The organism is Amaricoccus solimangrovi (assembly GCF_006385685.1).
GTDB classification, from domain to species: Bacteria; Pseudomonadota; Alphaproteobacteria; order Rhodobacterales; family Rhodobacteraceae; genus Amaricoccus; species Amaricoccus solimangrovi.
The window spans coordinates 1-53887 of sequence record NZ_VFRP01000015.1; the positions used below are offsets into that span (position 1 = coordinate 1).

The 53887-nt window shown below is 71.3% G+C and carries 60 protein-coding genes (1 of these 60 cut by a window edge); 29 read left to right on the plus strand and 31 right to left on the minus strand.

Translation table 11 applies throughout. From position 1 onward, the window contains the following. On the minus strand, positions 1 to 320 hold a 320-nt coding region (locus FJM51_RS14570; RefSeq protein ID WP_140454873.1), incomplete at its 3' end, for an NAD(P)/FAD-dependent oxidoreductase. 222 nt (positions 321 to 542) lie between these two features. Between FJM51_RS14570 and greA the strand changes: the two genes are divergently transcribed. Both greA and FJM51_RS14580 read left to right on the plus strand, forming a co-directional pair. Continuing rightward, positions 543 to 1013, plus strand: coding sequence for a transcription elongation factor GreA (gene greA, locus FJM51_RS14575; protein ID WP_140454874.1), 471 nt, complete (start codon positions 543 to 545; stop codon positions 1011 to 1013). 22 nt (positions 1014 to 1035) lie between these two features. After that, on the plus strand, positions 1036 to 2190 hold the full coding sequence (locus FJM51_RS14580; protein WP_140454875.1) for a gluzincin family metallopeptidase: 1155 nt from the start codon (positions 1036 to 1038) through the stop codon (positions 2188 to 2190). Here the strand turns inward: FJM51_RS14580 and FJM51_RS14585 are convergent. The 3 genes from FJM51_RS14585 to mobA form a co-directional block, all read right to left on the minus strand. Beyond that, positions 2122 to 3297, minus strand: coding sequence for an MFS transporter (locus tag FJM51_RS14585; RefSeq protein WP_140454876.1), 1176 nt, complete (start codon positions 3295 to 3297; stop codon positions 2122 to 2124). The genes FJM51_RS14580 and FJM51_RS14585 overlap by 69 nt on opposite strands. Before the next feature lie 86 nt (positions 3298 to 3383). Continuing rightward, positions 3384 to 3890 (minus strand): molybdopterin-guanine dinucleotide biosynthesis protein B, encoded by a 507-nt coding sequence (mobB, locus tag FJM51_RS14590; RefSeq protein WP_140454877.1) that lies wholly within the window; start codon positions 3888 to 3890, stop codon positions 3384 to 3386. Next, positions 3887 to 4525, minus strand: a complete 639-nt coding sequence (mobA, locus tag FJM51_RS14595) for a molybdenum cofactor guanylyltransferase MobA (protein ID WP_306419442.1) — start codon at positions 4523 to 4525, stop codon at positions 3887 to 3889. Before mobA ends, mobB begins: the two co-directional genes overlap by 4 nt. 132 nt (positions 4526 to 4657) lie before the next feature. Here mobA and FJM51_RS14600 point away from each other — a divergent pair, with 132 nt between their 5' ends. After that, a complete protein-coding gene (locus FJM51_RS14600; protein WP_140454878.1) occupies positions 4658 to 5377 on the plus strand; it encodes an AzlC family ABC transporter permease in 720 nt (239 codons plus the stop codon). Next, the gene (locus FJM51_RS14605) at positions 5374 to 5709 is read left to right on the plus strand and encodes an AzlD domain-containing protein (protein ID WP_140454879.1); all 336 of its coding nucleotides are present in this window, start codon (positions 5374 to 5376) and stop codon (positions 5707 to 5709) included. Before FJM51_RS14600 ends, FJM51_RS14605 begins: the two co-directional genes overlap by 4 nt. 6 nt (positions 5710 to 5715) lie before the next feature. Here the strand turns inward: FJM51_RS14605 and mscL are convergent, their stop codons facing one another. Together mscL and pheT are read right to left on the minus strand one after the other, a co-directional pair. Next, a complete protein-coding gene (gene mscL / locus FJM51_RS14610) occupies positions 5716 to 6138 on the minus strand; it encodes a large-conductance mechanosensitive channel protein MscL (RefSeq protein WP_140454880.1) in 423 nt (140 codons plus the stop codon). An 84-nt stretch (positions 6139 to 6222) separates the two neighbouring features. Next, on the minus strand, positions 6223 to 8631 hold the full coding sequence (pheT, locus tag FJM51_RS14615; protein ID WP_140454881.1) for a phenylalanine--tRNA ligase subunit beta: 2409 nt from the start codon (positions 8629 to 8631) through the stop codon (positions 6223 to 6225). 120 nt (positions 8632 to 8751) lie between these two features. On the opposite strand from pheT, the gene FJM51_RS14620 reads away from it, so the two are divergent. After that, positions 8752 to 9024, plus strand: coding sequence for a hypothetical protein (locus FJM51_RS14620; protein ID WP_140454882.1), 273 nt, complete (start codon positions 8752 to 8754; stop codon positions 9022 to 9024). 48 nt (positions 9025 to 9072) lie between these two features. Here the strand turns inward: FJM51_RS14620 and FJM51_RS14625 are convergent, their stop codons facing one another. Continuing rightward, positions 9073 to 9579: a cupin domain-containing protein gene (locus tag FJM51_RS14625; protein ID WP_233713134.1), complete on the minus strand. Its 507-nt coding sequence runs from the start codon at positions 9577 to 9579 to the stop codon at positions 9073 to 9075. A 94-nt stretch (positions 9580 to 9673) separates the two neighbouring features. Here FJM51_RS14625 and FJM51_RS14630 point away from each other — a divergent pair, with 94 nt between their 5' ends. Continuing rightward, on the plus strand, positions 9674 to 10279 hold the full coding sequence (locus tag FJM51_RS14630) for a TetR/AcrR family transcriptional regulator (protein ID WP_181164566.1): 606 nt from the start codon (positions 9674 to 9676) through the stop codon (positions 10277 to 10279). Positions 10280 to 10303: 24 nt separating this feature from the next. Here the strand turns inward: FJM51_RS14630 and FJM51_RS14635 are convergent, their stop codons facing one another. Next, positions 10304 to 11302, minus strand: coding sequence for a PAS domain-containing HWE histidine kinase family protein (locus FJM51_RS14635; RefSeq protein WP_140454884.1), 999 nt, complete (start codon positions 11300 to 11302; stop codon positions 10304 to 10306). A 216-nt stretch (positions 11303 to 11518) separates the two neighbouring features. Beyond that, positions 11519 to 12601, minus strand: a complete 1083-nt coding sequence (gene pheS, locus FJM51_RS14640) for a phenylalanine--tRNA ligase subunit alpha (protein WP_438502759.1) — start codon at positions 12599 to 12601, stop codon at positions 11519 to 11521. Between the two features lie 277 nt (positions 12602 to 12878). On the opposite strand from pheS, the gene FJM51_RS14645 reads away from it, so the two are divergent. Then, positions 12879 to 14414, plus strand: a complete 1536-nt coding sequence (locus FJM51_RS14645) for a GMC oxidoreductase (protein WP_140454885.1) — start codon at positions 12879 to 12881, stop codon at positions 14412 to 14414. A 46-nt stretch (positions 14415 to 14460) separates the two neighbouring features. Here FJM51_RS14645 and FJM51_RS14650 read toward each other — a convergent pair whose 3' ends face one another. Both FJM51_RS14650 and FJM51_RS14655 read right to left on the minus strand, forming a co-directional pair. After that, a complete protein-coding gene (locus tag FJM51_RS14650; RefSeq protein ID WP_140454886.1) occupies positions 14461 to 15417 on the minus strand; it encodes an aldo/keto reductase in 957 nt (318 codons plus the stop codon). A gap of 16 nt (positions 15418 to 15433) precedes the next feature. After that, positions 15434 to 16897 carry an MFS transporter gene (locus FJM51_RS14655; RefSeq protein WP_140454887.1) on the minus strand — a complete coding sequence of 488 codons (1464 nt, stop codon included), beginning with the start codon at positions 16895 to 16897 and terminating at the stop codon, positions 15434 to 15436. A 139-nt stretch (positions 16898 to 17036) separates the two neighbouring features. On the opposite strand from FJM51_RS14655, the gene FJM51_RS14660 reads away from it, so the two are divergent. The 3 genes from FJM51_RS14660 (at position 17037) to FJM51_RS14670 (ending at position 19827) form a co-directional block, all read left to right on the plus strand. Further along, complete coding sequence (locus FJM51_RS14660) at positions 17037 to 17915, plus strand: LysR family transcriptional regulator (protein ID WP_140454888.1); 879 nt, start codon at positions 17037 to 17039, stop codon at positions 17913 to 17915. A gap of 83 nt (positions 17916 to 17998) precedes the next feature. Continuing rightward, the gene (locus FJM51_RS14665) at positions 17999 to 19315 is read left to right on the plus strand and encodes an NAD(P)/FAD-dependent oxidoreductase (protein WP_140454889.1); all 1317 of its coding nucleotides are present in this window, start codon (positions 17999 to 18001) and stop codon (positions 19313 to 19315) included. A 29-nt stretch (positions 19316 to 19344) separates the two neighbouring features. Then, positions 19345 to 19827, plus strand: coding sequence for an acyl-CoA thioesterase (locus FJM51_RS14670; RefSeq protein ID WP_140454890.1), 483 nt, complete (start codon positions 19345 to 19347; stop codon positions 19825 to 19827). A gap of 63 nt (positions 19828 to 19890) precedes the next feature. On the opposite strand, the gene rplT is transcribed toward FJM51_RS14670, so the two are convergent. The 3 genes from rplT to ctaA form a co-directional block, all read right to left on the minus strand. Then, complete coding sequence (gene rplT, locus FJM51_RS14675) at positions 19891 to 20253, minus strand: 50S ribosomal protein L20 (protein ID WP_140454891.1); 363 nt, start codon at positions 20251 to 20253, stop codon at positions 19891 to 19893. A 12-nt stretch (positions 20254 to 20265) separates the two neighbouring features. Further along, a complete protein-coding gene (gene rpmI / locus FJM51_RS14680; RefSeq protein WP_140454892.1) occupies positions 20266 to 20466 on the minus strand; it encodes a 50S ribosomal protein L35 in 201 nt (66 codons plus the stop codon). A 157-nt stretch (positions 20467 to 20623) separates the two neighbouring features. Continuing rightward, positions 20624 to 21769 carry a heme A synthase gene (gene ctaA / locus FJM51_RS14685; protein WP_140454893.1) on the minus strand — a complete coding sequence of 382 codons (1146 nt, stop codon included), beginning with the start codon at positions 21767 to 21769 and terminating at the stop codon, positions 20624 to 20626. Between the two features lie 208 nt (positions 21770 to 21977). Between ctaA and FJM51_RS14690 the strand changes: the two genes are divergently transcribed. After that, positions 21978 to 22697, plus strand: a complete 720-nt coding sequence (locus tag FJM51_RS14690; RefSeq protein WP_438502760.1) for a glutathione S-transferase N-terminal domain-containing protein — start codon at positions 21978 to 21980, stop codon at positions 22695 to 22697. Between the two features lie 179 nt (positions 22698 to 22876). Continuing rightward, positions 22877 to 24700 (plus strand): M3 family oligoendopeptidase, encoded by a 1824-nt coding sequence (locus FJM51_RS14695; RefSeq protein ID WP_140454974.1) that lies wholly within the window; start codon positions 22877 to 22879, stop codon positions 24698 to 24700. Here FJM51_RS14695 and FJM51_RS14700 read toward each other — a convergent pair. Further along, complete coding sequence (locus FJM51_RS14700) at positions 24586 to 25197, minus strand: GNAT family N-acetyltransferase (RefSeq protein WP_497707168.1); 612 nt, start codon at positions 25195 to 25197, stop codon at positions 24586 to 24588. The two genes, FJM51_RS14695 and FJM51_RS14700, sit on opposite strands and share 115 nt — an antisense overlap. A gap of 50 nt (positions 25198 to 25247) precedes the next feature. Then, positions 25248 to 25562 carry a muconolactone Delta-isomerase gene (locus tag FJM51_RS14705; protein WP_140454895.1) on the minus strand — a complete coding sequence of 105 codons (315 nt, stop codon included), beginning with the start codon at positions 25560 to 25562 and terminating at the stop codon, positions 25248 to 25250. 182 nt (positions 25563 to 25744) lie between these two features. Here FJM51_RS14705 and panB point away from each other — a divergent pair, with 182 nt between their 5' ends. Then, a complete protein-coding gene (panB, locus tag FJM51_RS14710; protein WP_140454896.1) occupies positions 25745 to 26557 on the plus strand; it encodes a 3-methyl-2-oxobutanoate hydroxymethyltransferase in 813 nt (270 codons plus the stop codon). A 21-nt stretch (positions 26558 to 26578) separates the two neighbouring features. Beyond that, positions 26579 to 27442: a pantoate--beta-alanine ligase gene (gene panC / locus FJM51_RS14715; RefSeq protein ID WP_140454897.1), complete on the plus strand. Its 864-nt coding sequence runs from the start codon at positions 26579 to 26581 to the stop codon at positions 27440 to 27442. Between the two features lie 6 nt (positions 27443 to 27448). Here panC and cysK read toward each other — a convergent pair whose 3' ends face one another. Further along, positions 27449 to 28540: a cysteine synthase A gene (gene cysK, locus FJM51_RS14720; protein WP_438502761.1), complete on the minus strand. Its 1092-nt coding sequence runs from the start codon at positions 28538 to 28540 to the stop codon at positions 27449 to 27451. Positions 28541 to 28705: 165 nt separating this feature from the next. Between cysK and FJM51_RS14725 the strand changes: the two genes are divergently transcribed. Further along, complete coding sequence (locus FJM51_RS14725) at positions 28706 to 30163, plus strand: alpha/beta hydrolase (RefSeq protein ID WP_140454898.1); 1458 nt, start codon at positions 28706 to 28708, stop codon at positions 30161 to 30163. An 82-nt stretch (positions 30164 to 30245) separates the two neighbouring features. Continuing rightward, on the plus strand, positions 30246 to 31235 hold the full coding sequence (locus FJM51_RS14730; RefSeq protein WP_140454899.1) for a glutathione S-transferase family protein: 990 nt from the start codon (positions 30246 to 30248) through the stop codon (positions 31233 to 31235). Positions 31236 to 31334: 99 nt separating this feature from the next. Here FJM51_RS14730 and FJM51_RS14735 read toward each other — a convergent pair whose 3' ends face one another. Genes FJM51_RS14735 through tsaD form a run of 4 tightly spaced genes read right to left on the minus strand, consistent with a single transcriptional unit; the run spans position 31335 to position 34128 of the window. After that, positions 31335 to 31754, minus strand: a complete 420-nt coding sequence (locus FJM51_RS14735; RefSeq protein WP_140454900.1) for an EVE domain-containing protein — start codon at positions 31752 to 31754, stop codon at positions 31335 to 31337. Beyond that, complete coding sequence (locus FJM51_RS14740; protein WP_140454901.1) at positions 31754 to 32026, minus strand: YciI family protein; 273 nt, start codon at positions 32024 to 32026, stop codon at positions 31754 to 31756. Before FJM51_RS14740 ends, FJM51_RS14735 begins: the two co-directional genes overlap by 1 nt. Before the next feature lie 39 nt (positions 32027 to 32065). Further along, positions 32066 to 33031: an NAD(P)H-dependent glycerol-3-phosphate dehydrogenase gene (locus FJM51_RS14745; protein WP_140454902.1), complete on the minus strand. Its 966-nt coding sequence runs from the start codon at positions 33029 to 33031 to the stop codon at positions 32066 to 32068. Next, positions 33028 to 34128, minus strand: coding sequence for a tRNA (adenosine(37)-N6)-threonylcarbamoyltransferase complex transferase subunit TsaD (gene tsaD, locus FJM51_RS14750; RefSeq protein WP_140454903.1), 1101 nt, complete (start codon positions 34126 to 34128; stop codon positions 33028 to 33030). The genes FJM51_RS14745 and tsaD overlap by 4 nt, the downstream gene beginning before the upstream one ends. Positions 34129 to 34241: 113 nt before the next feature. On the opposite strand from tsaD, the gene FJM51_RS14755 reads away from it, so the two are divergent. From FJM51_RS14755 to FJM51_RS14765, 3 genes are all read left to right on the plus strand, one after another. Next, on the plus strand, positions 34242 to 34964 hold the full coding sequence (locus FJM51_RS14755) for a uroporphyrinogen-III synthase (RefSeq protein WP_181164567.1): 723 nt from the start codon (positions 34242 to 34244) through the stop codon (positions 34962 to 34964). A 100-nt stretch (positions 34965 to 35064) separates the two neighbouring features. After that, complete coding sequence (locus tag FJM51_RS14760; protein ID WP_140454905.1) at positions 35065 to 36645, plus strand: COG4223 family protein; 1581 nt, start codon at positions 35065 to 35067, stop codon at positions 36643 to 36645. Between the two features lie 16 nt (positions 36646 to 36661). Then, the gene (locus FJM51_RS14765; protein WP_140454906.1) at positions 36662 to 38092 is read left to right on the plus strand and encodes a heme biosynthesis protein HemY; all 1431 of its coding nucleotides are present in this window, start codon (positions 36662 to 36664) and stop codon (positions 38090 to 38092) included. A gap of 55 nt (positions 38093 to 38147) precedes the next feature. On the opposite strand, the gene FJM51_RS14770 is transcribed toward FJM51_RS14765, so the two are convergent. The 4 genes from FJM51_RS14770 to FJM51_RS14785 all read right to left on the minus strand — a co-directional run bounded on the left by FJM51_RS14770 (position 38148) and on the right by FJM51_RS14785 (position 40363). Beyond that, complete coding sequence (locus FJM51_RS14770) at positions 38148 to 38591, minus strand: hypothetical protein (RefSeq protein ID WP_140454907.1); 444 nt, start codon at positions 38589 to 38591, stop codon at positions 38148 to 38150. Beyond that, complete coding sequence (locus FJM51_RS14775; protein WP_140454908.1) at positions 38588 to 39214, minus strand: DUF5671 domain-containing protein; 627 nt, start codon at positions 39212 to 39214, stop codon at positions 38588 to 38590. The genes FJM51_RS14770 and FJM51_RS14775 overlap by 4 nt, the downstream gene beginning before the upstream one ends. A 4-nt stretch (positions 39215 to 39218) precedes the next feature. After that, complete coding sequence (locus tag FJM51_RS14780) at positions 39219 to 39509, minus strand: DUF1244 domain-containing protein (protein WP_140454909.1); 291 nt, start codon at positions 39507 to 39509, stop codon at positions 39219 to 39221. An 83-nt stretch (positions 39510 to 39592) separates the two neighbouring features. Next, the gene (locus tag FJM51_RS14785; RefSeq protein ID WP_140454910.1) at positions 39593 to 40363 is read right to left on the minus strand and encodes an N-formylglutamate amidohydrolase; all 771 of its coding nucleotides are present in this window, start codon (positions 40361 to 40363) and stop codon (positions 39593 to 39595) included. Positions 40364 to 40524: 161 nt separating this feature from the next. On the opposite strand from FJM51_RS14785, the gene pyk reads away from it, so the two are divergent. Beyond that, entirely contained in the window at positions 40525 to 41982 is a 1458-nt protein-coding gene (pyk, locus tag FJM51_RS14790) for a pyruvate kinase (RefSeq protein WP_140454911.1), read from the plus strand. Between the two features lie 63 nt (positions 41983 to 42045). Here pyk and betC read toward each other — a convergent pair whose 3' ends face one another. After that, entirely contained in the window at positions 42046 to 43542 is a 1497-nt protein-coding gene (betC, locus tag FJM51_RS14795; RefSeq protein ID WP_140454912.1) for a choline-sulfatase, read from the minus strand. Between the two features lie 13 nt (positions 43543 to 43555). After that, on the minus strand, positions 43556 to 44491 hold the full coding sequence (gene choX / locus FJM51_RS14800; protein WP_140454913.1) for a choline ABC transporter substrate-binding protein: 936 nt from the start codon (positions 44489 to 44491) through the stop codon (positions 43556 to 43558). A gap of 202 nt (positions 44492 to 44693) precedes the next feature. On the opposite strand from choX, the gene FJM51_RS14805 reads away from it, so the two are divergent. The 9 genes from FJM51_RS14805 to FJM51_RS14840 all read left to right on the plus strand — a co-directional run bounded on the left by FJM51_RS14805 (position 44694) and on the right by FJM51_RS14840 (position 50674). Continuing rightward, positions 44694 to 45686, plus strand: a complete 993-nt coding sequence (locus FJM51_RS14805; RefSeq protein WP_140454914.1) for an ABC transporter ATP-binding protein — start codon at positions 44694 to 44696, stop codon at positions 45684 to 45686. After that, the gene (locus FJM51_RS14810; protein ID WP_140454915.1) at positions 45683 to 46444 is read left to right on the plus strand and encodes an ABC transporter permease; all 762 of its coding nucleotides are present in this window, start codon (positions 45683 to 45685) and stop codon (positions 46442 to 46444) included. The genes FJM51_RS14805 and FJM51_RS14810 overlap by 4 nt, the downstream gene beginning before the upstream one ends. A 76-nt stretch (positions 46445 to 46520) precedes the next feature. Then, positions 46521 to 47741, plus strand: coding sequence for an MFS transporter (locus FJM51_RS14815; protein WP_140454916.1), 1221 nt, complete (start codon positions 46521 to 46523; stop codon positions 47739 to 47741). 2 nt (positions 47742 to 47743) lie between these two features. Next, positions 47744 to 48172, plus strand: coding sequence for a PaaI family thioesterase (locus tag FJM51_RS14820; protein WP_140454976.1), 429 nt, complete (start codon positions 47744 to 47746; stop codon positions 48170 to 48172). Further along, the gene (locus FJM51_RS23810; protein ID WP_181164568.1) at positions 48169 to 48342 is read left to right on the plus strand and encodes a hypothetical protein; all 174 of its coding nucleotides are present in this window, start codon (positions 48169 to 48171) and stop codon (positions 48340 to 48342) included. The genes FJM51_RS14820 and FJM51_RS23810 overlap by 4 nt, the downstream gene beginning before the upstream one ends. A gap of 177 nt (positions 48343 to 48519) precedes the next feature. After that, a complete protein-coding gene (gene rplM / locus FJM51_RS14825; protein WP_140454917.1) occupies positions 48520 to 48984 on the plus strand; it encodes a 50S ribosomal protein L13 in 465 nt (154 codons plus the stop codon). 2 nt (positions 48985 to 48986) lie between these two features. After that, complete coding sequence (gene rpsI / locus FJM51_RS14830) at positions 48987 to 49472, plus strand: 30S ribosomal protein S9 (RefSeq protein WP_140454918.1); 486 nt, start codon at positions 48987 to 48989, stop codon at positions 49470 to 49472. A 75-nt stretch (positions 49473 to 49547) separates the two neighbouring features. Beyond that, positions 49548 to 49985 carry an ester cyclase gene (locus FJM51_RS14835; protein WP_140454919.1) on the plus strand — a complete coding sequence of 146 codons (438 nt, stop codon included), beginning with the start codon at positions 49548 to 49550 and terminating at the stop codon, positions 49983 to 49985. Further along, entirely contained in the window at positions 49982 to 50674 is a 693-nt protein-coding gene (locus FJM51_RS14840; protein ID WP_140454920.1) for an aspartate/glutamate racemase family protein, read from the plus strand. Before FJM51_RS14835 ends, FJM51_RS14840 begins: the two co-directional genes overlap by 4 nt. Positions 50675 to 50678: 4 nt before the next feature. Here the strand turns inward: FJM51_RS14840 and FJM51_RS14845 are convergent, their stop codons facing one another. The 4 genes from FJM51_RS14845 to FJM51_RS14860 form a co-directional block, all read right to left on the minus strand. Further along, on the minus strand, positions 50679 to 51533 hold the full coding sequence (locus FJM51_RS14845) for a D-amino-acid transaminase (protein ID WP_140454921.1): 855 nt from the start codon (positions 51531 to 51533) through the stop codon (positions 50679 to 50681). Positions 51534 to 51535: 2 nt separating this feature from the next. Beyond that, positions 51536 to 52501, minus strand: a complete 966-nt coding sequence (gene dgcA / locus FJM51_RS14850; protein WP_140454922.1) for an N-acetyl-D-Glu racemase DgcA — start codon at positions 52499 to 52501, stop codon at positions 51536 to 51538. Then, positions 52498 to 53493, minus strand: coding sequence for an N-acetyltransferase DgcN (gene dgcN / locus FJM51_RS24440; protein ID WP_140454923.1), 996 nt, complete (start codon positions 53491 to 53493; stop codon positions 52498 to 52500). Before dgcN ends, dgcA begins: the two co-directional genes overlap by 4 nt. Positions 53494 to 53652: 159 nt before the next feature. Then, positions 53653 to 53887 carry the 3' portion of a lytic transglycosylase domain-containing protein gene (locus tag FJM51_RS14860; protein WP_140454924.1) on the minus strand. The gene runs 1745 nt beyond the window's last position, so the window shows 235 of its 1980 coding nt (coding positions 1746-1980); the start codon falls outside the window, past its right edge; its stop codon occupies positions 53653 to 53655.

Below are 53887 nucleotides of genomic sequence, written 5' to 3' on the forward strand. Positions count from 1 at the left end.
TTCTTCATGAAGCCCGGCATCGGCCAGTTCGGGATTTTCATCCGCCCGCCCTTCCCGAGCAGGTAGAACCGGTCGTCGCTGACCTCGGTCGTGATCGGGGCGCCCCTGTCGCGCCAGTCGGGGATCAGCGCGTCGAGCCCGGCGGGATCGAGCACCGCGCCCGACAGGATATGCGCGCCGACCTCGGAGCCCTTCTCGAGCACGACGACCGAGAGATCCGGATCGAGCTGTTTCAGCCGGATCGCGGCGGCGAGACCGGCCGGGCCCGCCCCCACGATGACCACGTCGTATTCCATCGACTCGCGATCGACTGCGGTCATCTTTTCATCCTCCCGGCCATGGCAAAACGCTGCCCACGTGCCTAAACAGCGCCCGCCTCCGCGTCAATCGGAGGCCCGCGCCGCCGCTTGCGGAGGCGGATTTCGCCCCATATGCTGAGGTGAGGCGGCGCACAGCGCCGCGCGTCAGGCCGGAGCCACGGGCATCGGCCTGATTGTTTATTGCGGGGAGGCGCGCCGGAGAGCGCGACGAGGAGAATGAGGATGGAGAAGATTCCATTGACCGCGCGGGGCTTCGCGAAGCTCGACGCCGAATTGAAGAAGCTGAAGACGCGGGACCGGCCGGCGATCATCGCCGCCATCGCCGAGGCGCGCGAGCACGGCGACCTGAGCGAGAACGCCGAGTACCATTCCGCCCGCGAGCGGCAGAGCTTCATCGAGGGCCGGATCAAGGAACTCGAAGGCATCATCGCGCGCGGGGATGTGATCGACGTGAGCCGCCTCTCCGGCCCGGTCAAGTTCGGCGCCACCGTGGTGATCCTCGACGAGGATACCGACGAGGAGAAGACCTACCAGATCGTCGGCGAGGCGGAGGCCGATATCGAATCGGGTCTGCTCAACATGAAGTCGCCCCTCGCCCGCGCGCTGATCGGCAAGGAGGAAGGCGACAGCGTGGAGGTCCGCACCCCCGGCGGCCTGCGCTCCTACGAGATCCGCGCCGTCAGCTTCGCCTGACCCCCTGGCCGCGCGCGACGCCATGAGTTCGACCTCCGAACCGCGACCCACACGGGCGACCGGCGGGCTTCGGACGCTTCTCGCGAGCCGGCCCCGGCGCGTCGCGGCGCTGGCGGGCCTCGGCTGGGCCGTGATCGTCGCGGCCTACGCGCTCGGCTTTCTCGCCGTCGCGCCGGAGCGGCCGCGTGCAACCGTCGCGCTCGACCTCATGTTCTTCGCCGTCGCGCTGATCCTGCCGGCCGCGCTCGCCTGGATCGTCGCGCTGCTCGCGGAGGAACTGGCCGGGCTTCGCGCCTCGGTCGCGGCGCTTCGCGCGGCCATCGCGACGCTCGGCGCCGATCTCGCGACGACGCGCGCGGTGGTGGCCTCCGAAGGGCCGGTCTCGGCCGGCGACATCGGCCGGGCGCTCCGCGAGGCGCTGGCCGAGGGTCCGCGCGCGGAGGAAGCCGCGCGGCTCGCCCGCCTGCTCGAGGGACAGGAGGAAATCCGCCATGGCCTGCGCGGGCTGATCGAGCAGCGCGGCGCCACGCGCCTCGTCGAGCCGCCCGCGCCGGTCGCTCCCGCGCAGGCGCGCGCCCCGGCGGAGCCCGTCGCCGAGCCGGCCGCGCCGTCCGGGGAGGCGCCGGTCCCGGACTGGTCCGTGCTCGTGCGCGCGCTCGACTTTCCCCGCGACGCCGAGGATCGGGAGGGTTTCCGGGCGCTCAGGAGCGCGACGCGGCATCCCGGCCTCGCCCATGCGCTCCAGGCGGCGGAGGATCTGCTGACGCTTCTGGCCGAGAGCGGGGTCTACATGGACGATCTCGACGTCGCGCCGCCCCGGGCCGAGGTCTGGCGGCGCTATGTCGGGGGCGCGCGCGGGCCGGAAGTGGCGGCGGCCGCGGGCGTCACGGACGCCGAGGCGCTGGAGAAGACCAGGGCGCTGCTGGAGAGGGATCCGGTCTTCCGCGACACGGCGCAGCATTTCCTGCGCCGCTTCGACGCGGTGCTGGCGGAATTCGCGCCGGGCGCCGATGACGCGCAACTCATGGCGCTCGTCGACACGCGCTCGGCGCGGGCCTTCATGCTGCTTGCCCGGCTGCGGGGGCGGTTCGGCGGGAAGGAGGAAGCGTCAGACCGCGAGTTCCTGCCCGCGCCAGACGCGGCCGAGCAGGACGCAGACCCCGAGCCCGAGCGCTGACATGCCGAGGCCGATCCCGTAGGAGAGCCCGCCGAGCCTGGGATAGGCCCAGGCCGCGCCGGCGGTCGCGAGCGAGAGGATGAGCCCCGCCGCCATCGCCGCCGCCGCGCCCTGCGCCGCCGCGCCGAACCGGGCGGGGATCGCGCGGGTGATGAAGGCCATCGCGCCGAGATGGCCGGCCGCGAAGGTGAGCGCGTGCAGCCCCATCAGCGGCCAGAGCACCCAGCCGGTCGGATCGAACATCATCGCCGCCCAGCGCAGGATTCCTGCGAGCCCGGAGAGGCCGAGCGCGCGCACCGGCCCGAGGCGGCCCGCGACCGCGCCGCCGACCGTGATCATGAAGACGATCTCCGCGCCGACCCCCGCCGCCCAGAGCGCGCCGATCCGCGTCTCCGACAGGCCGAGGTCGGTCCAGTGGATCGTGCCGTAGGCGTAGAAGACCGCGTGACTCGCCTGGGTGAAGGAGAGCGCCGCGACGAAGACGCAGAAGACCGGGTTGGTCACCAGGGCCCGGATCTCGCCGATCCGGGGCGGGATCTGGCCCTGGACCCGGCGCCCGCCCGGATGGCGTGCCACGAGGAGCGCGGCGAGGAGGAAGCAGACCACCATCCACCAGAGCGCGACCTGGACCCCGAGGGCCGAGATGAGCGCCCCGACCGCGAGATTGGCGAACATGAAGCCGATCGAGCCGAGGCCGCGCGCCGGCGCGTAGTCGAATCCGTGAAAGCGGGAGGCGGCGGTCCCGAGCGCCTCGCCGATCGGGCCGATCGCGGCGAGGCAGGCGCCGGTCGCGAGCGTGCCGAGCAGCAGCACCGGCACCCGCGCGATCCAGAGGTGGCAGACCAGGATCGCCGCGCCGAACAGGCAGCAGACCGCGATCGTGTGCCGCCGCGCGTCGAGCCGGTCCGCCAGCGCCGGTATGATCAGCCCCGCGACCACGCGGATCCCGATGCCGAGCGAGGTGAAGAGCCCGACCTCGCCCGGCGAGAGCCCCCAATGGGCGAGCCAGAGCGGCCAGAACGGCATGTAGACGCCGCTCACCATGAAGAAGGACGCGTAGAAGGCCGCCGTGTGGCGGCCGGCGGCGGAACGGAGCGGCGAGGCCAAGGTGACTCCCCGGGGGAACGAGAGCGGCGGACAGGCACAGCCTTTTCACCGCCCGGGCTCTGGCGCAAGAGCGAGGCGCGCGGCTCTCAGCGGCGGCGGGGCAGGCCCAGCCGCGCGAGGATGAAATCCGCGATGGTCGCGATGTCGTCGAGGTCGAAGACCGGCCGGTCGAGCCCCGGCAGCGGCGCGTCGGAGGCGACCGCCTCGATCGTCGGATCCCCCGCCGCGATCAGATCCTGCGCGGTTTCCCGTCGCCGCGCCTCGATCTTCGGGTGCCGGTCGCGCTTGTAGCCCTCGACCAGCACCAGATCGACGGGATCGAGCCGGGCGAGCAGGTCCGGGAGCGGCGGCTCCCGGGCGGAACCGACCTCGGTCATCAGCGCCCAGCGCCGCGCCGAGGCGACGAGCACCTGGCCCGCGCCGGCCTCGCGGTGGCGGTGGCTGTCCTTGCCGGGCCGGTCGAGATCGAATCCGTGATGCGCGTGCTTGACCGTCGAGACGGTGAAGCCCCGCGCCACCAGTTCCGCGACCAGACGCTCGACGAGGGTGGTCTTGCCGGAATTCTTCCAGCCGGTAACGCCGTAGACCCTCACCGCCCGGCCTCCGCCTCGGCGAGATCGGCGCGGGTGTTGACGTTGTGAAACGCCGCCGGCCCGCGCCCCTCGAAGATCGCGCGCCCCGCGCCCTGCGACTCGGCGAAGCCGAGGACGCGCCGCTGGCCCGCCGCGAGGGCCGCGGCCAGCGTGTCGCGCAGGTCGGCGCGCCAGAGCGCGAAGGTCGGATGCGCCCGGAACCCCCCGCCCTCCTCCGGCGTGAGGGCGACCGCCACCGGCGCCGCGGCGGCGAAGGCGGCGACGCGGAGCGCGGTGACGAGATCCTCCGGAAAGACCGGCGTGTCGCCCGCGGCGGTCACGATCGCCTCGAACCCGTTCGCCGTCGCCCAGTCGAGCCCGGCCAGCACGCCCGCGAGCGGCCCCTGGAAATCGGGCACCGGATCGGGGAGCACCGGGCAGCCGAAATCCGCGAAACGCGCCGGGTCGCCATTGGCCGAGATCGCGAGCGCCGCGACCTGCGGGCCGAGGCGCGCGAGCGCGTGGGCGATCAGCGGCCGTCCGCCGAGTTCGGCCAGCATCTTGTCGGATCCGAAACGCGAGGATCGGCCGCCGGCCAGCACGACGCCGCCGACCGGACCGGCGGCCGAGATCGCATCATCAGGGAAATTCGTCACAGGCAAGGCATCCTCCCGCGCGGGAAACGATTGAAACGCGCGCGGCGGTCAGGATAGACGCGGGCGCGAACGGGGAACAGACGCGACCGCCTCCGCGCGGTCCGGCGATGCCTCCGGGAAAGGATGTTCGGCATGTCGCATCGGAACTGGTCGGCGTTCAGGCTCGGCCTGCGCGAGGGGCTCCCCTTCGTGCTGGTCATCATTCCCTTCGGCGCGCTCTTCGGGGTCGCGGCGACGGAGGCGGGCTGGAGCCTCGCGCAGTCGCTGTCGATGAGCATCTTCGTGATCGCCGGCGCCTCGCAATTCACCGCGCTGCAGCTTCTCGGCGACCACGCGCCGCTCGCGATCGTCATCCTGACCTCGCTCGCGGTGAACCTGCGCATGGCGATGTATTCGGCGAGCCTCGCACCGCTCCTCGGCGCGCAACCGTTCTGGAAGCGCGCGATCGTCGCCTATCTGCTGGTCGATCAGACCTACGGTCTCGTGATGGCCAACGAGGAGACGGGGCCGCGCATGACTCCGGCGGAGCGGATCGCCTATTTCCTCGGGACGGCGGCGGCGATCTGCCCCTGGTGGTACGCGGCCTCGATCTTCGGCGCGGTGGCGGGGACGGCGATCCCGGCGGCGCTCGCGCTCGACTTCGCGGTGCCGATCACCTTCATCGCGCTCTTCGCGCCCGCGCTGCGCAGCCTCCCGCATATCGCGGCCGCCTTCGTCTCCGTCGCCGCCGCGCTCGCCTTCGCCGCCGTCCCCTACAACCTCGGGCTGCTGATCGCCGCCGCCCTCGCGATGGTGACCGGCGCGCTGGTCGAGACGCTGCTGGAGCGCCGGCGCGCGGAGGCGGTCCGATGAGCATGGACGCGCGGATCTGGACCGTCATCGCGCTGCTCGGGATCGGCACCTATCTGATCCGGCTCTCGTTCCTCGGCATGATCGGGGACCGGGCGCTGCCGCTCTGGGCGACCCGGCTGCTGCGCTACGTGCCCGTCGCGGTGATGCCCGGCCTCGTCGCGCCGCTGGTGGTCTGGCCGCCCGCGACCGATGGCGCGCTCGACATGCCCCGCCTCCTCGCGGCGCTCGCCGCGCTTCTGGTCGGGGCCTGGAAGCGGAACGCGCTCTGGGCGATCGGCGCGGGCATGGCCGTGCTCTACGCCGGGCTCTTCGCCCAGAGCCTGCTCGGCTAGGCCGCGTCAGCCCTTCGACTGGATCGCGGCCACGTCGGACTGGAGGATGTCGCGGATCTCGGTCAGCAACTCCTCCTGCGTCGGCGCGGCCGGCGCGTCGGCGGGATCCGCCTCGCCCTTGCGGACCGCGAGCGTCTGGATCCTGTTCACCGCCTTCACGAGCAGGAAGACGACCCAGGCGATGATCAGGAAGTTGATGATCGCGGTGATGAAGGATCCGTAGCGGAAGGTCGCCGCGTGATCGCCCTCCCCGATCGCGAGTTGCAGGCTGTCGAAGTTGATCCCGCCGACGAAGAGGCCGATCAGCGGATTGATGAGGTCGTTGACGAGGCTGTTCACGATCGCGGTGAAGGCCGCGCCGATGATGATGCCGACCGCGAGGTCGATCACGTTGCCGCGGGCGATGAACTCGCGAAACTCCTTGAGCATTCCACTCTCCTCTACAAGGCCCACCGGACCGGACGCGATGAGGCGCGCGTCCGCTCCGGCCGGCCCGGGAGAGCGAGGCGCCGCTCAGCTCCGCAGGGTTCCCCCGGTGGCCTTGGTCACGCCCGCGATCACCTTCGCCGAGACTGCCTCGATTTCCGCCTCGGTCAAGGTCGCCCTGCTCGGTTCGAGCCGGACGGAGATCGCCATCGACTTCTTGCCCGGCCCCATCTGCGCCTCGGCCTTCGGCCCGGCGAAGATGTCGAAGACGGAGACCGCGGTGATCAGCGCCTTGTCCGCGCCGCGCGCCGCGCGCAGCACCGCCTCGGCCTCGACCTTCTCGTCGAGCACGAAGGCGAAGTCGCGCTCGACCGGCTGGAAGTCGGAGATCGCGAGGGCGGGCCGCGTCGCCGCGCGATTGCGCGGCATCGGCACCGCGGCGAGATTGACGGTGAAGGCGACCGCCGGCCCCTTCACGTCGAGCGCCTGGAGCACGCGCGGATGCAGTTCGCCGAAGACCGCGAGCACCGTCTTCGGCCCGAGCGTCAGCGCGGCGGAGCGGCCGGGATGGAACCAGCCGGGGGCGATGCGCTGGATCATCGGCGCCGCCGTGAGGCCGAGCGCGGCCAGCGCCGCCTCGGCGTCGGCGCGCGCGTCGTGAAGATCGACCGGCCTGCGGCTGCCGAGCGTGTCGCGCGGCGCGGTCTGGCCGACGCGGATCCCGCCGGCCATCGCCGCCTGGTCCTCGGGCTCGCCGCCCGCGAAGACCGCGCCGACCTCGAAGAGCGCGAGATCGGCGAAGCCGCGCGCCTGGTTGCGCGCCGCGGCCCGCAGCAGGCCCGGGATCAGATCGGGGCGCAGGTGGCTCATCTCCGAACTGATCGGATTCTCGAGCCGCACGGCCTCGCCGCCGCCGCCGAAGAGCTCCGCCGCCTCGCGGTCAATGAAGCTGTAGGTCACGCATTCGTTGTAGCCGAGCGCGGCGATCCGGCGGCGGACCTGGGTCTCGCGCCGCTGCGCGGGCGTCAGCACCGGTTTCGCGACGCCGGTCGGGCGCGGCAGGGGCTTGCCCTCGAGCCGGGTCAGCGAGGCGACGCGCGCCACCTCCTCGACCAGATCGGCCTCGCCCTGCACGTCGGGGCGCCAGGAGGGGACATCGGCCACGAGCTTCTCGCCCTCGTCGCGCGTGGAGAAGCCGAGCGCGTTCAGGATGCGTACCTGTTCCGCGCGGGGGATTTCCATGCCGACGAGGCTCACGACGCGCGCGGGATCGAGCGTGTAGCTCCGCGCGGTGTCCGGGATCGCGCCCCAGAGCGAGGTTTCCGACGGCTCGCCGCCGCAGATCTCCAGGATGAGCCTGGTCGCGAGCTCGGCGCCCGGCATCGTGAAGGCCGGATCGACGCCCCGGTCGAAGCGGTAGCGCGCATCCGAGTTGATCCGGAGCCGCCGGCCGGTCCGGGCCGTGCGGACCGGATCGAAATAAGCCGCCTCGACGAAGACGTCGGTCGTCGCCTCGGTGCATCCCGAACGCTCGCCGCCCATGATGCCGCCGATGCTCTCGACGCCCTTCTGGTCGGCGATCACCGTCTCGGACCCGTCGAAGGCGTAGGTCTTGCCGTCGAGCGCCAGCAGCGTCTCGCCGGGCTTCGCAAGCCGCACGGTCAGCGCCCCGCCATGGACCTTGCCCGCGTCGAAGACATGCAGCGGCCGCCCGCGGTCGAAGGTCACGTAGTTGGTGATGTCGACCAGCGCCGAGATGGGCCGGAGCCCGATCGCGCGCAGCCGGTCCTGCATCCAGCGCGGGCTCGGCCCGTTGCGCACACCGCGGATGAGCCGCCCGACGAAGAGCGGGCAGGCCTCGCTCGCGACGTCGGGGGCGAGATAGACGCCGATCGGGTTCGGGAAGGCGCCGGGCACCGGCTCGACCGCCGGCGTCTTCACCGTGCCGAGCCCGCGGGCCGCGAGATCGCGCGCGATGCCCGCGACGCCGAGCGCGTCGGGCCGGTTCGGCGTGATCGCGATCTCGATCACCGGATCGAAGCGCAGCACATCCGTCAGCTTCGCCCCCACCGGCGCCTCGGCCGGGAGTTCGAGAATGCCGTCATGCTCGTCGGAGAGCTTCATCTCGCGCTCCGACAGCATCATGCCGTGGCTTTCCACGCCCCGGATCTTGCCGACCTTGATCGTCAGGTCGAGGCCCGGGATGTAGTCGCCCGGCTTCGAGACCACGACCTTGATCCCCGCGCGGGCGTTCGGCGCGCCGCAGACGATCTGGGTCTCGCCGGCGGCGGTCGCCACCTTGCAGACGCGCAGCTTGTCGGCGTCGGGATGCGGCTCGGCCTCCAGCACCTCGCCCACCGTGAAGGCGGCGAGTTCCGCGCCGGGGTCGGTCACGCCCTCGACCTCGAGCCCGAGATCGGTCAGCGCGAAGGTGATCTCCTCGAGCGTCGCGGTCGTTTCGAGGTGATCCTTGAGCCAGGAGAGGGTGAACTTCATGCGACCAGATCCCGTCAGCGCGTTTGCGCGGCGGTTTAGGACATCGGGCGCCCAAGGGGAAGTGGGGGAACCATCGCGGGCGGGGGGCGGTTGGTCCCCGAAGGGAAAAGGAGAGATGCGATGGCTCCGACCGATACCAACACGAAGAAGGAGGCGAAGCGCCACGCGGGACCGCTGATCGGGCTGGCGATCCTCGTGGTGCTCGTGGTGCTCGGCTTCTTCTGGTGGATAGGCTACGCGGCGAAGGACCCGGCCGAGCGGCCCGCCCCGCCGCCCGAGACCTCCGCCGTCACCCCGCCCGAGACGCCGCCGGCCGTGCCGGACGCGGCGAGCAATTCCCCCGCCGCCCCCCCGCGCCAGACGCCGGACACCCCCGCCCCGGCCAATCCCTGACGGACGGGACCGGGGGCCGCCGCCGCGGCCCCCCGATCCGCGACGACCTCAGGCGGGCGCCGGTCCGGGAAAGGACATCCCGACCTCCGTCCCGACCGCGAGCACCCGCGCGATGTCGGGCGGCCCGTCGAGCGGGGCCGGAGCGCGGGTCTCGTCCGGCACCGCCCGCCCGAGTTCGGTGAAGAAGCGGACGTGCATCTCTCCGGGCGCGTTCACGATCAGGATCCGCGCGGGTTCCGGCCCGACGGCGGCGAAGGCATGGAGCGCGCCGTCGGGCACCACCACCTCGTCTCCCGCCGCGAGCCGGCGCGTCTCGCCGTCGAGCATGAAATCGACCGCGCCCGCGATCACGACGAAACTCTCCGATTCGCCCGCGTGGCGGTTCGGCGGCGCGCCGAGCCCCGCCGGCACCAGCGCGTCGACCACGCAGTACTTGCCCATCACCTCGTCGGGGAAGACGCGGAAACGCATCAGGATCCCCAGCGTCTCATAGGTCCGCGCGCGGTCCACCGCCCCGCCCGCCGCCGGCTTCCCCACTTCGGCCATCATCGTCATCGATTCCTCCTCTTGCATCGGCTTCATCGAGGTTTATAATACATGAGTCTCACGATAAGACAACAGTCTCATGATAGCGAAGGCGAGAATCTTCATGGATGCCGGAACCGTCTCCCGCGAGCGACTCGACCAGAAGCGCCGCACCCGCGCGGCGATCCTCGCCGGCGCGCGTGATCTCATGGAGCGGGGGGAGCCGGTGACGGTGGCCCAGGCGGCGAAGGTGGCGGGCGTCTCCAAGGCGACCGCCTATCGCTACTTCACCGATCCGGCGACGCTGACGGCCGAGGCGGGGCTCGCGGCGCGGGTCGCGACCTACGAGGAAATCGTCGCGGGGGCGGAGGGGCTGCGCGCGCGCCTGCTCGCCATCACGCTCTATTTCTTCGATTATCCCTGCGACAACGAGGTGGCCTTCCGCCAGTTCCTCGCGCGCTATCTCGATGCCTGGCTGGCGGACCGCAAGTCCGCGGACCGGGGCGCGCGCCGCGCCGTCATGTTCGAGCGCGCGCTGCGCGAGGATGGCAACGTGCCCCCGCCGGCATGGCCCGCGATCGTGAACGCGCTGACGCTGGTGACCGGCGCGGAGGCGATGATCACGCTCTTCGACATCGCCCATCTCGACCGGGCCGGGGCGCGGGCGACGGTGCGCGCCACGGCGGAGGCGCTGATCGAGCATCACCTCGGCGCCGCGCAGGCTGGCTGAGCGCCCGAAGCCGTCCGGGCCGCGTCAGTCGCCGGCCTCGTCCTCGCCGGTGACGCTGGCAAGGTCCAGGTCCAGGAGCGCCGTCATGCCGCGAGGAGTGATCTCGCGCGCGATGGAGCCGTCGAGCGCGCTCCGCATCGACGCCTCGCACATCCGGGTGCCGAATCCTCCCGGGCCGTCGGCGCTCCCGATGTCGAACGCGGCGCTCTCGTGCCAGCGGATCAGCAGCCGGTCGCTCCGGCGCGTGGCGGTCACGGTGAGGAGTCCGCGCTCCTGCCCGAATGCGCCGTATTTCACCGCGTTGGTGCAGAGTTCGTAGAAGACGAGGGCGAGCGGCGTGATCGCGGCGTGGCAGACGGGAACGTCCTCGCCCTCGAGTCGCGGCGCGGTCGCCCCGACGAAGGGCTTCATCACCACCTCGAGCATGGCCCAGAGCGTGGTGCCGTCGCGCGACGTATCCGCGGGATCCGGAATCGCCATGGACTGGATCGAGGACAGGGCGAGGAAGCGCCCGCGCAGCCGGTCCGCGAGTTCGCTCGCGGTGCCGGCGTCGCGGGCGCAGATGCCGACGAGGCCGCCCGCGACGGCGAAGCAGTTGCGGACGCGGTGCATCATCTCGGCGAGGATCGCATGCTGCCGTTCCGCCATCTCCTTCTGCGTGGAAATGTCGCGCGCGATCTTCGAGGCGCCGACGATGACGCCGGCGTCGTCGCGCACCGGCGAGACCGTCAGCGAGATCGGGACGAGGCTGCCGTTCTTGCGCCGCCGGACCGTCTCGAAATGACGGATGCGCTCGCCCCGGCGCAGGCGGGAGACGAACTCGACCTCCTCGTGCCGGAGGTTCTCCGGAATCAGGATGTCGATCGGCTGGCCGATGACCTCGCTCGCGGCATAGCCGAACAGGCCCTCGGCGCTCGGATTCCAGCTCCGGATCACGCCGTCGAGCGTCTTGGTGATGATCGCGTCGTCGGACCCCTCCACGATCGCGGCGAGGTGTTCCCGGACGTTCTCCTGTATCTGCACTGGGCAAACCCCTTCGCAATCCAATCCGCGGTCAAGAGTTTCCGGAGCCCAAGGTAGCCCAGCCGACGCGCCGGGAAAAGCCGCGAAGTCCTCGGCCTGTCTTCGGGCAACCCGAGCTTGCCGCTGCTGGCGAGGAAAACCTAACTTGAGCCCGAGAACTCGCGGGACGGCCCCGACGCGCCGCGAGACCGCCGCGCCGCCTGCCCGGGCCAGTCCTCAGCCGCCGATCCCGGCGCGCAGCGTCGGCACCTGGAGCGCGCCGAAGCCGTAATGCCGCAGCCAGCGCAGGTCGCTGTCGAAGAAGGCGCGCAGGTCGGGGATGCCGTATTTCAGCATCGCGATCCGGTCGATGCCCATGCCGAAGGCGAAGCCCTGCCATTCATCGGGATCGACGCCCGCGGCGCGCAGCACCTTCGGGTGCACCATGCCGGAGCCGAGGATCTCGAGCCAGTCGTCGCCCTCGCCGATCCGGAGCTGCCCGCCCGCCCAGGAGCAGCGGATGTCGACCTCCGCCGAGGGTTCGGTGAAGGGGAAGTGGCTGGCGCGGAACTTCAGTTCGACGTTGTCGACCTCGAAGAAGGCGCGGCAGAACTCCTCCAGCACCCACTTCAGGTTCGCCATCGACACGCCCTTGTCGATGCACAGGCCCTCGACCTGGTGGAACATCGGCGTATGCGTCTGGTCGTAGTCGGCGCGGTAGACCCGGCCGGGCGCGATGATCCGGCAGGGGGCGCCGAAACCCTCCATGTGCCGGATCTGCACCGGCGAGGTATGGGTCCGGAGCACATGCGGCGGCCGGTTGTCGCCTGTCGCGCGCGCCATGTAGAACGTGTCCATCTCGGCGCGCGCCGGATGGTGGTCGGGAATGTTGAGCGCGTCGAAATTGTACCAGTCGCTCTCGACCTGCGGTCCCTCCGCCACGGCGAAGCCGAGGTCGGCGAAGATCGCCGTGACCTCCTCCATTACCTGGCTGACCGGATGCAGCGTGCCGCGCGTCTCGGGCCGCGGCGGCAGCGTCACGTCCATCCATTCGGTGGCGAGCCGGGCTTCCAGCGCCGCCCCGGCGAGCCGGGCGCGGGCGTCCGCGATCGCCGCGTTCAGATCGTCCTTGAGCGCGTTCAGCGCCGGCCCCGCGCTCTGGCGCTCCTCGGGGCTCATCTGCCCGAGCGAGCGCATCAGCAGCGAGACCTCCCCTTTCTTGCCGAGCGCCGCGAGACGCGCTTCCTCGAGCGCGGCCTCGCTCCCGGCCGCCGCGATCCCGGTCAGGTACTTCTCGCGCAGGGCGGTGATCCCGTCCATCTCCAACCCTCTGGTTCCTTCGGAAACTGATGCGCCGACGCCTAGCGGGGGCGGGTCGCGATTGCAAGATCGCAGCGGGCGCGGCCGCCGCGCAACACCGGGCGGGGCTTGTTAACCATCCGCCGCGAGACCGCTTGCCGGGCGGCGCCGGCTACAATAATCGAGGTGCTTGTCGCGTCTCGGTGTGCCGGAATCGGTGGGGGTGGTGTCGCGGTGCGTGTAATGAGTTGTCTGTTTCTCGAGAGCACTTCCGCGGTTCCGGAAGTCGGCGCGTCCCATGCTGCTTGACGCGGGCGACGCCGACCGAACGGCCTTCGAACAGGTTTTCGACGTCTGCGTCGCCGGGGCGGGACCCGCGGGCATCACGCTCGCACGCCGTCTCGCGGCGCAGGGGTTCCGCGTCGCGCTGATGGAGGCGGGCGGGTTCGACTACGACCCCGTCTCGCAGGATATCTACGCGGGCGAATGCGGCGGGCACGACTACTTCCCGCTCGACGAATGCCGGCTGCGCTATTTCGGCGGCACGTCCGGCCATTGGGAGGGCAAGTGCCGCCCGCTCGAGACGCGGGACTTCCTTCCGAGCGGCTGCAACCCGATGAGCGGCTGGGCGATCCGGAAGGCCGACCTCGATCCCTATCTCGAAGCCGCGGCGCGGATCGTCGATCTCGACGATCCCGTGGTGCCGCCCGACATCCCGCTCGCGCAGGCCGAGGAGCGCTTCCGCCACGTGCAGTGGCACTACAGCCCGCCCACGCGGTTCGGGGAAAAGTATCGCGACGAGATCCTGGCCTCCGACCGGATCGCGCTCTGCCTCAATGCCAACCTCGTGGACCTGCGGCTTAGCGACGACCATTCCCGCGTCGTGGAGGCGCGGTTCCGGAACTACGACCCCGCCGATCCCGGCTTCGGCGTCCGGGCGCGGTCCTTCGCGATCTGCCTCGGCGGGATCGAGAACGCGCGCATGCTGCTGAACTTCCGCTCGCAGCGGCCGGAGGGGATCGGCAACGCGCGGGGGCTGGTGGGCCGCTACTTCTCCGATCACCCGACGGTCTTCACCGCCGACATGCTGCTGACCGAGGCCTGGCCGTTCGAACAGCAGGTCTTCGCGCCGACGGAGGAATTGCTGGAGAAGGCCAACGTCTCGAACTTCGGCGTCTTCGTCGAGCCACAGCGGCGCGAGACGCCGCTGTCGCTGCCCCGGGCGCTGAAGGCGACGGCCGAATGCCTCACGCCCGGCGTCACGGCGCTGGTCCACCGGCTGCGCGGCTTCCGCCCGCGCTGCGGCTGGGGCGGGCTCGAGGAATTCTCGCTGACCCACGATCCGCTGAACAACCCCTGGGCGCGCGTCGCCGTCTCGGTCGAGCAGCGGCTGAACGCGGAGAGCAGGATCCACCTGACGGACGCGACCGACCAGTTCGGCCTGCGGCGCCCCCGGATCTGCTGGAACCTCAAGGATCAGGATTACGAGACCTTCCGCGCGGCGATCACCGCCTTCGGAACCCATGTCGCGGAGCAGAACATCGGCCGGCTGCGGGTGCGGCCCTGGCTCCTCGCGGAGCAGCCGTCGCTGCCCTGCATCGGGGATGGCAACGGCCAGGTCGCCGGGCGCCACCACATGGGCACGACGCGGATGTGCTCGAGCCCCCGTACCGGCGTCGTCGATGCCAACTGCCGCGTGCACGAGGTCGAGAACCTCTTCGTCGGCGGCTCCAGCGTCTTCTCGACGGGCGGTTTCACCAAGCCGACCTTCACCATCGTCCAGCTCGCGCTGCGCCTCGGCGATCACATGGGCGAAGTGCTGCGCGCCGCCTGAGCCGGCGGCCCCGGAAGGCGCCCCGGAAAGGGCGCCTCCCGCGTGATCAGGCGCTCGCGGCGTCGAGCGCGGCGATCTCCCCGGCGCCGAGCCCGAGCGCCGCCGCCTTCGCGAAGCTCTCGACCTGCGCGACGCCGGTCGCGCTCGCGATCGGCGCGGTGACGCCCTCGCGCGCCATCAGCCAGGCCAGCGCCACCTCCGCCGGTTTCGCGCCATGCCCCGCCGCGACCTCGTCCAGCGCGTCGAGGATCGCGCGGCCGCGCGGCGTCAGGTACTTCTCGACCGCGCCGCCGCGCTGCGACTTCCCGAGATCGGCCTCGGAGCGGTACTTCCCGCTCAGGAAGCCCGAGGCGAGGCTGAAATAGGTGACGACGCCGAGCCCCTCCGCGACGCAGAGATCGCGCAGCGCGCCGTCGAAGGCGCCCCGGTCGTAGAGATTGTATTCCGGCTGCAGCGCCTGATAGGCGGGCAGCCCCTCGTCCCGCGCCACGCGCAGCGACTCGCCCAGTTGGGCGGCGTCGACGTTCGAAACCCCGATCGCCTTCACCTTGCCCGCCTTCATGAGCTTGTCGAAGGCGCCGAGCGTCTCGGCGTAGCCCGTGCCGAGCGGATCGGGCCAATGCGCGAAATAGAGGTCGATCGCCTCGATCCCGAGCCGCGCCAGCGAACGCTCGACCGCCGCGAGGATATATCCCTCGGTCAGGCCGCCCGCGTGCGGCCCGCCGGTGACCGAGCCGACCTTGGTGAAGATCCTCACCCGCTCGCGCATCCCCGGCCGCGCCCTGAGCCAGTTCCCGATGATCGTCTCGGATTCACCGCCCTGGTTGCCCGGCGCCCAGGCGGAATAGCAGTCCGCCGTGTCGATGGTGTCGAATCCCTGATCCACGAAGGCGTCGAGCACCTCGAAGCTCTTCTTCTCGTCGATCGTCCAGCCGAACACGTTGCCGCCGAGGACGAGCGGCGCGATGTCGAGGCCGGTCTGGCCCAGCGGTCGCTTTTCCATTGCTTCTTCCTTTCCGTCAGTCCGCCGGGGACTCCGCCCCCGGCCCATCCGATTTCGCATCTCCGCGCCGCGCGACGCGCGCGCCCGCTTCCGCGTGAAGCCTCGCGCTGTCGATCACCCCGACGAGCGCGACCAGCGCGACGAGGAGGAAGGCGATGCGAAACGGCATCGCCGGATCCCCGCCCCCGGCCAGCGCCTCACCCGCCCGCCAGGCGACCGCGCCGAGCGCGACGCCGAGGCCCATCGCAAGCTGGAACACGGTCGAGAACAGCGTGTTCGCGCTGGTCATGTCCCGGTCCGGGACATCGGCGAAGGCGATCGTGTTGAGCGCGGTGAACTGCATCGACCGCGTCATGCCCCCGAGAAACAGCAGGGCGCAGGCGAGGGCGAGCGGCATTCCGGCCGAGAAGCCGGCGATCGCGGCGATGAGCCCGGCATTCAGCAGGCCGTTGACCACCAGCACCGGACGGAAGCCGAAGCGCCGGATCACCGGCGTCGTCATCGGCTTCATCGCGAGATTGCCGGCGAAGACCGCCATCAGCATCAGCCCGGCCGCGAGCGGATCGAAGCCGAAGCCGATCTGGAACAGGAGCGGCAGCAGGAAGGGCACCGCGCTCACCCCCATCCGGAACAGCGACCCGCCCCAGATCGTCACCGCGAAGCTCGGCAGCCGGAGCGCCGAGAGATCGAACACCGGATGCGCCGCGCGCCCGATGTGGCGCGTGCCCCAGAGAAGCAGGCCGAGGCCAAGCGCGGCCGCGGCGAGGATCCGCGCCCAGTCCGGTCCGGGCCGGGACAGCATCTCGGCGACCAGCATCAGGCAGAAGAGCGCGCCGCCCATCGAGAGGAAACCCGGCCAGTCGAAGCGGCTCGCACGGTTCGCACCGCCCGCCGGCACGATCATCGGCGTGAGCGCCAGCGCGACGAGGCCGAGCGGCAGGTTGAGATAGAAGATCCACCGCCAGTCGCCATGCTCGACGAGCAGCCCGCCAAGCGGCGGCCCCAGCACCGGCGCGACCAGCGCGGGCCAAGTCAGCGTCGCGATCGCCGCGATCAGCCGCTCCTTCGGTGTGGCGCGCAGCACGACGAGGCGCCCGACCGGCACCATCAGCGCGCCGCCGATCCCCTGCAGGATCCGGCTTGCCACGAAGACCGGCAGCGACCCTGCGAGCCCGCAGAGAAGCGAGGCGAGGGTGAAGAGCGTGATCGCGAAGCCGAGGACGGGCCGCGCGCCGAAACGCTCCGCCGCCCAGCCGCTGATCGGGATGAAGGCGCCGACCGTCAGCATGTAGGCCGAGACGCCGGTGTTGAGATCGACCGGCCGCGCGGCGAAGCTCTCCGCCATGGCCGGGATCGCCGGTGTGATCACGGTCGCGTCGAGATTCTCCATGAAGAACGTGCCCGCCACGAGCAGGGCGAGGGCGAGCCCGCCGTCCGCCGCCCGCGCGCCCGTCCCGGAAGGCGAGGCCGTGTCCGTCATGCGCCTCTCCCCTTTTCGAGACCGTCGCCACGCGCGCCGCGGCCACGGCGGCGGCCTCTCGCGCTCCGGATGATTTACTCTTCGCGAAGCGAAGGATAATGCATCGCATCGTCAAACCACCTTTCGAGCGGATCGAACGATGGACCAGCTCGGCCTGCTCCGCCTCTACGCCGCGATCGCCGATCACGACAGCCTTTCGGCCGTCGCGCGCACGCTCGCGGTCTCGCCCTCCACCGTGACGCTCGGCCTGCGGCGGCTCGAGGAGCGGGTGGGGGCGCGGCTGCTCACGCGCACGACGCGGCGGCTCTCCTTCACGCCGGAGGGAGAACGCTTCCTCGCCGACTGCCGCCGCATCCTCGGCGACCTCGAGGAGGCGATGGAGGCCGTGGCGGACCGCGGGCCCCTGCGGGGCGAGATCCGGGTGACCGCGACCAACGATTTCGGCCGCACCCGGCTCACGCCGCTGGTCGACGCGTTCATGGCCCGCCATCCGGGCGTGCGGATCGGGATCCTTCTCAGCGATTCCGTCGTCGATCTCGCCGAGGAAGGCCACGACATCGCGCTGCGCGTCGGGAACCTGCCCGATTCGCGACTGACCGCGCGGCTTCTCGTGCGCGGCACGCGGCGGGTCTGCGCCGCGCCGGCCTATTGGGACCGGCACGGGCGGCCCCGCCATCCGCGCGACCTCGTCCGGCACAACTGCCTGGTGCTGAGGCGCCCCGGCGCGCCGAAGGCGACCTGGAGCTTCCGCGAGGACGGCCGCGACTTCGGCGTGCGCGTCGATGGCGACCGCGCCGCGAACGACGGCGGCGCGCTCCGAAGCTGGGCGATGACGGGCGCCGGCGTGGTGCTGAAATCGAGCTTCGACGTGGAGGAGGACATCGCCGCGGCGCGGCTGGAGGCGGTTCTCGACGCCTACGCGGTGCCGGAGGTGAATCTCTACGCGGTCCACCCCGCCGGCCGCCGCGCCTCCCGCCGGGTCGCGGCCTTCATCGACCATCTGGCCGGGGCGCTCTGACCCCGTCTCGCCAGCGCCGGCATCGCCGGGCTATACTCCCGGCAGGAACGCCAACCCTGGCCGCGACGCGAGGAGGGCCGCGCATGTCCGCCGAGGCAGCCGATCATCACGTCGTCATCGTCGGCGCGGGTTTCGCGGGGCTGAAGCTCGCACACGATCTGAGGGGGGCGCCGGTCCGGATCACGATCATCGACCAGCGCAACCACCACCTGTTCCAGCCGCTGCTCTACCAGGTCGCGACGACGCTGCTCGCCACCTCCGAGATCGCCTGGCCGATCCGGCGGCTGTTCAGGAACCGGCGCGACGTGACGACGCTGCTGGGCCAGGTCCAGGGCGTCGACCGCGCGGCGCGCGAGGTTCTGCTTCGCGACGGGCACCGCGTGGGCTACGACACGCTCGTGCTCGCGACGGGCGCGCGGCACGCCTATTTCGGCCATGATGAATGGGAGCCCTCGGCCCCGGGGCTGAAGACGCTCGAGGATGCGACGACGATCCGGCGCCGGCTGCTCCTCGCCTTCGAACAGGCGGAGAAGGAGGACGATCCGGAAGCGAGGCGGGCGCTGATGACCTTCTGCGTGATCGGCGGCGGGCCGACGGGGGTCGAGCTCACCGGCATCATCGCGGAACTGGCGCACAAGACGCTCCCCCGCGAATTCCGCCGGATCGACACGCGCGAGACGAGGGTGATCCTGATCGAGGCGGGGCCCCGCCCGCTGCCGGTCTTTCCCCCGCGGCTCTCGGACTACGCGGCGCGGGCGTTGACCCGGCTCGGCGCGGAGGTGCGCCTCGGCCAGCCGGTGACGGACGTGAGCGACGCGGGCGTGCGGATCGGCGAGGCCTTCCTGCCCGCGCGCACGGTGATCTGGGCCGCGGGCGTGCAGGCCTCGCGCGCCGCGCGCTGGCTCGACGTTCCCGCCGACCGCGCGGGCCGGGTTCTCGTCGGACCCGATCTGACCGTGCCGGGCATGCCGGAGATCTTCGTGATCGGCGACACCGCCCATGTCGAGGTCGACGGCGCGCCCGTCCCGGGCGTCGCGCCGGCGGCGAAGCAGCAGGGCGCCCATGCCGCCAGGGTCATCCGCGCCCGCCTGTCGGGCCGCGCCGCGCCCGGTCCCTTCGCCTATCGCCACCTCGGCAACCTCGCCACCGTCGGACGCAGCGCGGCGGTGATCGACTTCGGCCGGTTCCAGCTGACCGGCTGGCTCGCCTGGTGGATCTGGGGCTTCGCCCACATCTATTTCCTGATCGGCGCGCGCAGCCGGCTCGCGGTCGCGATCAGCTGGCTATGGTCCTTCATCAGCGGCCAGAACAGCGCGCGGCTCATCACCCAGAAGGAAACCCTGCGCGCCGAGGCCGCCGACCACGATCCCCCGCCCCAGGACCGCGCGCACGCGCCCTGATCCCGCTTCCAGCCACGAGGACACATCCGATGGACCGCCGCCGCCAGCTGCAGATGACCGAGCTCATGACGCCCGATCTCGCCAATTTTTCCGGCAAGGTCCACGGCGGCGCGCTCCTGAACCTGCTCGACCGCGTCGCCTTCTCGCTCGCCTCGCGCTATTCCGGCCGCTACGCGGTGACGCTCTCGGTCGATCAGGTCACCTTCAAGGAGCCGATCAACGTGGGCGAGCTCGTGACCTTCAAGGCCAGCGTCAATCTCGCCGGGCGCACCTCGATGGAGATCGGCATCCGGGTCGAGGCGGAGAACATCCGGACCGGCACGGTCCGGCACACCAATTCCTGCTACTTCACCATGGTCGCGGTCGACGAGGCCGGCCGCCCCGCCGAGGTGCCGCCGCTCGCGGTCGAGACGCCGACCGAGGCCCGGCGCCGACGCGCGGCCGAGGTCCGGCGGACGCTGCGCCGCCAGATCGCCGCGCAGCTCGAACAGGCGGCCGAGGGCGAGGGGTAGAGCCCCCGCGAAACGCAAGAGGCCGCCCCGAAGGGCGGCCCCGTCACGCGGATCCGGCTGGGATCAGGCCAGCGCGGCCTTCGCCTGCGCGGCGATCGCGTTGAACGCGTCCGGCTCGCGGACGGCGAGATCGGCGAGGACCTTGCGGTCCACCTCGACGCCGGCGCGGTCAAGGCCGTTGATGAAGCGCGAATAGGTCAGATCGGCGTCGAACGCCCGCACGGCGGCGTTGATGCGCTGGATCCAGAGCGCGCGGAAATTCCGCTTGCGCACCTTGCGGTCGCGCGTCGCGTACTGCTGCGCCTTGTCGACCGCCTGCGTCGCGGTGCGGAAGTTCGTCGACCGGGCGCCGTAGTAGCCCTTGGCGGCCTTGATGACCTTGCGGTGACGGGCGTGGGAGGTGGCGCCGCCTTTGACTCGGGACATGTCTGCTCTCCTTTAGCGCGCGTAGGGCATGTAGCTCTTGACGATCTTCGCGTCGGGAGCGCTCAGCGTGGTGGTGCCGCGCGCCTGACGGATGAATTTCGTCGAGCGTTTGATCATGCCGTGCCGCTTGCCCGCCTGGGCCGCGACGACGCGGCCGGAGGCCGTCATCTTGAAGCGCTTCTTCGCGCCGGACTTGGTCTTCATCTTGGGCATTTTCATCTCCTCGGATGGTCATTGCGGGCGACTCGGCAGCCCTTTCGGCCGGCCGCCCGGTGGAGGCGCGCTGTTAGCGGGGAATCGGCCGGAACGCAAGCCGTGGGGCGGACATTTGTCCGCCATCCGACCGAGGCGAGGCGGAAAGATGTCCGCCCTACGCGCGCGCTATCTTCTGCGCCGCCGGATAGAGCGCCGTGAACCGCGCGCGTACGATGAGCGCGAAGAGCGCGATGGCGCCGATCTGGTGCGTGATCGCCACATGCGGCTGCGCCGCCGTCAGCACCGTCGCCACGCCGAGCGCGACCTGCAGGAGCCCCATGTGGAAGGGCGCGGCGTATGCCTTGCGGATCGAGGCGAGCGCGCTCCGCCGCGCCCGGAGCCAGGCGACGAGCGCGAGGATCAGCACGAGATAGCCGACGCAGCGGTGGATGAACTGCGTGGTCGCGGGATTCTCGAGGAAGTTCCGCCAGAGCGGTTCGAGATCGAACATGCCCGGCGGCGCGATCTGCCCCGCCATCAGCGGCCACTCGGGGAAGTTCCGTCCCGCGTCGATCCCCGCGACCAGCGCGCCGAGGATCACCTGGAGGAAGGCGAGGCAGACGAGCGCCGTGCCCCAGCGCATCATCGGCCCGCTGCGCTGGCGCCGCGCCTGCAGCAGTTCGGATTCCGTCCGCCGCAGCGCGAGGATGTACCAGGTGAGCGTGCCGAGGATCACGAAGGCGATGCCGAGATGGATGGCGAGCCGGTAGGAGGCGACCGAGGTCATCGCGCCGGTGAGTCCCGAGGCCACCATCCACCAGCCGACGGCGCCCTGGATGCCACCGAGCAGACCCACGAAGAGGAGCCGGGGCGTCCAGCCGGGCGGGATCCGCCGCCGGACGAGGAACCAGAGGAAACCCACGGCCCAGACGAGGCCGATGGTCCGGCCGAGCTGCCGGTGGCCCCACTCCCACCAGTAGATCGACTTGAACGCGGCGAGCGTCATCTCGGGATTCACGATCTCCGCCTGCGGCGTCGCCTTGTACTTGTCGAATTCCGCCGTCCAGGCCGCCTCGTCCATCGGCGGCAGCGCGCCGGTCACGGGCTTCCATTCGGTGATCGACAGGCCGGAATCGGTCAGCCGCGTCAGCCCGCCGACCGCGATCATCAGCGCCACCAGAACGAAGAGGATCGAGAGCCAGACCGCGATCGCCCCGCGCGCGTGGCGCGGACGGGAGCGCGCCGGTGCCGGCGCGGGCCGGGGCGCCTCGGCCGGCGTCTCGGCGCCCACCTCCTCGAAGATGCTGCGGGTCTTCTTCATGGCTCGCCTCCGGCTGCTGGCGCGGGTCGGCTTCGCATCTAAGCGGGGGTCCCCCCGCGGGCAAGCGCGTTTTTGGCCGCCCGAGGCCGCCGACGGGCGGACCCGGGCCGCGCCGGGGCTTGCCGCCAACGCGAAACGCCCCAGTTACCCCCGGGAAAACGAAACGGAACGGTGCCGTTCAACGGACGGCGCCCGGCGGGAGATCCCGATGAGCCTGATGACCCCGACCTTCGCCACGCTCGGCGACCATCCGATCAGCGCGCGCTGGCCGGCCGAGCATCCCGACCGGATCCAGCTCTATTCCTGGCCGACGCCGAACGGGATCAAGGTCTCGGCGATGCTGGAGGAAACCGGCATCCCCTACGAGCCGCACCTGATCCGCCTCTCGGGCGACGTGACGAGCCCGGAATTCCTCGCGCTCAACCCGAACAACAAGATCCCCGCGATCATCGACCCGGACGGACCCGACGGCAAGCCCATGGGCCTGTTCGAGAGCGGGGCGATCCTGATCTATCTCGCCGACAAGACGGGCAGGTTCCTGCCCGCGGGCGCCGCGCGCTACGAGACGATCCAGTGGCTGATGTGGCAGATGGGCGGCGTCGGGCCGATGTTCGGCCAGGTCGGCTTCTTCTACAAGTACGCCGGCCGCGAGATCGAGGACAAGCGTCCGCTCACCCGCTACGCCGAGGAGACGCGGCGGCTCCTGAACGTGCTGAACCAGCGGCTCGAGGGGCGCGACTGGATCATGGGCGCGGATTACACCATCGCCGACATGGCGCTCTGGCCCTGGGTGCGCGGGCTCTCCTTCTACGGCGCGGAGGAACTCGTGGGACTGCCGGGCTTCGGCAACGTCGGCCCCTGGCTCGAGCGGGCGCTGGCGCGGCCCGCCTCGCAGGCGGCGCTCAACATTCCCGATACGAACGGGTGATCTTGGAGGCGCGGGGTGGCGAACAGGGGGGTGGCGGACAGATGTCCGCCCTACGCATTCGTCCGCCGTTCCTCCCGAACGGGTGAGCCCGCGCGGCATCGACACCGCCGCGCCGAGTGACTAGATCTGGTCCCGACATTCAGAAGGAGGCCGCTATGTCCCTGTTCGAACGCATGGCGATGGAAGGGCGAGCGCTCCCCCGCGACGCGCGCGAGCCGGGGGCCGGCGACAACAGCCTCGGCCAGCTGCCCGAGTGGAACCTCGACGACCTCTACAAGGGCACCGCCGATCCCCGGATCGCGGGCGATCTCGACTGGCTCGCGACCGAATGCGCGGCCTTCGCACGCGATTACGAGGGCAGGCTCGGTGAACTGGACGCCGCGGAGATGCTGACGGCGGTCCAGCGCTACGAACGGATCGAGCTCGTCTCCGGCCGGGTGATGAGCTTCGCGGGGCTGCGCTACTACCAGTGCACGACCGATCCGGAGCGGGCGAAGTTCCTCGGCGATACCCAGGGCAAGCTCACCGACATGACGACGGCGCTGGTGTTCACCTCGCTGGAGCTCAACCGGATCGAGGAGGCGCGGATCGCGACGCTGATGGCGGCGAGCCCGGAACTCGCGCGCTACAAGCCGGTCTTCGACCGGATCCGGGCGATGAAGCCCTACCAGCTCTCCGACGAGCTCGAGAAGTTCCTGCATGACCAGTCCGTGGTCGGCGCCGCCGCCTGGAACCGGCTCTTCGACGAGACCATGGCCGCGCTCACCTTCGACGTGGAGGGCGAGACGCTCTCGCTCGAGGCGACGCTGAACCTGCTCACCGACAGGGACCGGGCGAAGCGCGAGGCGGGTGCGAAGGCGCTCGCGACGGTCTTCCAGGCGAATCTTCCCCTCTTCGCGCGGATCACCAACACGCTGGCGAAGGAGAAGGAGATCGAGGACCGCTGGCGCAAGATGCCGACGCCGCAGACCGGCCGGCACCTCGCGAACCAGGTCGAACCGGAGGTGGTCGAGGCGCTGCGCGACGCGGTCGTCGCCGCCTATCCGAAGCTCTCGCACCGCTATTACGCATTGAAGGCGAAGTGGATGGGGCTCGAGAAGCTCCAGGTCTGGGACCGCAACGCGCCGCTGCCCCGCGACGACGACCGGCTGATCCCCTGGGCGGAGGCGCGCGAGACGGTGCTCGCGGCCTATGCCGGTTTCGATCCCCGGATGGCCGAGATCGCGGAGCCCTTCTTCGACAAGGGCTGGATCGACGCGCCGGTGAAGCCCGGCAAGGCGCCGGGCGCCTTCGCGCATCCGACGGTGACGGATGTCCATCCCTATGTGCTCCTGAACTACCTCGGCAAGCAGCGCGACGTGATGACGCTCGCGCATGAGCTCGGCCACGGCGTGCATCAGGTGCTGGCGGCGGGCCAGGGCGAGATGCTGTCCTCGACGCCGCTCACGCTGGCCGAGACCGCGAGCGTCTTCGGCGAGATGCTGACCTTCCGCCGCCTGCTCGACGCGACGGCGGATCCGGCGCACCGCAAGCTGATGCTCGCGTCGAAGGTCGAGGACATGATCAACACGGTCGTGCGCCAGATCGCCTTCTACGATTTCGAGTGCAAGCTCCACGCCGCGCGTCGCGAGGGGGAACTGACGCCCGACGACATCAACGCGCTCTGGATGAGCGTGCAGGCCGAGAGCCTCGGGCCGGTGTTCGAGTTCATGGAGGGCTACGAGACCTTCTGGTCCTACATCCCGCACTTCATCCATTCGCCCTTCTACGTCTACGCCTATGCCTTCGGCGACGGACTCGTGAACGCGCTCTACGCGGTCTACGAGGAGGGTGATCCAGGCTTCCAGGAGAAGTATTTCGAGATGCTGCGCGCCGGCGGGTCGAAGCATCACAAGGAGCTTCTGGCGCCCTTCGGCCTCGACGCCAGCGACCCGAAGTTCTGGGACAAGGGCCTCGGCCTCATCGCCTCGATGATCGACGAACTCGAGGCGATGGAGGGGTGACGCCCGCCGTCCGCCCGCGGCCCGCGCCGTAGGGCGGACTTCAGTCCGCCACCCCCCGCCCCGAAGGCAGGATGAAACACCGCCGCGCCCCGGGCCGGCGGCCCGGCGAGGACGAGGCGGAGCACGTATTCCCCGGGCACACCGGGATAGCTCACCCCCGGATCGCTCGCGAAGCCGAAGCGCCGGTAATAGTCCGGATCCCCGACCAGAACGCAGCCCGCCGCGCCCCACGCGCGGAGCCGGGCGAGCCCCGCCCCGATCAGCGCCCGGCCGATGCCCGCGCGCTGCCGGTCAGGCCGGACCGAGACCGGGCCGAGGCCGAACCATCCCGCCGCGCCGCCGATCGTCACCGGCGAGAAGGCGACGTGGCCGATCACCTCGCCCCCTTCCTCCGCGACCAGCGACAGGGCGAGCGCGCCGGCGACGCGCAGGCCCTCGATGATCTCGGCCTCGGTTCCCGCGGCATGCGGCGCGGTCGCGAAGGCGGCCTTCGTCACCGCGCGGATCGGGCCGGCATCCGCCGGCCTCTCCGGCCGGATCAGCGCGCTCAGGGCTTCAGCCGCCCGTCCACGTCGCTCGCGAAATCCTCGTAGCGGCGGAGCGCGGAGACCTTGATCGTCACATGCTGTCCCATCTGTTGCATGATCGGCAGGTCGAGCGAGATCTGGTCGAGCACGTCCGGGCCCGGCAGGTCGAGGATCGCGATCACGCGGCGCTCGCCCGCGACCTTCCAGAGATCGACCACGGCGCCCTTCGCCTTCGCGTCGAGCGCGACCTTGGCTTCCTCGCTCCAGATCCGGAACAGGTCCTGCTGGCTCATGTCCGCGCCATAACCGACGGTGAATTCGAGATGATAGAGCATGGTTCCTCCGTTGCGCGCGGCCCCTTGCCCGGCGGCCGTCGCCCGCACCCTACATCCCCCGCCGCGCCGATCAATGGCGGGAACGCCCCGATCCGGGGGGGCCGGGCGGGGAGATCGGGGTTGACAACCCGGCCCCCTCCGCCGAGTGCTGCGCCACGACGAGACTCCGGGGGGAGATCCAGATGAGCGTATCAGCCAGGAAGCGGGCGATCTCTCCCGCCGAGGTGCTTGCCCGCAAGGGCGGCGAGCCGCTCGTCTCGCTCACCGCCTATACGACGCCGATGGCGCGGATCGTGGACCGGCACGCGGACATCATCCTCGTCGGCGACAGCCTCGGCATGGTCGTGCACGGCCTGCCCTCGACGCTGGGCGTCACGCTCGAGATGATGATCCTGCACGGGCAGGCGGTCCGCCGCGGCTGCGAACGCGCGCTGCTCGTCGTCGACATGCCCTTCGGGAGCTACGAGGAAGGGCCGGAGCAGGCCTTCCGCAACGCCGCGCGGGTGATGGCCGAGACCGGCTGCGCCGCCGTGAAACTCGAGGGCGGCGTCTCGATGGCGGAGACCATCGCCTTCCTGACGGCGCGCGGCATTCCGGTCCAGGCCCATGTCGGGCTGCTGCCGCAGGCGGTCAACGTGGTCGGCGGCTACAAGGTGCAGGGCCGGGGCGCCGCCGCCGAGCGCGTGCTCGCCGATGCCAAGGCGGTCACGGAGGCCGGCGCCTTCTCCGTCGTGCTCGAGAAGGTGACCGAGCCGCTGGCGCGCCGGATCACCGAGGAAATCGCGATCCCGACCATCGGGATCGGCGCCTCGCCCGCCTGCGACGGGCAGGTGCTGGTGCTCGACGACATGCTCGGGCTCTTCGAGGATTTCCGCCCCTCCTTCGTGCGCCGCTACGCCGAACTCGCCGGCGCGGTCGACGCCGCTGTCGCGGGCTACGCGGCCGAGGTCCGTGCCCGCGCCTTCCCCGCCGCCGAGCACGTCTTTCCCGACTAGCCCCTTCCGGAGCCGACGCCGATGGCAACGACCACGACGACGCCGATCATCCGCCATCTCGCAGATCTGCGCGCCACGACCGCGCGCTGGCGCCGCGAGGGCGCGCGGATCGCGGTGGTGCCGACGATGGGCGCGCTGCACGAGGGGCATCTGACGCTGGCGCGCGCCGCCCTCGCCCGCGCCGACCGGGTGATCGTGACGCTCTTCGTCAATCCGAAGCAGTTCAACAGTGCCGAGGATCTCGCCGCCTATCCGCGCACCGAGGAACAGGACGCGGCCAAGCTCGCGCCGCTCGGCGTCGATCTGCTCTACGCGCCCGAGGCGGACCAGATCTATCCCGAGGGGTTCACGACGCTCGTCCGGGTGAACGGGCTCGACCAGGGGCTCTGCGGCGCCTTCCGGCCCGGCCATTTCGACGGCGTGGCGACGGTGGTGACCAAGCTCCTGAACCAGACCTCGGCCGATCTCGCCTTCTTCGGCGAGAAGGACTTCCAGCAGCTCGCCATCGTGACCCGGCTCGCGCGCGATCTCGACATCCCCTGCGAGATCATCGGCGTGCCGACGGTGCGCGAGGCGGACGGGCTGGCGCTCTCCTCGCGCAACGTCCGGCTCTCGGCGGCGGACCGGGCGGCGGCGCCCGCGCTCGCCGCCGCGCTCACATGGGCGCGCGACGCGATCGAGGCGGGGGCGCCGGTCGGGCCGACGCTCGACGAAGCCCGGCGCGCGATCCTCGCGGCGGGCTACGCCGAGATCGAATATCTCGAACTCCGCCGCGCGCGCGATCTCGCGACTCTGACCGAACCCTCGGCCCCGGCGCAGCTGCTCGCCGCCGCCTGGCTCGGCGGCGTGCGGCTCATCGACAACGTGGCGGTCGCGCCGGTCTGAGCGGTCTCAGGCCTTGAGCTGATAGCCCGGCGTGGAGGCCGAGATCGCCAGTTCCTCGGTGTTCATCTCCGCGCCATAGGGCTCGAAGAGCGGCGTCGAGAGATAGCGTTCGCCGGTGTCGGGCAGCATCGCGAGGATGACCGAGCCCGGCGCGGCCGATTGCGCGACCTGGAGCGCCACCGCGACGGTCGAGCCGCCGGAGACGCCGGTCAGGATCCCCTCCTCCGCCGCGAGCCGGCGCGCGACCGCCATGCCCTCTGGCCCGGCGACCGGGATCAGGCTGTCGTAGCCGCCGTTGTCGAGCGCCTCCTGCAGCACGAGCGGGATGAAATCGGGCGTCCAGCCCTGGATCGGATGCGGCTGGAAGGCCGGGTGGCTCACCGCCGGGCCGCCGTCCTCCGTCCGCTCCTGCGCGGTCCCGGAACTCACCAGCGCCGCGTTCGTCGGTTCCGACAGGATGATCTTCGTCTCCGGCCGCTCCCGCCGCAGCACGCGCGACACGCCCGCGACCGTGCCGCCGGTGCCGTAACCGGTCACGAAATAATCGAGGCGGCTGCCCGCGAAATCGCCGAGGATCTCGCGCGCGGTGGTGTTCTCGTGGATGAGCGCGTTCGCCTCGGTCTCGAACTGGCGGGCGTAGAACCAGCCGTTCGCCTCGGCCAGCTCCTTCGCCTTCATGTACATCCCCGTCCCCTTCTGCTCCTTCGGGGTCAGGATCACCTTCGCGCCCATGTAGCGCATCAGCTGCCGCCGCTCGACCGAGAAGCTCTCGGCCATCGTCACCACCAGCGGATAGCCCTTCGCGGCGCAGACCATCGCAAGGCCGATGCCGGTATTGCCGCTCGTCGCCTCGACCACGGTCTGGCCGGGCTTCAGCGCGCCCGAACGCTCGGCCTCCTCGATCATGCTGATCGCGAGCCGGTCCTTGACCGAGGCGCCGGGATTGAAGAACTCGCCCTTCACATAGATCGTCACATGCTCCGGCGCGATCCGGTTCAGCCGGACGCAGGGCGTATCGCCGATCGTGTCGACGATGCTGTCATAGAGGCGCCCGCGCCCGCTCGTCGTCCGCGAAGCCTTTTCCATCGTCGTGGTCATGACAATCCTCCACCTGTCGCGCCGCTGCCTCCGGCGCGTTTCGCCGGAGATCCTAGCATCATCGCGGCCCGCGGCCAGAGTGGATCGCGGCATTGCCGAGTCCGGCCCGCCCGCCTAATCATCTGCCGCCGGCGCCTCGTCCGGCGATGGCGGAGGCTGCGCGGCATGGCGGTTTTCAGGTTCGTCCGGTGGATCGTGGCCGCGCTTCTCGTGGTCGTCGCGCTCGTGCTCGTCGCGCGGACCGTCCAGGCGATCCGCGATCCGGCCCTCGCCCCCTGGCACCGTCTGGCCCCCGACGAGCCGGGCGTCGCGGAGATGGACGCGATGGACTGGCCGGGGTGGCTCGCCGCCGAGGACCGCGTCTTCGCCGAGGTCCGCGCCATGTCGGAGGCGCTGCCCCCCGAGGACCAGCTGCCGGAAAACCGCTACTGGCCCGGAAGCCCGATGTACGCGGCGGGCTTCCCGACCGACTGGAACCGTTCCTTCACGCTCATGCCCGATGGCGCGCCGAAGGGCGCGGTCGTGCTGCTGCACGGGCTGACGGATTCGCCCTACAGCCTGCGCCACGTCGGCGCCTTCTACCGCGACCGGGGCTACGCGGTCGTGGGGATGCGGATGCCGGGGCACGGGACGGTGCCGGGCGGCCTCGCCGCCGCCGACTGGCGCGACTGGATGGCGGCGACGCGGCTCGGCGTGCGCGCGGCCCGCGCGCTCGCGCCCGAGGGGCCGCTCGATCTCGTCGGCTATTCGAACGGCGGGGCGCTCGCCATGGCCTACACGCTCGACGCGCTGGCCGATCCGGGGCTCGCCCGGCCGGACCGGGTCGTGCTGCTCTCGCCGATGATCGGCGTTACCTTCTTCGCCCGTTTCGCCGGGCTCGCCGGCTGGCCCGCGCTGCTGCCGGCCTTCGACCGCGCGGCCTGGTTCGACCTCGTCACCGAATACAATCCGTTCAAGTACAATTCCTTCCCGGTCCAGGGCGGCCGCCAGTCCTGGCGGCTGACCGAGGAACTGCGCCGCCGGCTCGACGAGGCGGCGGCCGCTGGCCGGCTCGCGGCGCTGCCGCCGATCCTCACCTTCCAGTCGGTCGCCGATTCCACCGTGAGCACCCCCGCCGTGCTGAGCCGGCTCTACGACCGGCTGCCCGCGAACGGCAGCGAACTCGTGCTCTACGACGTGAACCGCGCCGCGCAGCTCGCGACCATGCTGCGCCCGGGGCCGCGCGGCCTGGCCGACCGGCTGCTGCCGCCCGGCCCGCGCGCGTTCCGCTCCGTTCTCATCGGCGCCGACGCGGCGGGCGGCGCCGTGGCGCGCATCCGCGAGACCGACGGATCCGAGCGGAGCGAGGCGCTCGGCATTCCCTATCCGCGCGAGATCTTCTCGCTCTCGCACATCGCCCTCCCCTTCCCCCCCTCGGACGCGCTCTACGGCTACGCGCCGGACGGGCGGGAGAATTTCGGGATCTCCCTCGGCGCGCTCGTCGCGCGGGGGGAGACGGGCACGCTCGGCATCAGCCTCGACGGGCTCGGGCGGCTCAGTTCCAACCCGTTCCTCGCGGACATGCTGGACCGGATCGGAACCTTCATGGCGCCGGTGACCGCGGATACCGGCGCCGTTCCGTAAACAGTCCGGCGATGGTCCACGCCTTTGTCCCGCCTCCGGCCCGCCCTAGGTTGCGAAAAGAGAACCGAGGGGAGGATCAGGGATGGGACTGCTGCGCGACGGGGAATGGGTCGACCGCTGGTATGACACGGACTCGACCGGGGGCGCCTTCGAACGCCAGCCGACGACCTGGCGGAACTGGGTGACGCCCGACGGGGCGCCGGGCCCGAGCGGAGAGGGCGGCTTCGCGGCGGAGAGCGGGCGCTATCACCTCTATGTCTCGCTGGCCTGTCCCTGGGCGCATCGCACGCTTATCTTCCGCGCGCTGAAGGGGCTCGCGCCGCATGTCTCGGTCGACGTGGTGCATCCGGTGATGGCCGAGGACGGCTGGACCTTCGCGACCGACTTCCCCGGCGCGACCGGGGATCGCCTCGGCGGGCGGCGCTTCCTGCGCGAGGTCTATCTCGCCGCCGATCCGAAGGCCTCGGGCCGGGTGACCGTGCCGGTGCTCTGGGACCGGAAGCGGGAAACCATCGTCTCGAACGAATCGGCCGAGATCATCCGGATGTTCAACTCCGCCTTCGACGCGATCACCGGCGACCGCGGCGACTTCTGGCCGGAGGCGCTGCGCGCGGAGATCGAGGCGGTCAACACGCGCGTCTACGACGGGGTGAACAACGGCGTCTACCGCGCGGGCTTCGCGACGCGGCAGGAGGCCTACGAGACGGCGGCGCGCGGGGTGTTCGAGACGCTCGACTGGCTCGAGGAGAGGCTCGGGTCGCGCCGCTACCTGATGGGCGACCGGCTGACCGAGGCGGACATCCGGCTGGTGACCACCCTCTTCCGCTTCGATCCGGTCTATCACGGCCATTTCAAGTGCAACCGGCGCCAGCTCCGCGCCTATCCTGCGCTCTGGGCCTATGCGCGCGAACTCTACCAGCTGCCGGGCGTCGCGGAGACCGTCGATTTCGCGCATATCACGACGCATTATTACGTGAGCCACAAGACGATCAACCCGACCGGGATCGTGCCGATCGGCCCGGATCTCGACTGGTCGGCACCCCATGGCCGGGACCGGCGGGCGGCCGCCTGAGGCGGTCCCCGCGGGCGAAGGTTCCGAAGGCGTCCGCGGGGCGCGGCCTCGCCCGCCGGCGGGGCGCCCGACGCGGCGCCACCGCCCGGAAGGCCCGCCTCAGCCCCCGTAGCCGCCGAGTTCGCAGATCACCGCCCATTCGGTGTCGCTGACCGGCTGGACCGAGAGGCGGCTGTTTCTCACCAGCACCATGTCGCGCAGCCGCTCCTCCGCCTTGCAGGCATCGAGCGTCACCGCGCGCGGCATCGGCGCCACCGCGCGGATGTCGACGCAGTCCCAGCGTGGATCCTCGGTCGAACTGTCGGGATGCGCCTCGGCGATCACCTCGACCACGCCCACGATCGCCTTCGCGCCCTGCGAGTGATAGAAGAAGCCGAGGTCGCCCACCTTCATCTCGCGCATGTTGTTGCGCGCCTGGTAGTTGCGGACCCCGTCCCATTCCTGGCCCGCCGCGCCCTTTCCGACCTGATCCTCCCAGGACCAGGTCTCGGCCTCCGACTTGAAGAGCCAGTGGCGCATCAGCCGATCACCTTCTTCCAGGGCCGGATCGCGACCGAGGCGAAGAGCCCCGCCGCCGCGTAGGGGTCGTTCGCGGCCCAGGCCTCGGCCGCCGCCAGGTCGGGCACGTCGAGGATCACGAGCGAGCCCGCCATCTCGCCGCCCGCGTCGAGCAGCGGGCCGGCCTGCGTCACCACGCCCGTGGTCCGGGCGTAGTCGAGATGCGCCTCCCGCGTCGCCTTGCGGATGTCGAGCGCGCCGGGCTTGTCGTCGCAGATCAGGGCGTAGAGCATGGTCGTCTTCCTCGTGACAGAATTCTCGTTCGTCCCGTCTCATTCGTCGCGGAGCGGCCGGGACAGGAGCGCCTCCATCGCGCCGTCGAGCGTGAGCCGCCCTTCGAGCACGTCGGCGACGGCGGCCGCGATCGGCATCTCGACGCCGTGCCGGGCGCTCAGCGCGCAGGCGGCGCGGGCGGTGGCCACGCCCTCGACCGTGCCGCCCGGCCGCGCCGCGCCGGAGCCGAGCGCGCGGCCGAGCGAGAAGTTGCGCGACTGCGTCGAATTGCAGGTGAGCGAGAGATCCCCGAGCCCCGAGAGCCCGGCGAGCGTCTCCGCCCGGGCGCCGAGCGCGACCGCGAGCCGGGTCATCTCCGCGAAGCCCCGCGTCATCAGCGCCGCCCGCGCGGAATGGCCGAGGCCCGCGCCGTCGGCCATGCCGCAGGCGATCGCCATCACGTTCTTGAGCGCGCCGCCGATCTGCGCGCCGATCACGTCGTCGGTCAGGTAGAGCCGCAGCCGCCGCGCCGCGAGCCGGCGCTGCAGGTCGGGGCCGAGCGCGGGGTCGGCGCAGGCGAGCGTCAGCGCGCTCGGCAGGTTTCGCGCGATCTCCCCCGCGAAGCCCGGCCCGGTCAGCGCGGCGAGCGGCGCGCCGGGCAGCGCCTCGGCCGCGATCTCGGTCTGGAGGCGGAGCGTGCGCGCGTCGATCCCCTTGGCGCAGAGCACCACCGGCGCGCGGGGAAGCTCCGCGCCGCGTTCGGCGAGGAAGGCGCCGGTATTCTGCGCCGAGACGGCGAGAAGCAGCGCCCGGGCGCCGCGCACGCGGCCGATCTCGGCGGTGCATTCGACCGCCTCGGGCAGGCTCACCCCCGGCAGCCGGTCCGGATCGGCGCGGCGGGCCGCGAGCGCCGCCATCCGCGCCGGGTCGCGGCCCCAGAGAATCACCCGCCGGCCCTCGCCGGCATGGACGGCGGCGAGCGCCATGCCGAAAGCGCCGGCGCCGAGCACCGCGATCCCGCTCATGCCTTGGCTCCCTTGCGGCCGGATCCGAGCATCGGCGCCGCCGCCGCGTCGAGCGGCCAGCGCGGCCGGGCGGAGAGGTCGAGCGCGTCCGGCCCGCGCGCGGCCATCGCCTCGGCCGCCGCGAAGGCGATCATCGCGCCGTTGTCGGTGCAGAGCGCGAGCGGCGGCGCGACCCAGGCGAATCCCTCGTGTTCCGCGACCCTCCGGAGCGCGGCGCGGATCGCGCCGTTCGCCGCGACCCCGCCCGCCACCGCGAGCACCGGGGTCCCGACCGCGTGGCGGCCGCGGAAGGCCGCGCAGGCGCGGTGGGTCTTCTCGGCCAGCGTCTCGGCGACCGCCGCCTGGAAGCTCACGCAGAGATCGGCCCGCTCCGCCCGGGTGATGCCGCCCCGCGCCGCGACGCGCTTGTCGCGCGCCCGCCGGACCGCGGTCTTGAGGCCCGAAAAGGAGAGGTCGCAGCCCGGCCGGTCGAGCAGCGGCCGGGGCAGGTCGAAGGCGGCGGGATCGCCCGCCCGCGCCTCCGCCTCGACCCGGGGGCCGCCGGGCTGGCCGAGGCCGAGCAGCTTCGCGATCTTGTCGAAGGCCTCGCCCGGCGCGTCGTCGATCGTGCCGCCGAGGCGGGTGAAGCGCTCCGGCCCCTCGACGATCAGGAACTGGCAATGCCCGCCGGAGACGAGCAGCGCGAGATAGGGGAAGGCGACCGGCTCGGTCAGCCGCGGCGTCAGCGCGTGGCCGGCGAGATGGTTCACGCCGTAGAGCGGCTTGCCCGTCGCCGCCGCGAGCCCCTTCGCGAACATCACGCCGGAGAGCACGCCGCCGATCAGCCCCGGCCCCGCCGTCACCGCGATCGCGTCCACCGCGCCGAGCGTCAGCCCCGCGTCGCGGAGCGCCGCCTCGGTCACGCGGTCGAGCCGCTCGGCATGGGCGCGGGCGGCGATCTCGGGCACCACGCCGCCGAAAGCGGCGTGCAGCGCGTCCTGCCCCTCGACGCGCGCCGCGAGGATCTCGGCCACCGGCTGGCCCGGGCGCGCGCGAATCAGCGCGGCGGCGGTGTCGTCGCAGCTGCTTTCGAGGCCGAGGATGATCCGCGCGTCCATGGTTCCCTTCCCGCCGGCACCGCGTTGCGCGGCGCCCGTCCGGCGGGTACCACTCCGGGCGGGGGCGGCGCAACGGCGCGCGCATGCCCGGAGCGCGAAGGGAGCGGGATCTGGTGGCGAAAAAGACCCTTCTCCTGACCCGGCCGGCACGCCAGTCCGAAGCCTTCGCCCGGGCGCTCGAGGCGGAGCTGCCGGGCCGGTTCGAGGTGATCGTGGCGCCGATGACGCGGATCACGCCGACCGCGGAACCGCTCGATCTCGACGGCGCCTCGGGCCTGCTCTTCACCTCCGCGAACGGCGTGGAGCAGTTCGCGGCGCGCGGGATCGCGACCGGCCTGCCCGCCTATTGCGTCGGCGCGATGACCGCCGCCGCGGCGCGCAGGGCCGGGCTCGCCGCCGAGAGCGCCGATGGCGACGTCGCGGCGCTCGCTGGCCTCGCGCGCGCGCGCTACCGGCCGGGCGACGGGCCGCTCGTCCATGTCCGGGGCCGCCACGCGGCGGGCGACCTCCTCGGCGCGCTGGCCGCGGCCGGAATTCCCGGCCGCGCGGCGGAGATCTACCGCCAGACCGCCGCGCCGCTCGGAGCGGAGGCGGCGGCGCGCTTCGCCGCCGGCGGGATCGACGTGGTCACGCAGTTCTCGCCGCGCTCGGCGGCGGCGCTCGCGGCCGAACTCGCGCGCGGCGGCTGGCCGCTCGACCGGGTCACCTCCGTCGCGCTCAGCGCCGCGGCCGACGCGGCCTTCGCCGGCGTCGCGCCCGGGCGGCGGATCGTCGCGGCGGAACCGGGCCGGGCGGGAATGATCGCGGCCCTCTCCGCGCTCCGATCCCGCGGGTAGGCCGCTTGTCCGCCGGATGGGCTTTGCCTAGTATCCCCCTCCAACACGGCTCGCCGGCGAGGCTGGCGGTGACGGCGCGATCAAGGGTGGAATGAGAGCCATGGCGAGAAAGAAGACCGGTCCGACGGGCGCGGAGGGCGCGAGCCCTCGGGGCGAAACGGCCGAAGAGACGCCGCGCGGCTACTCGATCTACAGCGAGAAAGCGGAGAAGGCCGCGGCCGGGGCGGAGGACGCGGCCCTCATCGGCGAGGTCGACGCCGCGATCGCGCGCGGCGGCGACACGGCGCCCGCGGAGGCGGCGGAGCCGCCCGCCCCCGGCGCCTCGATCTTCGCCGAGGCGCCGCCGAGGGCGCCGATGACGCCCGAGGAGGCCGCCCGGGAGACCGCGGAGGACGCCGAACTGCTCGGCGCAGTCGACGACGCGGTCGCGCGCGGCAAGGAGGTCGAACCCGAAGCCGCCCCCGCGACCGCCTCCCGGCCGGAGGAGAGGCGGATGCCCGAGACCGTCGCCGCGCGGCCCGCGCCTGAACCCCGGCGCGACGCCCCCTACACGCCGCCCCCCGCCCCGCCCGCGAAATCCGGAAGCTGGGCCGGGCGCCTGCTCGGCGCGCTCCTGCTGCTCCTGATCGGCGCCGGGCTCGCGCTCTGGCTCGGGCCGAGGCTGGCGCCGAACCTGCCGGCGCCGATCGCGAAATTCCTCGAACCCGGCGGGTCGGAGACCGAGGCGAAGCTCGCCGCGCTCGATCAGTCGGTGGCCGAGCTCCGCGCCGAACTGGCCGGCCGCCCGGCCGGCGTGACCGAGGATCAGGTCAATTCCGCCGTGTCGGGCGCCGCGACGCGGCTCGACGGCGAGATCACCGCGCTGCGCGACGAGATCGGCGCCGGGGCCGGGCTGCCGGAACGGGTCGCCCGGGTCGAATCCGCCGTGCAGGGCACGCAGGCGGAAATGGCCGCGCTGAAGGACCAGCTCCCGTCGAGCAACGCGCAGGCGGCCGCCGCGCCCCAGCTCGACGTCTACAAGGGCGAGGTCGAGGGGCTCCGCGCCGAGATGGGCACGCTCTCCGATCAGGTCGCCGGCCTCCGGAGCCGCGTCGACGAAGTCGCCGCCGAGGCCCAGCGCCAGATCGACACGGCGCAGCGGACGGTCGATACCGTGCAGGAACAGGCGGCCGAGGCGGTGGATACCGCCACGCGCCAGGCCGACGTCGCGGCGGTGAGCGCGGCGCTCGCCGCCGGCCAGCCCTTCGCGGAACCGCTCGGCCGCCTCGGGGCGATGCCGGACGTGACGATCCCCGAGGGGCTCACGGCGGCCGCGGACCAGGGCGTTCCCACGCTCGCGCAGCTGCGCGCCTCCTTCCCCGAGGCCGCGCACGCGGCGATCCGCGCCAGCATCGTGGCCGGCGCGGGCGACGGGATCGCGGATCGCGCCCTCGCCCTCGTCCGGGCGCAATTCGCGACCCGCTCGCTCAAGCCCGAGGACGGGGCGGGGCCGGACGCGGTCGTGTCGCGCATGGGTGCCAAGCTCGACAACGACGACCTCGCCGGCGCGGTCGCCGAGGCCGACGCGCTGCCGAGCGAGGCGAAGGACGCGATGGGCGACTGGCTTCACGATGCCAGGCTGCGCGTGGACGCCAATGAAGGGCTGAACAAGCTCGAATCCGCCACCCCCGCCACGAACTGACGCGAGGCCGCCCCAAATGCTCTGGTCCCTTATCAAGGTCATCGTCTTCGTCGCCATCGCGGTGGCACTCGCCTACGGCGCGAGCTACCTGCTCGCGACGCCGGGCGAGGTGCGCTTCGCCTTCGGAAACTACGAGGTGCTGCTCTCGCCGATCGGCTTCGTGATCGCGCTCGGCGTCGTGCTGCTCGGCGCCTACATCCTGATGAAGCTCATCGGGCTCATCGTCGCGACCCTGCGCTTCCTGCTCGGCGACGAGACGGCGCTGAGCCGCCACTTCGCCCGCGGCCGCCAGCGCCGCGGCCTCGACGCGCTCGGCGAGGCGATGACCGCGCTCGCCTCCGACGATGCGCGGCGGGCGATGAAATACTCGGCCAAGGCGGAACGGCTGCTCGCGCGGCCCGACATCACCCGGCCGATGATCGCCCGCTCCGCCGAGCTCGGCGGCGATACCGCGAAGGCGCGCACCTACTACAAGGCGATGCTCGAGGATCCGCGCAGCCGCTTCGCCGCCGTGCAGGGGCTGATGCGCCAGCAGCTCGACGAGGGCGACACCGCGACCGCGCTCGAACTTGCGAAGAAGGCCTTCGCGCTCCGGCCGGACAGCCCGGCGATCCTGCGCCAGCTCTTCGAGCTCCAGTCCCAGCGCGAGGACTGGGCCGGGGCGCGGGCGACGCTGACCGCCGCGACCCAGGCCAAGCTGCTGCCGCGCGACGTGGCGCTGCGCCGCGACGCGGTGCTCTCGCTCGCCGACGCCCGCGCCTCGATCGCGAAGGGCGATACCACGCGGGGCGGCGAGGCGGCGCTGCAGGCGAACAAGCTCGCGCCGACGCTGGTGCCCGCGGCCGCGCTCGCCGCGGGGGTGCATGTCGAGCGCGGGGCGAAGCGCAAGGCGGTCAAGACGCTGACCACCGCCTGGTCAGCCAACCCGCATCCCGATCTCGCCGCCGCCTTCGCCGGGATCGAGCCGACGGAGACGCCAGCCCAGCGCCGCAAGCGGTTCGAGACGCTGATCGCCGCCCGGCCCGACCATGCCGAGAGCCACCTGCTGAAGGCCGAGCTCGCCCTCGCCGACGAGGATTTCCCGGCGGCGCGCAAGGCGATGGGCACCCTCGCGGAGACCGATCCCACGACGCGCAGCCTCGCGATCATGGCGGCGGTGGAACGCGGCACCGGCGCGCCCGACGCGGTGGTGAGCGGCTGGCTCACCAAGGCGCTTTCCGCCTCGCGCGGGCCGCAGTGGACCTGCGAGAAGTGCAACCACGTGCATACGCACTGGATGCCGATCTGCGAGAATTGCGGCGCCTTCGACACGCTGGCCTGGAAATCCGCGCTGCATCCCGAGGACAGCTCGCTCGCGCAGTCCGCGATGCTTCCGCTCATCATCGGCATGGCCGAGAAGCCCTCGGAACAGGAGCCGGGGGCGGAGGCGAAGACCGTCAACGCCTGAGGGCCCGCGTATCTCGGATCCGAAGCCCCCGCCGCGCGCGGGGGCTTTTTCGTTGCTAGCGCAGCGCCGCCGTCACGCAGCCGCTCGCGCTGTCGAAAGGGGGCCAGCCGCTGGTCCAGGAGCGCGCCCGATCCTCGAGCGCGCCGCAGACCCGCGCGGTCCGGCCGTCCACCCAGTCGATCGCATAGGGCGCGCCGGTCGAGGGGTCGCGCAGACGACCCTCCGATCCGGGCGCGAGGCAGGCGGGGCTGATCTCGCCCAGCGCCGCCGGCTGTGCCGGGCTCGCCTTCGCATCGCCGTGGCAGATCAGCGCCTGGGCGATCTCGCGCATGTCCGCGAGCCGCTGGGTATCGCGCCGGTCCCGCCGGCCCGCGTCCGGCCCGCCGATCAGCGCGAGCGAGAGCCCGAGCACTACCGCGCAGACGAGGCCGGTGACGGCGACCGCCGCCCGGGCACGGTTGCGCGGCGAGAGAAGCGGCGGCGTCTGGCCGAAGCTCATTCCTCGTCCTCCCGCCGTCCCGCGCCGTAATAGGCGAAGATCGCCCCGGCGATGACCGCGACCGTCGCGGCCTTCAGCAGGAACCGCGGCGTCAGATCGCCGCCGAGAAAGCCCGCGATCACCGCGACGCCATTGCCGAGCAGCGTCGTCGCGGCGAGGAAGAGCGCGCCCCAGGTCAGCCAGCGCCCGACCGCGCCCCGGCGCTGACCCGGGTCGCGCTCCGCGTCGCGGGCGAGGCCGAGGCTCGTCAGCGCCCAGACCGGATAGGCGATCACCAGCCCCGCGATCGCCCAGCGCAACGCCGCGCCGTCGGCGAGCCCGGGCTCGAGCGGATCCGGCAGCCAGGTGTCGATCAGCGCGAAGACGAGCAGGTTCAGGTTCACCGCGAGCATGCCGAGCGCGAAGAACATCAGCCCGTGGCGGAAGGCGTCGCGCGCCGAGACCACGGCGCGCGGCCGGGGCACCGGCGGCAGGCCCGGCACGTCGATCCAGGCCGAGAGCGCCGCCTCGATCTCGCCCGCGCTCCAGCCCGCCTCGGCGAGCGCGCGGGCGATGGCCGGCCGGGTCCCGCCCCGGGCCAGCGCCTCGCGCGCATAGGCGGTCAGCGCGTCGGAGGCGCGCATGGCCTCAGGAATGCCCGGAATCGAACGCCGCCTTCGCCTCCGGGCTCGCCTCGGTCTGGTAGCGCGCCACCCATTCGGAATAGGGCATCCCGTAGAAGATCTCGCGCGCCTCGTCCTTCGTCATCGCGACGCCCCGCGCCTCCGCCGCCTCCTGATACCAGCGGCTGAGACAGTTGCGGCAGAAGCCCGCGAGATTCATCAGGTCGATGTTCTGCGCGTCGGTCCGGGCGCGCAGATGATCGCGCAGCGCGCGGAAGGCCGCCGCCTCCAGTTCGGTCCGGGTCCGGTCGTCCATGGTTCTCTCCCTTCGCGCCGGCTTCCGGCGCCTTTCCTCGGCCGGAACATGGGCGCGCGCGCGCGGCGCGGCAAGGGCGGTTCTCAGCCGCCCCCGGCCCCCGCTGCCGCCGGCGCGTCGAGCACCTCGCGCAGGATCGGCGCCAGCCGCGCGGCCCAGCCGACCTGTTCCTCCGGCGTCGCGATCAGGTCCTGGCGGATCTCGATCAGCACGTGGCGCAGCCCGCGCATCGTGCCGTGGCGGAACATCGTGTCGCCCTCGAGCGCGCCGTGATAGGGTTCGTTGTCGCCGACGACGATGTCGCTCTCCGCCGCCAGCCGCTCGATCAGCGGGCGGGCGACCCGGTCGTCGCGATCCCAGAGCACGCCGACATGCCAGGGCCGGGCCGGACGCCCGCGCAGCCGCGGCGTGAACGAATGGATCGAGACGAGCGCCGGCTCCCGCCCCGCCGCCAGCATCGCGTCGATCTCGGCGGTGATGGCCTGGTGATAGGGCCGGTGCCAGGCGTCGAGCCGCCGCTCGCGCTCCTCCGCGTCGGCGTCGCGGTTCCCGGGGATGATCGTGCCGTCGTAGAGGCGCATCAGCAGCGTCGGGTCGAATTCGCCCCGGTTCGGGTCGATCACCAGCCGCGAGAACCGCGTCAGCAGCGCCGGCGCGTCGAGCCGGCGCGACAGTTCGACCGCGACGCCCCGCGCCCCGATGTCATGGGCGATGTGGCGCGCCATCTCCGCGGCCGGCAGGCCGAGATCGCCGCCGGCGACGGAGGGGGGCACGCGGTTGGTCGCATGATCGCAGAGCACGAGTATCGGCGCCTGTCCGGCGCCGTTCAGACGTTCATAGGCGGGGTCTTGCATGCGCGGTCCGTCGGGAGTTGTAATCGGAAGCCTAACCCGGACCCTCCGGCGACGCCAGATCGTCATCGAACTTTCGCATTCAGGCGCGATTTTTTTCGTTTATCATCGCGCACGTTCGGTTATAAGCGGGCCGGATCCAGACAGGATTGGATGGCCTACCCATGAGCACGCTCCGCCGGCAACGCAACGTCAAGATCGTGGCAACCCTCGGTCCAGCCTCCGACAGCTACGAGATGATCAAGAACCTGTGGATCGCGGGGGCGGATGTGTTCCGGCTCAACATGAGCCACGGCACGCAGGCCGACATCGCCCGCCGCCACGGGATGATCCGCCAGCTCGAGAAGGAGATCGGGCGGCCGATCTCGATCCTCGCCGACCTGCAGGGGCCGAAGCTGCGCTGCGGCGTCTTCGCGAACGGACCCGTGACGCTGACCGAGGGGGCGAAGTTCCGCTTCGACCTCGATCCGGCGGAGGGGGACGAAAGCCGCGTCTGCCTGCCGCATCCCGAGATCTTCGAGGCGCTGGAGCCCGGCGCGACGCTGCTCGTCAACGACGGCAAGATCCGGCTGCGCGTCGCCGATTGCGCGCCCGACTATGCCAACATGATCGTCGAGGTCGGCGGCGACATCTCGAACCGCAAGGGCGTGAACGTGCCCGACGTGGTCCTGCCGCTGGCCGCGCTGTCGGAGAAGGATCTCAGCGACCTCGAATTCGCCTGCGAGCTTGGCATCGACTGGCTGGCGCTCTCCTTCGTGCAGCGCGCGGCGGACGTCTACGAGGCGCGCGAACTCGCCGACGGCCGCGCCGCGATCATGTCGAAGATCGAGAAGCCGGCGGCGGTGAAGGCCTTCACCGAGATCCTCGAGGCCTCGGACGGAATCATGGTCGCCCGCGGCGATCTCGGCGTCGAGCTACCGGTGCACGAGGTGCCGCCGATCCAGAAGCGGCTCACCCGCGGCTGCCGCGCGGTCGGCAAGCCGGTGATCGTCGCGACCCAGATGATGGAGAGCATGATCTCCGCCCCGGTGCCGACCCGCGCCGAGGTCTCCGACGTCGCCGCGGCGATCTACGAGGGCGCGGACGCGGTGATGCTGTCGGCCGAGAGCGCCTCGGGCGACTATCCGATCGAGGCGGTGACGACGATGGACAACGTCGCCATCTCGGTCGAGAGCGACCCGACCTACCGCCAGATCATCGAGGCGCAGCGCGTGCCCTTCCGCCAGCGGGTCTCGGACGCGATCACAGTCGCCGCGCGCGAGGTGGCCGAGACCACGCATGTGAAGGCGATCTGCTGCTATTCGCACTCCGGCACGACGGCGCTCCTGACCGCGCGCGAGCGGCCGCGGGTGCCGATCATCGCGCTGACCCCGCTCGCGCGGACCGCGCGGCGGCTGGTGCTGAGCTGGGGCGTGCATTGCGTGATCACCGAATCGGTCGACCGCTTCAAGCTCGCCGTCGTCGGCGCGGCCCGCGCGGCGCGCCAGTACGGTTTCGCGGGCGAGGACGACAAGATCGTGGTCACCGCCGGCATCCCCTTCGGCAAGCCCGGCACGACCAACATCCTGCGCGTCGCCCCCTGCAGCGAGCAGGCGATCTACGAGGGCGGCTCGGAGGATTGAGGCGGGCGGACACCTGTCCGCCGCTCCCGGCCCTTCGTGAAGGAAGGCGGACCGAGGTCCGCCCTACGGGCCGCGCTGGGATTCCTCGAGCACGTTCAGGTCCATGTGGTTGCGCATGTAGGCCTGGGAGGCGTCGCGAATCGGCTGGAAATCCCAAGGGAAATGCGCCCCCTCGCGCAGCGCCGCGTAGATGAGGCGCCGCCGCGCCTGGCTCGCGCGGACTTCCGCGTCGAAACGGGCGAGATCCCACCGCGCCTCCGCCATCTCGATGAGCCGGGCCAGCGTCTCCGCGTGAGCGGGATCGGCGGCCAGGTCCCGCAGCTCGGCCGGATCGGCGTCGAGACCGTAGAGCAGCGGCGGATCCGCCTCGCAGAGCACGAGCTTGTAGCGCCCTTCCCGCAGCGCGACGAGCGGCGCGACCGAACCCTCGGCGGCGTATTCCATCGCCACCGGCCCACGGTCGAGTTCCCCGCCGAGAAGCGACGGCGTGAGGTCCACCCCGTCGCAGTCGAGCGCCGGCGCGCCGCCGAGCGCGGCCAGGGTCGGCGCGATGTCGAGCGCCGAGACCGGCGTCGCGATCCGGCGGGGCACGATCCCCGGTCCCGCGAAGAGAAGCGGCACCCGCGCCGAGCCTTCGTGGAAGCCCATCTTGAACCAGAGACCGCGCTCGCCCAGCATGTCGCCATGGTCGGAGGTGAAGACGATCACCGTCTCCTCCGCCATGCCGGTCGCCTCCAGAACCGCGAGGATCCTGCCGATTTCCGCGTCGATGTAGGAGATGTTGGCGAAATAGCCCCGGCGCGCGTCGCGGATGTTCTCCCGCGTCACCGGCATCGCATCGTGCTCGCAGGCGTCGAGCAGCCGGCGCGAATGCGGGTCCTGATCCGCGTAGGGTATCGCCGCGACCTCGGGATCGAGCGCGGGGCAGTCGGCGTAGAGATCCCAGAACGGGCGGCGCGCGACATAGGGATCATGCGGATGGGTGAAGCTCACCGTCAGGCACCAGGGCCGCGGATCCTTGCGCCGGCAGAGGTCGCGGAGCCGCGCCTGGGCCTGGAAGGACACCTCGTCGTCGTATTCGAGCTGGTTGGTGATCTCCGCCACCCCCGCCCCGGTCACGGAGCCGAGATTGTGATACCACCAGTCGATCCGCTCGCCGGGCTTCCCGTAATCCGGCGTCCAGCCGTAGTCGGCCGGATAGATGTCGGTCGTCAGCCGCTGTTCGAACCCGTGCAGCTGGTCGGGACCGACGAAATGCATCTTGCCCGAAAGCGTGGTCTGGTAGCCCCCCGCCCGCAGCGCATGGGCGAAGGTCGGGATGTCGGCGGCGAATTCGGCGGCGTTGTCGTAGACATGGGTCCGGCTCGGCAAAAGCCCCGTCATGAACGAGGCCCGCGCCGGCGAGCAGAGCGGGCTCGCGCAATAGGCGTTCGCGTATCGCGCCGACCGTTCGGCGAGCGCGCGGAGGTTGGGCACGCGGAGGAAGTCCGCGGGCCCGTCCGGAAACAGCGTCCCGGTGAGCTGATCCACCATCAGGATCAGGAAATTCGGCCGTCGCATCGGAGTTCCGGCCTCAGAGCCCGAGCGCGGACTTGACCGCCGGCAGGCCCGGCTCGCCCGAGAGCGTCGTCACATCGGCGAGCCAGGTGTCGAGTTGGCCGGGATTGGCCGCGATCCATTCCTTCGCCGCGTCCTGCGCGGCCATGCCGTCGTCGAGGATCTTGCCCATCAGCACGTTCTCCATGTCGACGCTGAAGACCAGATCCTTGAAGAATTGCGCCGCGTTCGGGCATTGCTCGGCCCAGCCGGTCCGCGCCAGCGTATAGACCTCGGCGCCGCCGTAGTCGGGGCCGAAATACTTGTCCCCGCCCGAGAGGTAGGTGATGTCGAACTTCGTGTTCATCGGGTGCGGCGCCCAGGCAAGGAAGACGATCGCCTTCTCGCCCCGCTCCGCCCGCGCGACCTGCGCCAGCATCGCCTGCTCGCCCGATTCGACCAGCGTCCAGTCCTTGAGGTCGAAATCGCCGGAGTTGATCATGTTCTGGATGTTGGTATTCGCCGGAGCGCCGCTCTCGATCCCGTAGATCTTCGAATCGAACTCGTCGGCATGGGCGGAAAGGTCGGCGAAGTCCTTCACCCCGCCCTCGGCGACGTAGCTCGGCACGGCGAGCGTGAATTTCGCCCCCGTCAGGTTTCTCGTCAGCACCGCGGCGGCGTTGGAGGAGTCGAGATCGTCGCGGAATTTCTGTTGCGCCGGCATCCAGTTGCCGAGGAAGACGTCGATATCGCCCGATTTCATCGCTTCGTAGCCGATCGGCACCGAGAGCGTCTTCACATCCGGCTCATAGCCGAGCGCGTCCAGCAGCACGCTCGCCACGCCGTTCGTGGAGGTGATGTCGGTCCAGCCCGGATCCGACAAACGGATCGTGGCGCAGCTTTCGGGATCGGCGGCTCGCGCCATCGGGGCGAGGGCGGCGGCGAGGGCGAACGCTGAGGCGAGAAGCTTCATGAGGCGGGCTCCCGTTTCGGGTGGCTGCGTTGTCCGGGCGGGCGGCGTCCCGCCGGAGGACCGTCGGCGCGCGGGGGCGCCCTTCGGCCATTCGTGCGCGCCACTGATCGACTCGTCAATCAATAAACGCATCTTTCGCCGGCGCGCCCTTTCCGGAGGGGGAAGGCCGCGCTATCTACCGCGCGCGAAGGGGAGAGCGCGCATGCCCAGCATTGTTTCCATCGAGCAGGTTCGCAAGACCTATGCGACCGGCCTCACCGCGCTTCACGCGGTAGACCTCCGGATCGAGGAGGGCGAGATCCTCGCGCTGCTCGGTCCGAACGGGGCGGGCAAGACCACGCTCATCTCGATGACCTGCGGGATCTCGTCGATCACCTCGGGACGCATCACCGTCGGCGGCCACGACGTCGCCCGCGATTTCCGCGCCGCGCGCCGGATGATCGGGCTGGTGCCGCAGGAACTCACCATCGAGATCTTCGAGAAGGTGATCGACACGGTGCGCTTCACCCGCGGCCTCTTCGGCATGCCGCCGGACGAGGATTACATCCGGCGCCTGCTGACGCGGCTCTCGCTCTGGGAGAAGCGCGACGCGCGGATCCGCGAGCTTTCCGGCGGCATGAAGCGCCGGGTGCTGATCGCGAAGGCGCTCGCCCACCAGCCCCGCGTGCTCTTCCTCGACGAGCCGACCGCGGGCGTCGACGTCGATCTCCGCCGCGACATGTGGGAGATGATCGACGAATTGCGCGGCGATGGCACGACCGTCGTGCTGACCACGCATTACATCGAGGAGGCCGAGGCGATCGCGGACCGGATCGGCGTCATCAACCGCGGACGGATCCTGCTCGTCGAGGAGAAGGAGACGCTGATGCGCCGGATGGGCCGCAAGCAGCTCACCATCGAACTCGCCGAGCCGCTCGGCGCGGTTCCGGCCGAGCTCGCGAGCTACAATCTCGAACTTGGCGACGAGGGGCGGGAACTCGTCTACGCCTATGACAAGGCGGCCGAACGCACCGGCATCGCCTCGCTGCTCGCGGGGCTGACGGCGGCGGGGATCCGGATCAGCGATCTTCGAACCGCGCAGGATACGCTCGAGGACATCTTCGTCCACCTCGTCCGCGCCGAGGACCGCGAAGCCGAGCCCGAGGCGGCCGATCCCGAGGCGCGCGCGGCCGAACAGGCGGAGGTCTACCCATGAACTGGCGCGCCATCCTCGCGATCTACCGCCACGAGATCGCCCGCACGCTCCGGAGCATCACCCAGAGCATCGTCTCGCCGGTGATCTCGACCGCGCTCTATTTCGTCGTCTTCGGCGCGGCGATCGGCGGGCGGATCCAGGAGGTCGAGGGCATCCCCTACGGCGCCTTCATCGTGCCGGGGCTCATCATGATGACGGTGCTGACGCAGAGCGTCTCCAACGCCTCCTTCGGGATCTATTTCCCGCGCTTCACCGGCACGGTCTACGAATACCTCTCGGCGCCGATTTCCTATCTCGAGATCGTCACCGGCTTCGTCGGGGCGGCGGCGACGAAATCGCTCGTGATCGGGCTCATCATCTTCGCGACCGCGCATCTCTTCGTCGACCTGCCCGTGAAGCACCCGGTCTGGATGATCGGCTTTCTGGTGCTGACCTGCCTCAGCTTCAGCCTGCTCGGCTTCATCATCGGCATCTGGGCCGCCAATTTCGAGCAGTTGCAGGTGGTGCCGCTCCTCGTCATCACGCCGCTCGTCTTCCTCGGCGGCAGCTTCTACTCGATCAGCATGCTGCCCGGGATCTGGCGGACGGTCGCGCTCTTCAACCCGGTCGTCTATCTCGTCTCGGGCTTCCGCTGGGCGTTCTTCGGCTTCTCGGACGTCAATCCGGCGCTCTCGCTCGTCGCCGTTCTGGCCTTCATGGGCATCTGCCTCACGATCACCTGGTGGATCTTCCGGACCGGCTACCGCCTGCGGACCTGACGCCGCCCGATTGACAGCGCCCCCGGCGCGGCTAGATGGTCATGGCCAGTTCTCAGACCGCCTCCGGGACACCGCCATGACCGCGACCGCCGAGCCTCAGGCCGGCACGGACGAGGCGCGGACCGCCTATGCGATCCTCGCCGCGCTCTGCGCCTGCCATCTCCTGAACGACACCATCCAGTCGCTCCTGCCCGCGATCTATCCGGTGCTGCGCGAGAACTACGCGCTCACCTTCACCCAGATCGGCGTGATCCAGTTCGCGGCGCAGGCGACCGCCTCGCTGCTGCAGCCACTGGTCGGCGCCTATACCGACAAGCGCCCGAGCTTCCGCCTGCCGCCGCTCGGCATGGCGGCGAGCCTCGCGGGGCTGATCCTGCTCGCCTCCGCCCATGCCTACGAGATGCTGGTGCTCGCGGCGATGCTGGTCGGCGTCGGCTCGTCGATCTTCCACCCGGAGGCCTCGCGCAACGCCCGCGACGCCTCGGGCGGGCGCTACGGTTTCGCGCAATCGGTGTTCCAGGTCGGCGGCAACGCCGGCACCGCGCTCGGGCCGCTGCTCGCGGCCTTCATCGTGCTGCCCTTCGGCCAGGGGAGCATCACCTGGTTCGCGGGCCTCGCGCTGATCGGCATGGCGCTGCTCTGGCATGTCGGCACCTGGGCCAAGGCGCGCCATCTCGCCGCCCGCGCGCGCCGCGCGGCGCCCAGGGTCTCGGCCCTGTCACCCGGTCGGGTGCGCTGGATCGTCGGGCTGCTGCTGCTGCTCATCTTCTCGAAACACGTCTACATCGCCAGCATGGCCTCCTATTACACCTTCTTCCTGATCGACCGCTTCGGGACCGGGGTGCGGGAGGCGCAGCTGCTGCTCTTCCTCTTCCTCGGCGCGCTCGCGGTCGGCACTTACGTGGGCGGGCCGATCGGTGACCGGATCGGGCGCAAGCGGGTGATCTCGGTCTCGATCCTCGGCGTGCTGCCCTTCACGCTGATGCTCCCCTACGCGCCGCTCTGGGGCGTGGCGCTCCTGACGGTGATCATCGGCCTCCTGCTCGCCTCCGCCTTTCCGGCCATCGTCGTCTACGCGCAGGCGCTGCTGCCCGGGCGGGTCGGCATGGTCTCCGGTCTCTTCTTCGGCTTCGCCTTCGGCGTCGCGGCGATCGGGGCGGCGATGATCGGCGCGCTCGCCGACAGGATCGGCATCGGGGCGGTGTTCCAGCTGACCGCGCTCCTGCCCGCGATCGGCCTGCTGACGCTGCTCCTGCCGGACGAGACGCGGCTCACCCGCCCGGCGAACCCGGCATGAGGATGCGGCTGAAGCTTTCCGCGGCGGAGCTCGCGGAGTACATCCGGGAGGTCTTTCCCGAGGTCGGGGACCGGTTCGAGATCCTCGACCTCGAACCGGGCGGGATCCGGCTCCGGATGACGGCGACGGCGGCCGATCTTCGTCCCGGCGGCACGGTCTCGGGGCCGGCGATATTCATGCTCGCCGACTGCGCCTTCTATTTCGCGCTGCTCGGCGCGATCGGCCGGGTGCCGCTCGCGGTCACCACCAGTGCCTCCATCGACTTCATGCGCAAGCCCGCGCCCGGCGGATTGATCGCCGAGGCGCGCCTGCTGAAGCTCGGCCGGACGCTCGCCGTCGGCGACGTGCTGCTCTTCGCCGGCGGCCAGCCGGAGCCCATCGCGCGCGCGAGCTTCACCTATTCGATCCCGCGCCCGGCGGATCCGGCGTGAGATTTCTTCTCACCCTCGTCATCGCGGTACTGATCGTCGCGCTGGTCACGCGCGCGGGGAGCGTCTGGCGGCTCCTGATGATCCTGCTCGGCCTCGCGGCGCTCTATACGGTGCTGAAGCTCACCGGACTCGTCGACTCCTTCGACCCGCGCGGAATGGGCTTCCTGTGAATATCTCTTGGGGTATCTGAATACCTTTATCGTAATCCATTGATTTCAAATACGTAATTTCAGCATGACGCCGTTGACGTGGCGCGCGGAATCGGTAGAAAGGCGCCTCGTTCGCAACAGGTCGAAAGGTGCCTCACGTGCCCCCCGACCAGACGGGCCAGACACGGGATTGAAACCATGAAGACCTATTCCGCCAAGCCGGCCGATTTCGACAAGAAATGGGTCGTGATCGACGCCGAGGGGCTGGTGCTGGGCCGGCTCGCGAGCCTCGTGGCCATGCGGCTGCGCGGCAAGCACAAGGCCACCTTCACCCCGCACATGGACATGGGCGACCATGTCATCGTCATCAACGCCGAGAAGGTGCAGATGACCGGCAACAAGCGCGCCGACAAGCGCTACTACTGGCACACCGGCTATCCGGGCGGCATCAAGCACCGCACCGCCGGCCAGATCCTCGAGGGCCGCTTTCCGGAGCGGGTGATCGAGAAGGCCGTGCAGCGCATGCTGCCGGGCGGGCCGCTCAGCCGCGCGCAGATGGGCCACCTGAAGGTCTACGCCGGCGCCGAGCATCCGCACGCCGCCCAGAGCCCGGAGGCGCTCGACGTCGCCGCCATGAACCCCAAGAACACGCGGAGCGCCTGATCATGGCCGAACTCACCTCTCTCGATCAGCTGAAGGACGCGGTCATCGCGGCCCCGGTCGCCGAGGCCGCCGCTCCGACCCGCGAGCCGAAGCGCGACAGCCTCGGCCGCTCCTACGCGACCGGCAAGCGCAAGGACGCGGTCGCCCGCGTCTGGATCAAGCCGGGCTCCGGCAAGGTCACCGTGAACGGCAAGGAGATCGAGGTCTACTTCGCCCGTCCCGTGCTGCGCATGGTGATCGGCCAGGCCTTCACCGTCGCGGGCGTCGAAGGCCAGTTCGACGTGATGGCGACCGTCAAGGGCGGCGGCCTCTCGGGCCAGGCCGGCGCGGTCAAGCACGGCATCAGCCAGGCGCTGCAGCTTTTCGAGCCGAGCCTGCGCCCGGCGCTGAAGGCCGCGGGCTTCCTGACCCGCGACAGCCGCGTGGTCGAGCGCAAGAAGTACGGCAAGCGCAAGGCGCGCCGGAGCTTCCAGTTCTCCAAGCGCTGATCCTTCGGTCAGTTCGGGATATTCAGGATGGGCGCCGGATCTTCCGGCGCCCATTCGGCTTTTCGGAGGGATGCCATGGCCGCCGAGACATCGAAGACCCTCGTCGCCGGTTTCATAGAACGAATCTGGAACGAGGGCGCGGTCGCGGATGTCGGGCGCTTCGTCGCTTCGGCCTATACGGTCCTGCACGACCCCGGAGACCCCTGGGATGGGCGCACGCTCGACCGGGCAGGTTTCGCGGAGCGCGTGGTCCGGTCGCGGGCGCCCTTCCCCGACCAGCGGTTCGAGATCGTCGACCTGCTCGGCGAGGGGGACCGGGTGGCCCTGTCCTGGCTGTGGTCCGCGACCCATCTCGGTGACATTCCCGACTTCCCGGCGACCGGCCGGCGGATCGCCATGTCGGGCCTCACGATCTATCGGACGACGCCGGAGGGACTCGACGGGCACTGGCAGGTCAGCGATCGGCTCGGTGTCTATCGCCAGCTTCTCTCCAACCGGGCGGGGACGGCATGAAGACCATCGGCCTGATCGGCGGCATGAGCTGGGAGAGCTCGGCTGAGTATTACCGGATCATCAACCAGGAGGCCGCGAAAGCCCTCGGCGGCACGCATTCGGCGCGGAGCCTGATGCTCTCCGTCGATTTCGCCGAGATCGAGGCGGCGCAGCACCGGGGCGACTGGGACGCGCTCGAAGCGGAGATGGTGGCCGCGGCGCGGGCGCTCGCGGCGGGCGGGGCGGATTTCCTCGTGCTCTGCACCAACACGATGCACCGTTTCGCGGATGCGATGGAGGCCGCGGCCGGGCTCCCGCTGCTCCATATCGCGGATCCGACGGCGGAGGCGATCCGCGCCGACGGCTTCTCCCGCGTCGGCCTGCTCGGCACCGCCTTCACGATGGAGCAGGAGTTCTACAAGGGCCGCCTCGCCTCGCGCCACGGGCTCGACGTGCTGGTGCCCGAGGCGGAGGACCGGGCGCTGGTCCACCGGGTGATCTACGAGGAACTCGTGCTCGGCGTGGTGCGCGCGGAGTCCCGCGCCGCCTATGCCGGGGTGATCGCCCGGCTCGTCGCGCGGGGCGCCGAGGCGGTGATCCTCGGCTGCACCGAGATCATGCTTCTGGCGCGGCCGGAGGACAGCCCGGTGCCGATCTACGACACGACCACGCTGCACGCGCGCGCCGCCGTCGCCGCGGCCCTGGCCTGAGCCGTCAGACCGCGCTCGCCCGCGCGTCGGCGATGTAGATCTCGCGCAGCCGCGCCGCGACCGGCCCCGGCGCGCCGCTTCCGACCGGCAGGCCGTCGATCTCGATCACCGGGGTGACGAAGGAGGAGGCGGAGGTGACGAAGGCCTCGTCGGCCGCCTTCGCCTCCTCCACCGTGAAGGCCCGTTCCTCCAGCGTCATCCGGGCTTCCCGCGCCAGGCGGAGCACGGCGGCGCGGGTGATGCCGTGCAGGATCGAGTGCGACAGGTCGCGGGTGATGATCGAGCCGCCCGCCACGACATAGGCGTTGTTCGAGGTGCCCTCGGTCACGAACCCGTCCTCGACCATCCAGGCGTCGTCCTTGCCCGCCTTCTTCGCCGCCATCTTGCACATCGAGGCCGCGAGAAGCTGCACCGTCTTGATGTCGCGGCGCCCCCAGCGGATGTCGGGCTGGGTGATGATCCGGATCCCCCGCCGGGCAGCGGGCTTGTCGACGAGCGCGGCGGCCTGGGTGAAGGACACCACCGAGAGCGGCGTGCCCTCCGGCGGAAACAGGAAATCGCGATCCGCCGCGCCCCGCGTCACCTGCGTATAGACCATCCCCTCGTCGAGCGCGTTCCGCGCGACGAGGTCGCGATGCGTCGCGAGGAACTCCGCCTCCGCCATCGGCATTTCCATGTCGAGCGCGCCGAGCGAGCGGCGGAGCCGCGCCATGTGGCCCGCGAAATCGACGAGCTTTCCGCCTAGAACCGAGACCACCTCGTAGACGCCATCGGCGAAGAGGAAGCCGCGGTCGAAGACGCTGACCCGCGCCGCCTCCTCCGGCACGTATTCCCCGTTCACGAATACCATGCGGCTCATGCTCATCCCCAGAGTTCGGGCGTGCCCGGATGCACGCCGGCTTCGTCATATGCGAGCGGATGCGCCCGGTCATGCGCGAGCAGCAGCGGCCCGTCGAGATCGGTCAGCGCCGCGCCCTGCGCCACCAGCACCGCCGGCGCCATCGCGAGCGAGGATCCGACCATGCAGCCGACCATGATCCCGTAACCCGCCGCCCGCGCCGCGTCCCTGAGCGCCAGCGCCTCGGTCAGCCCGCCGGTCTTGTCGAGCTTGATGTTGACCATGTCGTACTTGCCGATCAGCCCGTCGAGCGAGGCGCGGTCGTGGCAGCTCTCGTCCGCGATCACCGGGAGCGGCCGCGCCATCTCCGCGAGTGCCCCGTCGGCGCCGGCGGGCAGCGGCTGCTCCACCGCCTCGACGCCGAGGCGGACCAGCGCGGGGGCGAGCTGGGCGTAGAGATCCGCGCTCCAGCCCTCGTTCGCATCGACGATGATGCGCGACTTCGGCGCCCCGTCCCGCACCGCCTCGAGCCGGGCCATGTCGCCCTCGCCGCCGAGCTTGATCTTCAGGAGCGGCCGATGCGCGTTCCTGCGCGCCGCCTCCCGCATCACCCAGGGCTCCGCGAGCGAGAGGGTGAAGGCGGTGATCCTGGGTTCCGGCTCGGAGAGCCCGGCGAGCTGCCAGACGCGCCGGCCCGCGCGCTTCGCCTCCCGGTCCCAGAGCGCGCAATCGACCGCGTTGCGCGCCGCGCCGGCGGGCAGCAGCCCGGCCAGCGCCTCCCGGTCGACCCCCTCGGGCAGCCCCCGGATCTGCGCCGCGACGCTCCCGAGCGTCTCGCCGTAGCGCGCATAGGGCACGCATTCGCCCCGCCCCGCCGCGCCCTCGCCCTCCGCGGTCACGGTCAGCACCCGCGCCTCGGTCTTCGACCCGCGGCTGATCGTGAACACCTCCGCGAGCGGAAACGTCTCCTCGGCGACGGTGAGCCTCACGTCAGCGCGTCCACGAGACGGCCGGCGCCGGTCCGGAACGGATCGACGGTCGGCAGGCCCATCAGCTGCTCGATCGAGGCGAGATAGTCCTCCGCCTCCGCGGCCGCGAGCCCGGCGGTGTTGATCGAGATGCCCGCGACCCGGACCTCCGGATTGACGATCCGCGCGGTGGCGAGCGCGAGATCGCGCAGCGCCTCGAGGCTCGGCGGCGGATAGTCGGGCAGGCCGCGCATATGCGTCCGCGTCGGCTCGTGGCAGAGAATGAGCGCGTCGGGCTGGCCGCCGTGGATGAGCGCCAGCGTGACGCCGGAATAGGAGGCGTGGAACAGGCTCCCCTGCCCCTCGATCAGGTCCCAGTGATCGGGATCGTTGTCGGGCGTCAGCCATTCGATCGACCCGGCCATGAAATCCGCGACCACGGCGTCGAGCGGCACGCCCCCGCCGGTGATCAGGATCCCGGTCTGGCCGGTGGCGCGGAAGGTCGATTTCATCCCGCGCCCGCGCATCTCGCGGTCCATGGCGAGGGCGGTGTACATCTTGCCGACCGAGCAGTCGGTGCCGACCGCGAGGCAGCGCCGGCCGCGCCGCCGCCTGCCGTTCGCGATCGGATAGCGGGTCTCGGGCACGCGCACGTCGTGGAGCCCGCGCCCGGTCGCCATCGCGGTCGCCATCAGTTCCGGCTCGTCGCGGAGCAGGTTGTGCAGGCCGGAGGCGAGGTCGAGCCCGTGCTCCATCGCCGCGCGCAGCACCTCGATCCAGGCGGGCGAGATGACGCCGCCCCGGTTCGCGACCCCGACGACCAGCGTCCTCGCCCCCGCGGCGGCCGCCTCGGCCAGGGTCATGTCCGGCAGGCCCATGTCCGCCGCGCAACCCGCCATGCGGAACTGCCCGACCGAGGCCTCCGGCCGCCAGTCGCGGATCCCTTGCGCCACCTTCGCCGCCAGCGCGTCCGGCGCGTCGCCGAGAAAGAGCAGATAGGGGCCGTCGATCATCGCATGCTCCGTCGCATCGGGAGGGGAGGCCCGCCGCCCGGGCGAAGGTTTCCCAGCCCGCGCCGCGCGTCAAGGCCTCCGCGAGGGCGGCTCGCCCCCGGGGTCATCCGGGATCATCGCCCGGAAGGCGAACTGGTTCCCGTCGGCGCGGCGCCCGCCTCAGCCCGCGCCGCGGATGTCGGCGGCGAGGCGGATCGGCCCCTGCCCGCCGAGGCGCGCGCGATAGATCTGCGTCCCCTCGAGCACGCGCATCACGTAGTTGCGCGTCTCCGAATAGGGAATGCTCTCGATCCAGATCACCGGATCGACCGCCGGGTCGCGCGGGTCGCCAAGCTCCGCGATCCACCGGTCGACCCGGCCCGGCCCGGCATTGTAGGCGGCGGTGGCGAGCACG

Bases quoted from the DNA above. Each gene is read 5' to 3' on its own strand.
- FJM51_RS14660 (WP_140454888.1), top strand. From the start codon at position 17,037: ATGGACCAGCTCGGCCTGCTCCGCCTCTACGCCGCGATCGCCGATCAC.
- FJM51_RS14740 (WP_140454901.1), bottom strand. From the start codon at position 32,026: ATGCTCTACGCCCTGATCTGCGACGACAAGCCCGGCGCGCTCGACATC.
- FJM51_RS14775 (WP_140454908.1), bottom strand. From the start codon at position 39,214: ATGCGCGCCTCCGACGCGCTGACCGCCTATGCGCGCGAGGCGCTGGCC.
- FJM51_RS14785 (WP_140454910.1), bottom strand. From the start codon at position 40,363: ATGCAAGACCCCGCCTATGAACGTCTGAACGGCGCCGGACAGGCGCCG.
- choX (WP_140454913.1), bottom strand. From the start codon at position 44,491: ATGAAGCTTCTCGCCTCAGCGTTCGCCCTCGCCGCCGCCCTCGCCCCG.
- FJM51_RS14840 (WP_140454920.1), top strand. From the start codon at position 49,982: ATGAAGACCATCGGCCTGATCGGCGGCATGAGCTGGGAGAGCTCGGCT.
- FJM51_RS14810 (WP_140454915.1), top strand. From the start codon at position 45,683: ATGAACTGGCGCGCCATCCTCGCGATCTACCGCCACGAGATCGCCCGC.
- FJM51_RS14805 (WP_140454914.1), top strand. From the start codon at position 44,694: ATGCCCAGCATTGTTTCCATCGAGCAGGTTCGCAAGACCTATGCGACC.
- FJM51_RS14605 (WP_140454879.1), top strand. From the start codon at position 5,374: ATGAGCATGGACGCGCGGATCTGGACCGTCATCGCGCTGCTCGGGATC.
- tsaD (WP_140454903.1), bottom strand. From the start codon at position 34,128: ATGGACGCGCGGATCATCCTCGGCCTCGAAAGCAGCTGCGACGACACC.
- ctaA (WP_140454893.1), bottom strand. From the start codon at position 21,769: ATGAAGAAGACCCGCAGCATCTTCGAGGAGGTGGGCGCCGAGACGCCG.
- rpsI (WP_140454918.1), top strand. From the start codon at position 48,987: ATGGCCGAACTCACCTCTCTCGATCAGCTGAAGGACGCGGTCATCGCG.
- FJM51_RS14845 (WP_140454921.1), bottom strand. From the start codon at position 51,533: ATGAGCCGCATGGTATTCGTGAACGGGGAATACGTGCCGGAGGAGGCG.
- FJM51_RS14690 (WP_438502760.1), top strand. From the start codon at position 21,978: ATGAGCCTGATGACCCCGACCTTCGCCACGCTCGGCGACCATCCGATC.
- mscL (WP_140454880.1), bottom strand. From the start codon at position 6,138: ATGCTCAAGGAGTTTCGCGAGTTCATCGCCCGCGGCAACGTGATCGAC.
- FJM51_RS14665 (WP_140454889.1), top strand. From the start codon at position 17,999: ATGTCCGCCGAGGCAGCCGATCATCACGTCGTCATCGTCGGCGCGGGT.
- FJM51_RS14600 (WP_140454878.1), top strand. From the start codon at position 4,658: ATGTCGCATCGGAACTGGTCGGCGTTCAGGCTCGGCCTGCGCGAGGGG.
- FJM51_RS14835 (WP_140454919.1), top strand. From the start codon at position 49,548: ATGGCCGCCGAGACATCGAAGACCCTCGTCGCCGGTTTCATAGAACGA.
- dgcN (WP_140454923.1), bottom strand. From the start codon at position 53,493: ATGATCGACGGCCCCTATCTGCTCTTTCTCGGCGACGCGCCGGACGCG.
- FJM51_RS14670 (WP_140454890.1), top strand. From the start codon at position 19,345: ATGGACCGCCGCCGCCAGCTGCAGATGACCGAGCTCATGACGCCCGAT.
- rplT (WP_140454891.1), bottom strand. From the start codon at position 20,253: ATGTCCCGAGTCAAAGGCGGCGCCACCTCCCACGCCCGTCACCGCAAG.
- FJM51_RS14770 (WP_140454907.1), bottom strand. From the start codon at position 38,591: ATGAGCTTCGGCCAGACGCCGCCGCTTCTCTCGCCGCGCAACCGTGCC.
- pyk (WP_140454911.1), top strand. From the start codon at position 40,525: ATGAGCACGCTCCGCCGGCAACGCAACGTCAAGATCGTGGCAACCCTC.
- FJM51_RS14735 (WP_140454900.1), bottom strand. From the start codon at position 31,754: ATGCGCCACTGGCTCTTCAAGTCGGAGGCCGAGACCTGGTCCTGGGAG.
- rplM (WP_140454917.1), top strand. From the start codon at position 48,520: ATGAAGACCTATTCCGCCAAGCCGGCCGATTTCGACAAGAAATGGGTC.
- FJM51_RS14580 (WP_140454875.1), top strand. From the start codon at position 1,036: ATGAGTTCGACCTCCGAACCGCGACCCACACGGGCGACCGGCGGGCTT.
- FJM51_RS14620 (WP_140454882.1), top strand. From the start codon at position 8,752: ATGGCTCCGACCGATACCAACACGAAGAAGGAGGCGAAGCGCCACGCG.
- FJM51_RS14625 (WP_233713134.1), bottom strand. From the start codon at position 9,579: ATGACGATGATGGCCGAAGTGGGGAAGCCGGCGGCGGGCGGGGCGGTG.
- pheS (WP_438502759.1), bottom strand. From the start codon at position 12,601: ATGGACGGGATCACCGCCCTGCGCGAGAAGTACCTGACCGGGATCGCG.
- FJM51_RS14815 (WP_140454916.1), top strand. From the start codon at position 46,521: ATGACCGCGACCGCCGAGCCTCAGGCCGGCACGGACGAGGCGCGGACC.
- panB (WP_140454896.1), top strand. From the start codon at position 25,745: ATGAGCGTATCAGCCAGGAAGCGGGCGATCTCTCCCGCCGAGGTGCTT.
- FJM51_RS14630 (WP_181164566.1), top strand. From the start codon at position 9,674: ATGGATGCCGGAACCGTCTCCCGCGAGCGACTCGACCAGAAGCGCCGC.
- FJM51_RS14765 (WP_140454906.1), top strand. From the start codon at position 36,662: ATGCTCTGGTCCCTTATCAAGGTCATCGTCTTCGTCGCCATCGCGGTG.
- FJM51_RS14695 (WP_140454974.1), top strand. From the start codon at position 22,877: ATGGAAGGGCGAGCGCTCCCCCGCGACGCGCGCGAGCCGGGGGCCGGC.
- cysK (WP_438502761.1), bottom strand. From the start codon at position 28,540: ATGACCACGACGATGGAAAAGGCTTCGCGGACGACGAGCGGGCGCGGG.
- betC (WP_140454912.1), bottom strand. From the start codon at position 43,542: ATGCGACGGCCGAATTTCCTGATCCTGATGGTGGATCAGCTCACCGGG.
- FJM51_RS14705 (WP_140454895.1), bottom strand. From the start codon at position 25,562: ATGCTCTATCATCTCGAATTCACCGTCGGTTATGGCGCGGACATGAGC.
- panC (WP_140454897.1), top strand. From the start codon at position 26,579: ATGGCAACGACCACGACGACGCCGATCATCCGCCATCTCGCAGATCTG.
- FJM51_RS14655 (WP_140454887.1), bottom strand. From the start codon at position 16,897: ATGACGGACACGGCCTCGCCTTCCGGGACGGGCGCGCGGGCGGCGGAC.
- FJM51_RS14745 (WP_140454902.1), bottom strand. From the start codon at position 33,031: ATGAGCGGGATCGCGGTGCTCGGCGCCGGCGCTTTCGGCATGGCGCTC.
- FJM51_RS14645 (WP_140454885.1), top strand. From the start codon at position 12,879: ATGCTGCTTGACGCGGGCGACGCCGACCGAACGGCCTTCGAACAGGTT.
- rpmI (WP_140454892.1), bottom strand. From the start codon at position 20,466: ATGCCCAAGATGAAGACCAAGTCCGGCGCGAAGAAGCGCTTCAAGATG.
- FJM51_RS14820 (WP_140454976.1), top strand. From the start codon at position 47,744: ATGCGGCTGAAGCTTTCCGCGGCGGAGCTCGCGGAGTACATCCGGGAG.
- pheT (WP_140454881.1), bottom strand. From the start codon at position 8,631: ATGAAGTTCACCCTCTCCTGGCTCAAGGATCACCTCGAAACGACCGCG.
- FJM51_RS14650 (WP_140454886.1), bottom strand. From the start codon at position 15,417: ATGGAAAAGCGACCGCTGGGCCAGACCGGCCTCGACATCGCGCCGCTC.
- FJM51_RS14725 (WP_140454898.1), top strand. From the start codon at position 28,706: ATGGCGGTTTTCAGGTTCGTCCGGTGGATCGTGGCCGCGCTTCTCGTG.
- greA (WP_140454874.1), top strand. From the start codon at position 543: ATGGAGAAGATTCCATTGACCGCGCGGGGCTTCGCGAAGCTCGACGCC.
- FJM51_RS14780 (WP_140454909.1), bottom strand. From the start codon at position 39,509: ATGGACGACCGGACCCGGACCGAACTGGAGGCGGCGGCCTTCCGCGCG.
- FJM51_RS14730 (WP_140454899.1), top strand. From the start codon at position 30,246: ATGGGACTGCTGCGCGACGGGGAATGGGTCGACCGCTGGTATGACACG.
- FJM51_RS14760 (WP_140454905.1), top strand. From the start codon at position 35,065: ATGGCGAGAAAGAAGACCGGTCCGACGGGCGCGGAGGGCGCGAGCCCT.